Genomic DNA, 56,504 nt, shown 5'->3' on the forward strand with positions numbered 1-56,504 from the left:
CGCGCCGCTTTTGGCGAGCCGGTCGGTCTCGTGCGCGGTGAGGTGGGTCGCATGCACGAGCGTCCAGCGCGGGTCGACGTCGGCGTGGTCGAGCAGCCACTCGACCGGGCGCGCGCCACGCACGGCGAGGCAGTCCTGCACCTCGCCGATCTGCTCGGCGATATGGATATGCACGGGAAGGCCGCGCGCGATGCCGGTCGCAAGCAGCGCGCGCATGGCATCCTCCGGCACCGCGCGCAACGAATGCAACGCGATACCCAAGGTGAACATGTCATCCTGCATCGGCGCCAGCCGTTCGAGAAGGCTGACGAATCCACCCACATCGTGGCGGAAGCGTTGCTGCCGTTCGGTCAGGGGACGGCCGTCGAAGCCGCCGGTCATGTAAAGCACCGGCAGCAGCGTCAGGCCGATGCCGGCTTCCTTCGCCGCTTCGATGAGGGCCAGCGACATCGCCGCGGGATCGGCATAGGGCACGCCGCGCGGTCCATGGTGCAAATAGTGGAATTCGCAGACCTGGGTGTACCCGGCCTTCACCATTTCCACGTAGAGCTGTGTCGCGATCGCCTTGAGGTCGTCGGGATCGATCGCTTCGGCGAACGCGTACATCGTCTCGCGCCACGTCCAGAAACTGTCCTCGCCGGGGCCACGGCGCTCGGCCAGGCCAGCCATGGCGCGCTGGAACGCATGCGAGTGGAGGTTAGGCATGCCGGGGAGCACGAATCGCCCGGCACGTTCGGCCGCACCCGTGGCCACGTCGAAGCGCCGGCCGGCCACGGCCAGCGGGGCGTCCCCGATGCGCCATGCCCCCTCCTGCCAGAAGAAGTCGGCGCTGAAGGCGGTGGTCGACATGGCGTGTCCTTTGGGGGGAATGGATACATGCATGGTACCAATCGCCGACATGGCCGGCTCCCACCTGTGCATGGCGGGGCATAATGGGCGGATGAACGAGACGAATGCCGCCCACCCCCCGAAGCTGCTGCTTCGTCTGGCACGCCCCAGTGACGTGCCCGAACTGGTCGCCCTCACCGCGCGCGTGTACACCGCCGAATGGGGCCATTCGGCGGAAATGCTGCAAGGCCAGCAGACGCACTTTCCCGAAGGCCAGTTCGTGGTCGAGTACGAGGGAAAGATCGTCGGCTTCTGCGCCACGTTCCGCATCAACGAGGCGCTGGCGCTCGCGCCACACACCTGGATGCAGATCACCGGCGGGGGCTTCGCCTCGCGTCACGACCCCAAGGGCGACTGGCTCTACGGCATGGAAGTGGTGGTCCATCCCGATTACCGCGGCATGCGCATCGGCCAGCGGCTGTACCTGGCGCGCAAGCGACTGTGCACCGACCTGAAGTTGCGCGGTATCGTCTTCGGTGGCCGCATGCCGGGCCTCGCCCGCGCGATCGGCCGCTACGGCAGTGCCGAAGCCTATGTGCAGGCGGTGGTCGATGGCAGCCGGCGCGACCCCACACTGAGCTTCCAGCTGCGCAACGGCTTCGAGGTGGTCGGCCTGCTCCGCGAATACGTGCCATCCGACCATGAATCGCTCGGCTACGCCGCGCACCTGGTCTGGCGCAACCCCCACCTGCTGGACCAGCCCGACATGCCGCGCGTGTCGCAGAGCCACCGCCTGCCGGATTCGGTGCGCGTGGCATCGGTCCAATACCAGCAGCGGCGGATCCGTTCTTTCGAGGAATTCGCGACGCAGGTCGAGTACTTCGTCGACATCGCCGCGGATTACGACGCCGACTTCGTCGCCTTTCCGGAGTTGATCACGCTGCAGCTGCTCTCGATCGAGAACGCGGAGCTGTCGCCGGTGGATTCGATCCGCCGTCTCTCCGAGTACACCGACGAGGTCAAGGCCTTGTTCCACCGCCTCGCCGTGCACTACAACATCAACATCGTCGGCGGTTCGCATCCCACGCGCCAGCCCAACGGGGACATCCACAACGTCTGTTACGTCTGCCTGCGCGATGGCTCGATCCACGAGCGCGAAAAGCTGCACCCCACGCCCAGCGAACGCAATGTCTGGAACATCACCGGTGGCGATTCGGCGGCCACGATCCAGACCGACTGTGGCCCGATCGGCGTGATGATCTGCTACGACTCGGAGTTCCCCGAGGTGGCACGCCACCTCACCGACCAGGGCGCGCTGATTCTTTTCGTGCCGTTCTGCACCGACGTGCGCGAAGGTTACCTGCGCGTGCGCTACTGCTCGCAGGCCCGCGCGATCGAGAACCAGTGCTACGTGGTCCTCTCCGGCAACGTCGGCAACCTGCCCGGCGTGAATAATTTCGACATCCAGTACGGCCAGAGCTGCATCCTCACGCCGAGTGACTTTCCCTTCGCGCGAGACGGTATCGCCGCCGATTCCACGCCGAACATAGAAACGGTGTTGTTCGCCGACCTGCGCCTGGAGAACCTCGCCCGCGCGCGCAACTCCGGTGCGGTGCAGAACCTCAAGGATCGCCGCTACGACCTCTACCAGGTGCGCTGGACGCGCTCGACGGAGGTCCGATGAGCACGCCGCCGGAATCACTGCCACCGCGGAGCACGGGATCGCCGCTGGACCGCCTTCGGGAGCTGGGCCGGCACGAGTGGATGTCGCCGCGGCAATGGCGCCGGCGCATCCTGTTCTGGGCAGGTGCCATCGTCGTAGGCCTCTCCGCGGTGCTCTTCGCCAAGGCCGCCGACTACGCCTTCGAACTGTTCAGCCGCGCGGCTTCGCACGGATGGTGGGTGCCGCTGCTGGTGACGCCGGCGATGTTCGCGTTGCTGTGCTGGCTGACCCAGGGCGCACTGAAGGCCACGCGCGGCTCTGGCATTCCGCAGGCCATAGCCGCCTTGAAGGTGGAAGACGAGCCCTTCCGCTCGCGCATACTTTCGCTGAAGGTCGCGCTGGGCAAGATGGCACTCACGCTGGCGGCCTTGCTCGGCGGCGCTTCGGTGGGACGCGAAGGCCCCACCGTCCATGTCGGCGCAGGATTGCTGTACTCGATGGGACGGCGCTTCGGTTTCGCCGATCCCACGGCCGCGGGACGCTTCATCCTGGCCGGATCGGCCGCCGGCCTGGCCGCCGCATTCAATACGCCACTTGCAGGCGTGGTGTTCGCCATCGAGGAAATGTCCGGCACGTTCGAACATCGCATGAGCGGCACCTTGCTCACGGCGGTGATCGTGGCCGGCGTGGTGTCTCTCGGCGTCGTCGGAAACTATGCCTATTTCGGCGACATCACGGCGACGCTTCCGCTGGGCCGTGCCTGGATCGCGGTAGTGTTGACGGGTGTCGTCGGCGGGCTGGCCGGGGGACTCTTCGCGCGGCTGATCGTTCCTGCAGCCGGTGGATTCCGCGGCGTGATGGGCCGCGTGCGGGCACATCAGCCGGTGGTGTTCGCCGCCGCCTGCGGTCTCGCGCTGGTGCTGCTCAGCCTGCTCAGCGCGAACGGCCTCTACGGCACCGGTTATGCGCAGGCACGCGACATCCTGCAAGGCCACGGCGATACCGGGCCGTTCTTCGGCGTGCTGAAGTTCCTTGGCAACATCGCCTCGTCGTGGGCAGGCATTCCGGGCGGCATCTTCTCGCCGGCGCTCGCCGTCGGGGCGGGCCTTGGCAACAACATCGCCCACTTCCTGCCCGGCTCGGACGTGTCGTCGGTGGTCCTGCTCGGCATGGCCGCCTATCTGGCCGGCGTGACCCAGGCACCGCTCACCGCGGCGGTCATCTCCCTGGAACTGACCGCCAACCGGCAGATGGCCTTGCCGATCATGGCCGCGTGCCTGCTCGCCCGTGCGCTCTCCAGCCTCGTTTGCAGGGTGCCGGTCTACAAGGCACTCGCCGAGAATCTGATCGCGCAGTACGAGGAAGAACGGAGGCGACGGGACGCACCATCCGAAAACGAAACGATCGCCGATGCCGACCCCCTTCCGGTGGAACCGCACACGCCATGACGCCCGATCGACGCTGGGATCACCTCCTGCTCGACGTCGGCCTCGCCACGCTGGCCGATAACGGCGCGCCATACGGCGCCATCGAGGACGGCGCCATCGCATGGCGCGACGGCCGGATCGTTTTCGCCGGTCCGCGCAAGGACCTGCGCGACGAACCACACGCCCTGGCGCACCGCGTCGAGTCCCTGCCCGGGACCTGGGTGACCCCTGGTCTCATCGACTGCCACACGCACCTCGTGTTCGGCGGCGACCGGGCGCATGAATTCGAACGGCGGCTGGAAGGCGCGACCTACGAGGAGATCGCGCATACCGGCGGCGGCATCGTCTCCAGTGTGCGTGCCACACGCGCCGCCAGCGAGGACGAACTGCTGCGCCAGTCGCTGCCCAGGGCGCGCGCGCTGCTGGCCGACGGGGTCACCACGCTCGAGATCAAGTCCGGTTATGGCCTGGAGCCGGAGACCGAGCGACGCATGCTCCGCGTGGCCCGGCGCATCGGCAACGAACTCGGCGTAGACGTACGCACGAGCTTCCTCGGCCTGCACGCCCTGCCGCCCGAGTACGCCGGCCGCCGTGACGAGTACGTCGCGCTGGTCTGCGACATCATGCTGCCTTCGCTCGCCGCGGAGGATCTGGTCGATGCCGTGGACGCCTTCTGCGAGGGCATCGGCTTCACCCTCGAGGAAACGCAGCGGCTATTCGGGAAAGCCACGGAACTCGGTTTGCCGGTGAAACTGCACGCCGAGCAGCTGTCCGATCTGGGTGGGGCGGCGCTGGTCGCGCGCCATGGCGGCCTCTCCGCCGACCACCTCGAATGGACCAGCGAGGACGGCGTGCGCGCGATGGCCGATGCAGGCACCGTGGCTGTGCTGCTACCTGGTGCTTACTATGCCTTGCGCGACACGCGCCCGCCCCCGGTCGATGCCTTCCGCCGCCACGGCGTGCCCATGGCCGTCGCCACCGACCTCAATCCAGGCACATCGCCCCTGCTTTCCCTGCGCATGGCGATGGGCATGGCCTGCACCCTCTTCCGCCTTACCCCCGAGGAAGCGTTGCGTGGCGCAACCGTGAACGCCGCGCGTGCCCTCGGCCTCGACGACCGTGGCCGCCTTGTCGTGGGCCTGCGCGCCGATCTGGCGATCTGGAACGTCGGCCAGCTCGCCGAACTGTGCTACTGGATCGGCGGCGGCCTCCTCAGGGAAACCTGGATCGGCGGCGAACGCATCACGCGCTGACAGCCGGCGCACATTCGCCGCAAGTTTCCGAAAACTTCCATCGATCCGGAGGGAACCGGCACCTATCATCGATGTTGCCTTGGCGCTAGCGGCGCCGGCATCCAAGGATTGTCAGGAACATCGTTGAAGGGTTCATCGTCATCCCGCTTAAGGGATCGCCTCGTCGTCGCGCGCATCGCATGCCTCGTGCTCCTGGCATCCGTCACCGGTGCATGCGGCAACACGCGGAAAGAGGAAGAAGAGCGTTCCCGGCATGCGCGGCAGATGCGCGATGTCGCGCGCATGCTCGATGCGATGGAAGCATCCGAACCGGTCGACCTGGCGACGATCATGGAGACCCCCGTCCCCATCCCGCCCAAGACCACCCGGCGCGTCGCGACGTCGTACGTGCGCTCCGAACCACATGCCCCCGGTGGCCGGGCCATCGCCGGCTGGCCGTTCATCGCCCTCGGCGGGGCGGGCACCGGCACGGCCGCCATGCTGTTGCTGGCGATGTCGCGACGGCGCGCACGGCACGCAAGGCAACGTATCGTCAAGGATGCCCCGTCCCTAGCCAGCCATTTCGCCGGCCGTCCGCCCGATCCACCTGCCGCGCAAGCACCGTCCCCATCGCCGGCCTGGGTGTACAGGCGATCCGCGTATGAAACGCCGGACCTGCACGTGACCGGACAACCCGTGGACCTGCTCGTGCCACCTCCGCCGGACGCCGGTCCCGCCATCGACGCGCCCATGCCGGTATCCCACGGGTCACGAGGTGATTTGCGCGAACGACTCTCCGCGACGGATACGCTGGCCACGCTGCACCTGGTGGGTGACGAGCGCTTTCCGGACATCCGCTGCAGCGGAAAGGCGATCGGCGCGGAGCAAGCCTGGGAAGACATCCTCGTTGCCCAGGCACATCACGACGACGAGGATGCGCGGCTCGCGCGCTGGTTGCTACCCGCCTTGCGCATGCATCGTGCACGCGACTTGCCGCGGCGCGATGCGGAACGCCTGCTCATCGGGATCGAGGAGGATACGGCCCGCGCCCTGGACGGCATGGATAGCGACGAGCAACCGCATGGCTTCGCGCGCTGGATCCGGTTCCGCCTGGCGTGCATCGAGCGCCTGTCCGGCGCAAACCGCCTGTTCGCCTCGCGAGACCTGCTGACACGCCTCGCGCGCGACCCTCGCTGCGACCACCCGCTGGCCCTCGATGCCTGCATCGATGCCCAACTCGCCTGGGCCTCATGGCTGCTCGGCGCGGCCGCGGCGAAGCGCCTGGACGAAGCCGAGCGCTACTGCGACCGTCTCGCCGCCATCGGCCCGGATGCGGCGACACGCGCGTTACGCAGGCGCGGCGAGACCTGGCTGCACCGCGCGAATGCGCGCAAGCCCGCGGAACGCCTGCCCGACCTCGAGCGTGCGCAATCGTTGCTCGACGACGCGCATGCACGAGGTGCCGAAGCGGAGACGGCCTTGCTCGTCGCGCGCACCGCGCAGCAGCGGGCACGCCTGCTTACCGCGGAGGAAGCGGCCGCGGCCTGCTCGCACGCCCTGCTTCACGCTTTCCTGGCGGAACACGACCCGGCGTGGCGCGTCGACGCGCTGGCCTGCCGCCTGGACATCCAGCTGACCTATGAAGCCCTACCCGAACATGCCACAGAGGCAAGCGTCACCGCCGCGCTCGGCCGCAGCCTCGAAGCCGCGGGGCCTCTGCCCGCGTCCGCACGCACCGCCGTCGCCGAAGCACGGCTACGCGGCGGCGACCACGCCGGCGCCGCCGCGTGGTGCGAAGCCATCTGCCGCACGGATGCCCCCGACGACCGTGTCGTCCGGCTCTGGCGAGACGCCTGCCGCCGCTGGGCCGACGACCGCGACCACGACACCGCCGCGCTCGCGCAGTCGCTTCGCCACCTGGCCATCGCCCGTTCCACCCTGTGAATCCACACGAGTCCCCATGAGCATGAAGCACGCCACGAACGACCAGATCCTGCCTTTCTGGCAGACCCGCTACGGCCTCGCCACCGCGGTCACGGTGAACAACGCGGTAGCGCGATCGCTGCAACTTTACGGTGAATGGGCCGAACACGAGGCCATGCTGCTCAGCGGGCTGATCGAGGAAGGCCAGACGGTCCTGGAATTCGGCGGCGACTTCGCCGCGCACGCGTTGTGGATGGCGCAGGCGGTCGGCCCGCCAGGCCAGGTGCACGTGGCGGAACCACGCCGCATCCACTTCCAGCAGGTGTGCGCGAACGTGGCGATCAACGGCCTCGACAACGTCTTTACCCATGCGGTGTGGCTGGGTCGTGGCAAAGGGCTGTCGTCGCTCGGCAGCTTGTTGCCCGGCACACGCAAGGACGCCGACGAAAAGGTACGCATGGCCACCGTCGACAGCCTGCGGCTCGAAGCGCTGCACCTGCTCAAGGTGAACCAGCCGAACGCATTGGTCGACGTCCTCGCGGGCGCCACCGAGACGCTGCGTACGCATCGCCCGCTGATCTATGCACGCCTTTCAGGCATGGACACCGCCGAAGCCGAGGTGGCGGCGATCAAGGCACTGGGCTATCGCGCGTGGTCACACGTGCCCTACCTGTACAACGCGGATAACCATGCGGGCATCGACGCGAACATCTTCCCCGGTCTGGTCCAGCAGAACGTGATAGCCGCACCGGCCGACAGCCGCTTCGAGTTCGCGGAAAGGCTGGAGCTGTAATTACGAAAAAGCCCCGCATCGCGGGGCTCTTCGTCTCACGCTACCGAAGACTCAGGCCTTCTTGCGCGGCGCGGCCTTCTTGGCGGCGGCGGGCTTGGCAGCGGCCGGCTTGGCCACGGCGGCGCCGGTCACGACGTCGATGTGCGGACGGGCATTGCCATAGCTGGAACGGTAGATCTTGCCGCGACGGGTGCGGCGGTCGCCCTTGCCCATGGGAAACTCCTTGATTCGTAATGAGGGAGAGAAACGGCCGATCATCGTAGCAGCGGCCGCGTAAAGCGCAAGAGTGCCCGTTCAGTGAACGTGGCGGCCGCCCTTGCCGCACCCTTCCCGCTCGTCGGGACATGGGCCCGGATCGAACTGGACGGTGGCGTGCTCGACGCGCCAGCGCTCACTGAGCATGGCCTTGATCGCGCCCAGCACCCTGGCCTGGTCGGACTGCCCGCTTCCAGGCGCCAGTTCCGCATGCAAGGTGGCCATGCGCGAGCCGGCGGTCACCTGCCAGACGTGCAGGTGGTGGATATTGACGATGCCCGGATCGGCCGAATGCAGTTCGCGCTGCACATCGGCAAGATCGACGCCCTCGGGAATACCCTCGAGCAAGATATGTCCCGAACGGCGCACCAGCGACCACGCACTACGCAGGATCAAGAGCGAAACGAGCACCGAAAGCACCGGATCCGCCCAGTTCCAGTCCAGCCAACGCACCGCCAACGCGGCCAACACGGCGGCCACCGAACCGAGCAGGTCGCCCAGGACATGCAGGCTGGCGCCAGCGATGTTCACATCGTCCGGATCGTGGCCGTGGAGGGTGCGCAACACCACCACGTTGGCGACCAGGCCGAGGACAGCCACCACCAGCATGACACCGGACAGGATCGGCTGCGGCGAAAACAGCCGCTGGATCGCTTCGAACACGATGAAGGCGACCAGGGCGAACTGGGTGAGCGCATTGACGAAGCCTGCCAGCACTTCGATGCGTCCGTAACCGTAGGTGCGGCGCGCATCGGCGGGCCGCGCCGCGAAGCGGGCGCCGAGGAACGCCAGCAACAGTGCCAGCGCGTCGACCAGCATGTGACCGGAATCCGCCAGCAGGGCCAGCGAACCCGACCACACGCCGCCGACCGCCTCCGCGATCAACATCACGGTGGTCAGGACGAAGGCGAACAGCAGCTTGCGCTCGTTCCCGCCCTCGGCGTGATCGTGCACGTGCCCATGGGCGTGGACGTGCGAATGGGCGTGGTCGTGTGCCATGGAGCGAAGGCTAGGTAATCCGGGGGCGGTTACACAATCACGGGTGCGCGCAGGACGGCCCATGGATATGCCCCGCATGACCGCTGCGATCGACCTTCAGGTTCACGAAATGCGCGGCGGCGACGAGGAAACCGCCGCAGGTCACCAGCACGCTATGCACGAACAACGAATCGCCATGCAGGAACGTGACGCCGAGCAGCAGGAGCATCAGTCCTGGAACGGCCAGGACCAGCGGCAAACGCCGGCGATGGCGGCGGAACCCGGAAACGAGCGCCACGCTGGCCAGCAGGCAGGCGAAGACGACGAAGCCGGCTTCGAACCGGTGGTCGGCAAGGAACGACAGCCCCAGCACCGGCAGCAACGCGATGACGAAGGGCAGCGCCGCGCAATGGATGGCGCAAAGGAATGAGGCCGTCGCGCCGAGGCGATCGGCGGCGTGCCACCAGCGACGGGGGACTTCAGGGGCGACGGACGGATCGGTCATGGGGGACATAGCGTGACTAGTTGCACGGGTCGAGGCAAGTGATGATACTTTATAACATTGCGAAACCCAACCGGAGTTCCCACCCGATGCGCCGAACCTTCCTCGCACTGACCATCGCCGCCACCTGCGGCGCGGCACTGCCCGCCATGGCCGACGACACGACCCAGGACGCAACGGCCCCCACCGTGGACGCCAAGGAGGCCTCGGGCAAGAGCCGCAAGAACGCCGAGAAGCTCGACGGGATCGTGGTCAACGCCGTGCCCCTGGGCCAGAACGCGGATCAGATCGTCGCACCCGTGGCCGTGCTGGCGGGATCGGCGCTCGACGACGCCAAGGGTGTCTCGCTGGGCGAAACGGTGTCCTCCATTCCCGGCGTGCAGAGTTCCGCGTTGGGAACGGCCGTGGGCCGCCCGGTGATCCGCGGCCTCGACGGCCCGCGCGTCGCGGTGCTGGAGAACGGCCTGTCGTCACAGGACGTCTCCAATGTGAGCCAGGATCACGCGGTGACGCTGGAACCTTTCCTCGCCGACCAGATCGAGGTGCTGAAGGGCCCCGCCACCCTCCTCTATGGTTCGGGGGCGATCGGCGGCGTCGTGAACGTCGTCGATGGGCGCGTTCCGGAAAAGGCGCCCGACAACGGCTTCGCGGGGCGCGCCGAAGTGCGCCACGATTCCGTCTCCGACGGCCATACCGGCCTGCTCCGCCTCGATGCGGGCAACGACACCTTCGCCATCCATGTCGACGGCATGCGCCGGGACAACGAGGACTACGACATCCCCGGCGGCACCCTCGCCAACAGCGCGGTGAAGACCACCTCCGGCTCGGTCGGCGCATCGTTGCTCGGCTCGTGGGGCTACGTCGGCTTGTCCGTCTCGCGTTTCATGGATCTTTACGGCAGCCCCGCCGAACCGGGCGATCCGGCCGAAGGCGAAGATCCCGTCCACATCAAGATGGCGCAGACGAACTACACCCTGAAAGGCGGTCTGGTGCAGCCGGTCGACGGCATCAGCAAGGTCGAATTCAGTCTCGGCCACGGTGCGTACCAGCACGTGGAATTCGAAGGTGACGTGCCAGGCACCACCTTCTCGACCGACAGCAACCAGGGGCGTCTCGTCGTCACGCACGATCCACTCGGCGGATGGGAAGGCGCGTTCGGCGTGCAGACCCAGCACCGGCAGTTTTCCGCCGTGGGCGAGGAAACCTTCGTCCCGCCCACGGTCACCGATGGTGTCGGCGTCTTCCTCACCGAACAACGCGAGTTCGGCCCGGTGAAGGTCGAACTCGGTGCGCGTCACGACAAGCAGAGCGTCGATCCGGAGAACGGGCCCAAACGCGACTTCAGTCCGAACAGCTTCTCCGCCGGCATCGCCTGGCGCTTCGCGGAACAGTGGCACGTGTCGTTGAACCTCGACCACGCCGAGCGCGCCCCGTCCGAGGAAGAACTCTTCGCCAACGGGCCGCACGCGGCGTCCAATACGTTCGAGATCGGCAGCGACCTCGGCAAGGAAAAATCCAACCAGGCGGAACTCGGCCTGCACTTCCATGGCGATGCCGTCGAAGGCAAGGTCGCCGTGTACTACAACAAGTACAAGAACTTCATCTATCTGGCCGACACGGGCGACGTGGAAGACGATCTTCCCGTGCGCATCTGGTCGCAGAACGATGCGACGTTCCGCGGTGCGGAGGCCGAGGCCACGTTCCACCTGTCGAAGGGCCCGTCCGGCAACTGGGACCTGCGGGTCTTCGGCGACACCGTGCGCGCGACGCTCGCCGACGGCGGCGGCAACGTGCCGCGCATCCCGGCCGGCCGCATCGGCTCCACGCTGAGCTGGAGCGCCGACAGCCTGCGCGCCAGCCTCGGCGCGGTGCGCTACATGAAGCAGGACAAGATCGCCGCGTTCGAAACGGATACGGCGGGTTACACGCTGGTCAACGCGCACTTCGCCTGGACCTTCGTCAACGACGACCGCAGCCAATGGGAGGCCTTCGTCGACGGCAACAACCTCACCAACCAGACCGCGCGTCCCGCCACGTCGTTGTTCAAGGACGTGGCGCCGCTACCCGGTCGCAACGTTTCGGTAGGCGTCCGCGCCTACTTCTGAGTTCCCGGTCTCCCTGCCCCTCCTCCCTCCCCGGGGCGGCCGGTAGCAAAGTGGGGCGCCCACCTGGGCGCCCCACGTTTCTTGGTGGGAGCCGCCCCTGTCGGCGATGGGGTGCTTGCTTCAGCCTGGCCGATATCCGGCTCGGCTTCGCCCTCGCGGTTGGGGTGTGCGACAAAAGCAACGCCGCCCACCCGGGTGATGCCCATTCACGGATGGAAGCCGTCTTCGTGTGCGATCCCCTCACCGGGGTGGGAGCGGCAAAGGGCACGCGGCACGGCGAGCGTTGCTCTTTCTTCTTTCCAACCCACCCCTGTGTCCAGAGAGCTGCCGGGCGCCACCCTCGGCGCGACATTAGGAGCCGAGGACGGGCGGGCGGACAAGGCCCGCAGGGGATCGGCCAGGATGGCCGATCGTTTCCGCTGAGCCAGGAGGGCGAATCGGAAACCCCCGCCCGACCGTCCGAGCCCGCCGGGGCGCAGCCATCGGACACGGCCGCGCAGCGGCATCCCTTCCCAAGGGACGGCGACTACCGTCGCGCCGAGGGTGGCGCCCGGCAGCTCCCCCGCCACGCACAAACCCAACGCGAGGGCGAAGCCGAGCCGGCACACCACCCACTCGTCCACAAAGAACCCTCTTGCCCGGCCTTCTAGTGAATCGTTTCCGATTCGAGCTTGCGCCAGATGCTTTGGCCGCCGGCCGCCTTGTCGATGGCGTCGAGGCGCTTCGCGTGCAGGTCCAACTCTTCCGGCGTGGCGCGCAGGACCACCGGGCGACGGGTGATGACGATGTCGTTCAGTGCATGGTTGCCGCGATGGTCGCTGTCGGCGTCGAAGGCGAAATCGAGGGCCACCTGGCCCGAGGTCATCGCGACGTAGACTTCCGCCAGCAGCTGCGCATCGAGCAGGCCGCCGTGGAGGTCCCGGCGCGTGTTGTCCACGCCCAGGCGCTTGCACAGGGCGTCCAGGCTGTTGCGCTGGCCGGGATACATCGTGCGCGCCATGAGCAACGTGTCGAGCACCGTCGCGTGATCGGTCACCTGCCCGTACCCCGGCCCCAACAGCTTCAGTTCCGCGTTGATGAAACCCACGTCGAACGCCGCGTTGTGGATGATCAGTTCGGCGCCGCGGATGAACGCGAGGAACTCGTCCACCTTGTCACGGAACAAGGGTTGACCGATGAGGTCCTCGTCCTTGATGCCGGTCACCGCGCTCGCCTCGGCGTCGATCGTCCGCTCGGGATTGAGGTACGTGTGGAAGTGCCGGCCGGTCGGGCGGCGGCCGATCAGTTCGACCGCGCCGATTTCAATCAGGCGGTGGCCGAGATGCGCTTCGAGGCCGGTGGTTTCCGTATCGAGGACGATCTGCCTCATGCCACCTTTCCCTTCGCCTTGTAGATGATCGCCTGGTCGCGCGCGGCGACGTCGACGCGCTCGTTTTCCACATGGCCGTTGTGACCCTTCACCCATTCCCAGGTGACGGTGTGTGCCGCGGCGGCCTCGTCGAGGCGGATCCACAGGTCCTGGTTCTTCACCGGCTTCTTGTCGGCGGTTTTCCAGCCATTGCGCCGCCATTTCGGCACCCACTCCTGCACGCCCTGCATGACGTACTTGGAATCGGTCATGAGGTGCACGTTGCAGCGCCGGGTGAGCGCCTCCAGCGCGGAGATCGCCGCCATCATCTCCATGCGGTTGTTCGTGGTCTCGGCCTCGCCGCCGGAAAGCATCTTCTCCACGCCCCTGGCGCGCAGCAGTGCGGCCCAGCCGCCGGGCCCGGGATTGCCCAGGCAAGCGCCATCGGTAAAGGCTTCAACGGTGTCGGTATCGGTCATGGAGGACTTCAGGTAATCGATTCACGGGCATTGCGGCGCGCGCCGGAGGCGAGCGTGCCAGGCATGGGTGCCGATACGGCGGCCGCACGGGGGCGCAAGGGTACCGCCGCCGGACGTTTTTTGCGCGCTACCAGGAAATAGCCGCCACCGACGATGGATTCCCCGACCGGCGCACCGCCCGCCCGGGGCCACGCGCTGCCGACGCGGCGCGGCATGGACAGTTCGAACTCATCGCGGACGAGGCGTTGGCTCCACCACCACGGCCAGGTCAGCCGGGGCCGCGTGCCGCGGCTCTGCCGGGCGACCCAGGGTGACCACAGGCCGACCGGATGGATACCGGTGATGGCGAGCATGCCACCGGGTGCCAGCACGCGTATGGCCTCGTCCAGCAGGTTGTCCTGCCGGGCCGTCGTTTCGAGCGCGTGGCGCAACAGCACCACGCCGAAGGCCTCGTCGGCGAATGGCAGGGCTTCCAGGCCGCTGGCGTGGATGTCGCCACCCAGCACCGCCCCGGCGACGCGAACGGTCGCCCAATGGCCCAGAAGTGGAATGGCAGGTGGCTCGGCCGGCGCGGACGTGGTCAGGTGCAGGCCGTGCTCGCCCGTGCAGCGGGCCAGCATCGGGGCGAGGGCGCTCGCTTCGTCGGCCAGGAGCTTGCCGATCTGGGGGGTCGCATAGATGTCGGAAGCGAAATGAGGCATGCGGTATGAGTGTAGTGGGGTTGAACGGGTGCCGCATCGGTTAACGACTTGCTAACGAGCGGGATATACCCGGCTGATATAGTCCGGCCGCCCCGCCCGGTAAGGATGTCTCCCCGGCGGCCATTCCTTGGGTGTTCGCGCCCTATCGACGTAACGGAGTTCGCCCGATGCATTGGGTCCCCGTCGCGGCCTTGAGCGACAACTACATCTGGCTGGTCGCCGATGACGAAGGCAACGCCTTCGTCGTGGATCCCGGTGAAGCCGCCCCTGTCGAAGCCGCGCTGAAAGAGCGAGGCTGGCGGCTGACGGCCATCCTGCTGACGCACCATCACAACGATCACATCGGCGGCGTGTCCGACCTGGTCCGCCACCACGACGTGGAGGTGTACGCCCCAGCCGATCCCCGCATCCAGCCGAAGAACCAGATCGTCGAGGATGGCGACACCTTCACACTGGATGCGCCCAAGGCCAGCTTCGAGGTGATCGCCGTGCCCGGGCATACCACCTCGCACATCGCCTACTACGGTGAGGGTTTCCTGTTCTGCGGCGATACCTTGTTCAGCGTCGGCTGCGGTCGCCTCTTCGAAGGCACGCCGGAGCAGATGCTCGCCTCCCTGGACCGTTTCGCCGAACTCCCGCCAGAGACCCTGGTCTGCTGTGCGCATGAGTACACCGCATCGAATGTCCGCTTCGCGCTCGCCGTCGATCCGGATAACGGTGCCCTGCGCCACCGTCGTGACGAGGTGGCGCGCCTTCGCCAGGAGGGCCGGCCGAGCGTGCCGACCCGCCTGGCCGATGAGTTCGCCACCAACCCGTTCCTGCGCGTGGACAGCGAGGCGATCGCCCGCTGGCTCCATATCCAGGGCCAGGACCACGCCACGCGGACGGAGCGCTTCGCCGCGCTGCGCCGGGCCAAGGACACCTTCAGCGCATGAACGTATCGAGCCAGCGCCTGCTGCCCATCCTCATTCCCCTCCTGCTCACGGCGTGTGCGGGCGGCATGACGCGCCCTGTGCCTCCATCGTCCGCCGCTGTCACGGCGGTGCCGGTCACCCCCGTGCAAGACGTGGCCATGGCGCCGAAGCTGCTGCGCCCCGCTCCACCGGCCGACTTCTGGTCCGACATGCGCGACAGCTTCGCCATGCCCGGATGCGAAGCCGATCCGCAGGTGATGGCTTGGGCCCGCACTTATACGAAACAGCCGAACCGTTTCGAGCAGCAGGTGAACGAAGTTCTGCCGCTGATCGTCTACGCACACAAGTCGGCGATGAAACACAGCGTGGCAGGCGAGTTCGCCCTGCTGCCCTGGGTGGAGAGCCAGTACCGTCACGTGCCGGGGGCGAGGAACCGTCCCGCGGGCATGTGGCAGATCATGCCGCAGACCGCGCGCACCCTCGGCCTGCGCGTGGAGAAGAACTACGACGAGCGCCTGGACATCACCAAGTCGACCGAATCGGTGATGAACATGATGCGCCGCTACTACGACGACCTCGGCGACTGGCGCCTGGTCGATGTCGCCTACAACGCCGGCGAATTCGGCTTGAAGAAGACACTCGACAAGCACGGTGCGCCGTCGGACGACGATGGCCTGCCGGACGTACCCATGAAGGCGGGCACCAGGGAACACCTTGCAAAGCTTATGGCGATGGCCTGCATCGTGCGCGATCCCGAACGCTTCAACGTGAGCCTGCCGCGCCAGGATCGCGAGGACGCGCTGCAGGTGGTGCGGGTATCGAGCCCGCAGTCGCTGGCCCAGGCGGCGAAGCAATCGGGGTTGTCGATGAACGACCTGCGCGATTTCAATCCGGCCTACCGGACGAACAACGGCACGATCGGTTCCAGCCTCCTGTTACCGAAGTCGGCAGCGGACCAATACAAGCTCGGTCCGGTCGATCCGGTCGCCGATGTCGCCATGCCCGTGGCCGACGATGCAAACGTGGATGCGCCGGTGAAATCCACGAAGGGCAAGGCGAAGGCGGGCACCACCGCGAAGAACGCACGGGCAGTGGCCAAGGCGGGCAAGCCGTCGAAACCCGCCAAGGTGGACGAGTCGCAGGTCGTCATCCACAAGGTCAACACCGGCGAATCGCTGTGGACGATCGCACGCCGCCACCAGGTGAGCGTCGAGCAGTTGATGAAGTGGAACGACCTGCAGACCCAGGCGGTGAAGCCCGGGCAGGTATTGAAGCTGACCGCGTCGCGCTGAGGCGCGATGGCGGTCAGCTCCCTATTCCATCAGAGCTGCACGACGTCCCACTGTACGTCGGGACTGACGTCCGCGTCGTAATCGACGCTCTTCGCCTCGAAGCCGAACAGCTTGATGAAATCGTGCTTGTAACCGGCATAGTCGGTGACCTGCCATAGGTTTTCCGTGGTGACGGTAGGCCATAGCGCCTTGCACTCGCCCTGCACATCCTCACGCAACTCCCAGTCGTCCAGGCGCAGGCGGCCCTCGGGATCGGTCTCCGCGGCCTTTCCGTCCAGGCGGTACAACCGATCGTGGAACAGGCGGTTGATCTGCTCGATCGTGCCTTCGTGGATACCCTTCGCCTTCATGATCTTGAAGACCATGGAGACGTACAGCGGGATCACAGGAATCGCGGAACTGGCCTGGGTCACCACCGATTTCATCACGCCGACGTAGGCACGCAGGCCCTTCGCCGCGTAACGGTCGCGCAGTTCCTTTGCCGTGCGATCGAGATGCTGCTTGGCCTGGCCGAGCGTACCGTGCCAGTAGATGGGCCAGGTGATCTCGGTGCCGACATAGCTGTAGGCGACGGTGGTGGCGTTCTCGGCAAGCACGCCGGCTTCGCTCAACGCTTCCATCCACAGCGCCCAGTCTTCGCCGCCCATGACGGTGACGGTGTCCTTGATCTCCTGCTCCGTCGCGGGTTCGACGGAAGCCTGGATGACCGCATCCTTGTTGGTGTCCACCGACGACGCGGTGAACGTCTCGCCGATGGTCTTCAATGCCGAACGCACCACTTCGCCGGTCTTGGGCAGCTTGCGCACGGGCGAGGCCAGCGAGTAGACGACGAGGTCGACCTTGCCGCCCATCTCGTTCTTGATGATCTCGATGGCCTTCGCACGCGTTTCGTCCGCGAAGGCATCGCCGTTGATCGAGCGGCTGAACAAGCCCGCTTCGCGCGCCAGCTTGTCGAACGCAGCGGAGTTGTACCAACCGGCCGTGCCCGTCCTGGTTTCGCTCGATGGCTTCTCGAAGAACACGCCCAGCGTGGCGGCACCGTGGCCGAAGGCGGCCGTGATGCGCGAGGCCAGGCCGTAGCCGGTGGACGCGCCGATCACCAGCACGCTTTTCGGACCATCGGCGAACATGCCGCTGGCCTTGGTGATGGCGATCTGTTCTTCGACGTTCTTCGCGCAACCGACCGGATGAGCGGTGGTGCAGATGAAGCCACGGACCTTGGGCTGGATGATCACGGAATGTCCCTTTGACGCAGTGAGACGCCCATTGTAATCGGGTCCGCTTCCATGCGCTTCCGCATGGAAGCGGACCTGGGTGGGAGCCGACCTTGTCGGCGATCCCGCGGCAGCGGGCAAGGTTGCGGCGAGCACCCATCGCCGACCCCACCATGTGGTCGGCTTCCTCCCAGCAGAAGCGCTTGTCGGCGCACACAAAAAAAAAGCCCCTCCTGAGAGGGGCTCATGGAAGCGACAGACTTCGCTTTTTCTACATGCGGTCCTGCGCAATCTTGATCTCGCCGCGCGCCTTCAGCGCCTGGATGTATTCCAGTGTGGCGGCCTGGGCCATCGCATCCATCATCTGGCCACGGAGAGCATCTCGCTGGCCCTTCTCGACCTTGGACGGATCGCCATCCGTGACCTTGTCGACCGCTACCAGCGCATAGGCCCCGTTGCCGGTCTGCACGGTGGTCCATGCGGCCTTGCCGTTGGCTGGATGAGGCAGGGTGAAGGCGCCTTGCAGGATCGCAGGCGGCACATCGTTGATGCCGGCAAGCTTGCTGCGCTCCAACCCGGCGAGCGTACGCACGGGAGCCTTCACCAGCGTGGTGATGTCGCCGCCCTTGGCCAGCTGCGCGACCAGGTCGTCGGCCTGCTTCTTCGCCAGGGCGTCCACTCGCTCGTCGAGGATGCGCTGGCGCACGGCATCGGCGACCTCGGCCAACGGCTTCGGCGCGGCGGCGTTGTGCTTGGCCAGGTGCATCACCAGCGCGTCGCCCTTGTCGACCTGTACCAGCGACGAATTGTTGCCCTGGGCCAGCACGTCGTCGGCGAAGGCAGCGGCGACGAACTTCGGATCCGACGGAATGCCGGGGCCACCATCGCGACCGAACAACGGCGATGTCTTGATCTCGAGGCCGAGTTCCTTCGCCGCCGGTTCGAGCGAACCGGGATTGCGGTCGGCGAGATCGGCAAGCTGCCCGGCACGCTCGTTGTAGAGGCGCTCGCCCTCGTTCTTGGTCCAGTCCGCGGCCAACTGCGCGCGCACCTCGGCGAACGGCTTGGCATCACCCTCGCGCGCGTCGCGCAACCAGATGATGTGATAGCCCTCTTCCGGCGAGAGCACGGGCTCCTTCGTGATATCGCCCTTCTTCATGCCGAACAACGCGGTGTCGAAGGCGGCGTTCGCGACGCCTTTCTCCAACCAGCCGAGGTCGCCACCGCCACGCTTGGAGCCCAGGTCGTCGGAGTTCTCGGCGGCGAGCTTGGCGAAGTTCTCCGGCGTGGCTTCCGCGGCGATCTTCTTCGCCTTCTCGAGCGCGGCCTTCTGCTGATCCGGCGTGGCGTTCTTCGGCACGTTGACCAGGATGTGCGACGCCTCGCGCTGTTCCGGCTGGGCGTAGCGCTGCTTGAACTTGTCGTAGAACGCGTGCAGCTGCTCGTCGGTGGGCTCGCCCACCTTGAGTTCGGACTGCTTCACTTCGAGGTACTGCACGGAAACCTGTTCCGGCGTGGTGTAGTCGGCGATGTGCGACTTGTAGAACGCGTCGATGTCGGCATCGGCGACGCTCGCGTCAGTGAGCGACGGACGCGGCAGCTCGACGAGGCGCAGGTCGCGCTGCTGCAAACGCAGACGAAAGAACGCGTCGACATCGGCGTCGCTGACCAACGTGGTGTTCGCGATCGCCTCGGGGATGATCTGCGTGGCGAGCGAGGCGCGCACCTTGGCCTCGTACATGCCTGGATTCATGCCCTGCATCGAGAGGATCGCGCGGTACGCTTCCGGGCTGAACTGGCCGTTGACCTGGAATCCGGGGTCGCTGCCGATCGCCGATCGCACGCTCGCATCGGACACCGCGAGGCCGAGGTCGGTGTTGGCCTGCTGCAACAGCGCCTGGCTGATCATGCCGTCCAGTACGCGCTGTTTCAGCTCGGGCTTTTCGAGGTCGGCTGCCGTGAACGGCGAGCGCGGATCCTGCGCGGCCTGCTGGCGGAGCTCGTTGAGCCGCTGTTGCCAGTCCTGCTGGGAGATCTCGTGATCGCCGATCTTCGCGACGTAGGTATCGACACGCGACACGAAGTACGACTCGATACCGAAGAACGCGACGGCGAAGACGCAGACACCGAGCACGATGGCGGCGGGCCAGCCATGGATCTTGTTACGCAGGGCTTGCAGCATGATGCGACTCGTGAAGGTGACGCCGATAACCCTTACCGGCGGTAGATAAAGCAAAGGCGCCACGCGGGCGCCTTTGCGGACCAATGGCGGAGTGGACGGGACTCGAACCCGCGACCTCCGGCGTGACAGGCCAGCATTCTAACCGACTGAACTACCACTCCACTTAACGTTGGTGGGTGCTGAGGGGATCGAACCCCCGACCAGCGCCGTGTAAAGGCGACGCTCTACCGCTGAGCTAAGCACCCCCTACGGTAAGAACCGATTAGTTTACGTGATCCTTCAGCGCCTTGCCAGCGGTGAAGGCCGGAGCCTTGGACGCCGGGATCTTGATTTCCGCATTGGTGCGCGGGTTGCGGCCGGTGCGGGCGGCACGGCTGCGCAGCTTGAAGGTGCCGAAGCCGATGAGAGCTACGTCTTCACCCTTCTTGAGGCTGTCCTTCACCGCATCGATGAACGCCTCGAGAGCCTTGCCGGCGTCGGCCTTGGTCAGCTCGCTCTTTTCGGCAATGGCGTTGATCAGTTCGGATTTGTTCATTACGTAACTCCCTTCAAAGGTAATTCGAATCGCTGGACAGCGATCCTGTACGAGAAGACGGCAGATCGTCGAATCGAAACACGGTGGCATCGTTCGACGACCCCGCTATCCATGGCGCCCTTGCGGCGCGGGCGATTGCGGTGTCGCCTTTATACCAGTGCCCTCCCACCATCGCAATACAAGCAATACCAAGGCTTTCAGCACATATGCATGGTCTTTGGAGGCTTGCGCGCGGCGGGAAAAACGATTATCGCGGGGGCACCGTGACAGGACGACGAAAACGAAAAGGGCACACTTACGTGTGCCCTCGTTCGTGAGGAGGAACGATGAAACGCCTCAGTGCGTGAGCGACGGCGATGTCTTGCCCTTGCCACGCTTGGCCGGCTGGCTTGGCACCTTCACGTCCTCGCCACCCTCGCCCGGCTTCTTCGGGCTCAGCGGACGTTCCAGGGCGAGATCGAGCACCTCGTCGATCCACTTCACCGCGTGGATATCGAGCGACCCCGTGATGTTCTCCGGGAGGTCGACGAGATCTTTCTTGTTTTCCTCGGGGATGATCACCGTTGTGATGCCGCCACGGTGGGCCGCGAGCAGCTTCTCCTTGAGGCCACCGATGGGCAGCACACGGCCACGCAGGGTGATCTCGCCGGTCATGGCCACTTCCGAACGCACGGGCACCTTGGTAAGTGCGGAGACCAGTGCCGTGCACATCGCGATACCCGCGCTCGGGCCGTCCTTGGGCGTCGCGCCTTCCGGCACGTGGATATGGATGTCGAGCTTCTCGTGGAAGTCCGGCTCGATCCCAAGCGCCGCGGCGCGGGCCCGAACGACACTCAACGCCGCCTGGATCGACTCCTTCATCACATCGCCGAGCTGTCCGGTGTGGACCAGCCTGCCCTTGCCCGGCACGACCGAGGCTTCGATGCTGAGCAGGTCGCCACCCACCTGCGTCCAGGCAAGGCCGGTGACCAGACCCACCTCGTTCTGCTGCTCCGCCCGGCCGAAGTCGAAGCGGCGCACGCCGAGGTAGTGATCGAGGTTCTCGCCATCGACACGGACTTGGGCCGGCGCCACCGCCTTGCCCTTGGCAGCCTTGGCGGGCGCCTTCTTGACCTTGGCCTTCGCCTTGGCCGGCACGGTACCCAGCGCGATCTCCTTGACCACCTTGCGGCAGATCTTGGATATCTCGCGTTCGAGATTGCGCACGCCCGACTCGCGCGTGTAGTAGCGCACGATGTCGCGAAGCGCGTCCTCGCCGACCGTCAGTTCCTCGGCACGCAGGCCATTGGCCTTGAGCTGCTTCGGCAACAGGTACTTCTGCGCGATGTTGAGCTTCTCGTCCTCGGTGTAACCGGGGATGCGGATCACCTCCATGCGATCGAGCAGCGGCCCGGGGATGTTCAACGAGTTGGCCGTGGCGATCCACATCACCTCGGAGAGGTCGAGGTCGACTTCCAGGTAGTGATCGTTGAACGCGTTGTTCTGCTCCGGATCGAGCACCTCCAGCAGCGCCGACGAGGGATCGCCGCGGAAGTCCATCGACATCTTGTCGATCTCGTCGAGGACGAACAGCGGATTCTTCGTGCCGATCTTGTTGAGGTTCTGCACGATCCGGCCAGGCATGGAGCCGATGTAGGTGCGGCGGTGACCGCGAATCTCAGCCTCGTCGCGCACGCCGCCCAGGCTCATGCGGACGAACTTGCGATTGGTCGCCTTGGCGATCGACTGCCCGAGCGACGTCTTGCCCACGCCGGGCGGACCGACGAGGCAGAGGATCGGACCCTTCATCGTGTTCACGCGCTGCTGGACGGCGAGGTATTCAAGGATGCGTTCCTTCACCTTCTCGAGGCCGAAGTGATCGGCGTCGAGCGTCTCCTGGGCCAGCGCGAGGTCCTTGCGGACCTTGCTGCGCTTCTTCCACGGCACGCCCACCACCCAGTCGAGGTAGTTGCGCACGACGGTGGCCTCGGCCGACATCGGGGACATCTGCTTGAGCTTGCTGAATTCCTGGCGCGCCTTGGCGAGTACCGCCTTCGGCATGCCGGCTGCATCGATCTTCTTCTGCAGCTCTTCGATCTCGTTCGCGCCCTCCTCGCCGTCACCCAGTTCCTTCTGGATGGCCTTCATCTGTTCGTTGAGGTAGTACTCGCGCTGGCTCTTCTCCATCTGCGACTTCACGCGGCCGCGGATGCGCTTCTCGACCTGCTGGAGGTCCATCTCGCCATCGACCAGGCCGATGAGCAGCTCCAGGCGCTGGCCGACGTCGGCCGTCTCGAGCACCTTCTGCTTGTCGCCCATGCGCACGGAAAGATGGGCTGCGATCGAGTCGGCGAGGCGCGAGGGATCGTCGATGCCCGAGAGCGTGGCGAGGATCTCCGGCGGAAGCTTGCGGCTCTGCTTCACCAACTGCTCGAACAGCGAAACGAGGGAGCGCGAGACCACGTCGAGCTCGCGCTCGTTGCTGGTGTAGACCGGCTCGATGACGCGGGCACGGCCGCTCATCATGCCGGACTCGTCCTCGAAGGCGTCGATCTGCACCCGCGACTGTCCTTCCACCAGCACCTTCACGGTGCCGTCGGGCAGTTTCAGCAATTGCAGGACGCCGGCGAGCGTACCCACCTGGTGCAGGTCGCCGATGGACGGATCGTCGATGTCCGGGCTCTTCTGCGCGACGAGCAGGATCTGCCGCTCGCCTTCCATCGCCCGCTCCAGCGCACGCATGGACTTGTCGCGCCCGACGAAGAGCGGGATGACCATGTGCGGGTAGACGACGACGTCACGCAGGGGCAGGACCGGCAACAGGTCCAGCTCGGATCCGCTCGTGGTTTGGCTGCGATTCTTCGCCATGTGCTTGGGGTTTCCCTCGGAAAATTTGGGCCTCGCCCCGACACTGCGCCGGAGCCGCCATAGACGTCAAGTGGTGGTTCGCGAAAGGTCGATCAAGAGCCGGGCACGCAAAGAAAAACGGCCCCGGCGTCGTGGAACGCCGGGGCCGCCGTGACTTGCTCTGCCGGACGAATCAGGCCGCGTCGCCGCCCTCGCCCGCGATCCGCTGCTGTTGCAGGTTGCCGCGGTAGATCAGGTAGGGCTCGGCCTGGCCGTCGATCACGGCGTCGTCGACCACGACCTTGCTGACATGTTCAAGCGACGGCAGTTCGAACATCGTGTCGAGCAATACCTGTTCGAGAATGGTTCGCAGTCCGCGTGCGCCGGTCTTGCGCTTGAGCGCGCGACGGGCGATGGCGGACAAGGCTTCCGGGCGGAATTCCAGCTCGGCGCCTTCCATGTCGAACAGCTTGCGGAACTGCTTGGTGACCGCGTTCTTCGGCTCGGTGAGGATCTGTACCAGCGCCGCCTCGTCGAGCTCGTCGAGCGTGGCGACCACGGGCAGGCGCCCAACGAATTCGGGAATCAGGCCGAAACGGACCAGATCCGCCGGCTCGACTTCCGAGAGCATCTTGCCGACGTTCTCCGTGCGCTCCTTCGAACGCACCTCGGCGCCGAAACCGATGCCGGTGGTCTCGGAACGCTGCTGGATCACCTTCTCCAGCCCGGCGAACGCGCCGCCGCAGATGAAGAGGATGTTGCGCGTGTCGACCTGCAGGAACTCCTGCTGGGGATGCTTGCGTCCGCCCTGCGGCGGCACCGAGGCGAGCGTGCCCTCGATGAGCTTGAGCAGGGCCTGCTGCACGCCTTCGCCGGACACGTCGCGGGTGATCGACGGGTTTTCGCTCTTGCGCGAAATTTTGTCGATTTCATCGATATAGACGATGCCGCTCTGCGCCTTCTCGACGTCGTAGTCGCACTTCTGCAGGAGCTTCTGGATGATGTTCTCGACATCCTCGCCCACGTAGCCGGCTTCGGTCAGCGTGGTCGCGTCGGCGATCGTGAACGGCACGTTGAGCAGGCGCGCCAGCGTCTCGGCCAGCAGCGTCTTGCCCGAACCGGTCGGACCGATCAGGAGGATGTTGGACTTGCCCAACTCGACGTCGTCGTTCTTCAGGCGCGATTCCATGCGCTTGTAATGGTTGTAGACCGCGACCGAAAGCGCCTTCTTGGCGCGCGTCTGGCCGACCACGTACTGGTCGAGCGCATCCATGATCTCGCGCGGCTTCGGAAGGTGCGTGCGACCGGAGGCCGCCTTTTCTTCCAGCTCCTCGCGAATGATGTCGTTGCACAGCTCAACGCATTCGTCGCAGATGAACACGCTTGGGCCGGCGATCAGCTTGCGCACTTCATGCTGGCTCTTGCCGCAGAAAGAGCAATAAAGGATCTTGCCGCCGTCGTTGGAACGGCTTTGCCGCTCGTCGCTCATGCTATGGGCCCTACTGAGAATCCAGGTGCGCTTTGAGAATAGCACAGCCCTTCGCCCCTGGACTCAGGGGCGAAGGGCCGGTTTTCACAAGCGAAAAAGTTCAATCAAGCTGAACGGACGGTATCGACCGTACGCTTGTCGAGAACCGAGTCGATCAGGCCATAGGCCTGGGCTTCCGCGCCGCTCATGAAGCGGTCGCGCTCGGTGTCACGGGCGATCTCTTCCACTGTCTTGCCGCTGTGGTTGGCGAGGATCGCGTTGAGCCGCTCGCGCATGGTCAGAATCTCGCGGGCATGGATCTCGATGTCCGTGGCCTGGCCGGAGATGCCGCCAGCCCAGGGCTGGTGGATCATGATGCGAGAATGCGGCAGCGAGTAACGCTTGCCCGCCGCGCCGGCGGCCAGCAGCAGGGCGCCCATGGAGGCGGCCTGGCCGATGCACATCGTGCTGACGTCCGGCTTCACGAACTGCATCGTGTCGTAGATCGCCATACCGGCGGTGACCGAGCCACCCGGGCTGTTGATGTACAGGCTGATGTCCTTGTCCGGGTTCTCCGACTCGAGGAACAGCAGCTGGGCGACGATCACATTGGCCATGTAATCGTCGACCGGACCGACGGCGAAGATCACGCGCTCCTTGAGAAGACGCGAGTAGATATCGTACGAACGCTCGCCACGCGAAGTCTGCTCGACGACGATGGGCACCAGGTTGAGATTCTGGATCGGAGCCATGGACATGGGGTCTCTCCTTCGTGTGGGGCCCGGTTGTTGCCAGTGGATCGGCACTTACGTGCCGATCGGTCGCATCACCTCGTCGAAGCTCAGTTCCTGGTCGGTGGTCTTGGCATTATCCGCCACCCACTCGGCCACCTGGTCTTCCATCACGCGGTTCTGCAGTCCCGACATCAGTTGGGGGTCACCGTTATACAGTTCAATGACCTTTTCCGGTTCCTCATAGGTCGAGGCGATCGCGGCAAGCATCTCGTTCATGCGCTTGCGATCGAGACGAAGCTCGTTCTTGCGGGCGATCTCACCCATCAGGAGAGCGGCGATGACACGCTTGCGGGCGAACGGCGCCGCCTCGGCGATCATCTCGGGGCCCGGCTCCTGACCGCGCGGCAGGTTTCCGGCGGCCAGGCTGCGGGCCTCGGCGTTGGCCATGAGTTCCGGCACGTCGAGGTCCGGGTAGGCGTTGGCCAGCTTTTCCGCCACTTCGGACTTCAGTCGGGCCATCAGGGTGGCCTTCAGCTCGCGCTCGAGGTTGGCGCGGACTTCCTTGCGGAAGGTCTCGATATCGCCATCGGCCACGCCGAACATCTTCACGAACTCGGCGTCGACGGCCGGCAGGTTCGGTTCCTGGACTTTCACGATCTTGAAGCTGACCTTGGCGGTCTTGCCGGCCAGGTCGGGGTTGCGGAAGTCTTCGGGGAAGGCCACGTCCTGGACCAGGTCTTCGCCGGCGCCACGGCCGGTCAGGGCCTCGTCCAGCGCCTTGAACAGGGTGCCCGAGCCCAGCACGCTGCCCGCGCGCTCGAGGCCTTCGGCCGGGAAGCGGTATTCACCCGCCTCGGCGGCGTATTCGAACATGACGAAATCGCCTTCCTTCGACGCGCGCGACACTTCGTCGAAGCTACGGCGCTGCGTGCGCAGGGTTTCGATCATCTTGTCGATGTCGGCGTCCTTGACCTCGGCCTGCGGACGGGCGATCTCGAGGGCGGAGACGTCGACGGCCGGGAACTCCGGCATCACCTCGAAGGTGGCCGTGTAGGCGATCTCGCCGTTCTCGGCATTGCCCGTGGTGTCGACGGACGGGTTGGCGATCGGCTGCAGCTTTTCCTGCGTGACGGCATCGCGAAGCGTGCTGCCGATGAGCTCGGACAAGGCTTCGCCACGGACCTGCGCGCCAAAGCGCTGCTTGATCACGTTGGCCGGCACCTTGCCCGGACGGAAGCCCTTCAGCCGCACCGTACGGCCCATTTCCGCGATGCGCTCGCTGACTTGGGACTCGAGACGCTCCGCCGGGAACTTCACCGTGAGCTTGCGCCCGAGCTTGCCGACATTCTCAACCGAAACCTGCATGACCTCTCCTGAAACCACCACGGACGTGGCGCGATGGCGAACATCCGTCGCCGTAACCGAAACAAAGGAATTCACCGCGAATCCGGGGCCGGCCGCCGCGACCATCCCCCCGGCGGCGAAAAACCCCGCAAATGACTGCCCATTCTACGTTTTGGCCTCCCGCCGCCGCAACCGTCGTCAGCCCGGCTCCCAGCGCCTGGGGCCGCCTCCCTCCACGGCCAGCGCGTCGCCCGGATTGGCCAGGGCGCAAGCCGTCAGGGACAGGCAGCCACAGCCGATGCAATCGGTCAGTCGATCCTTCAGGTTGACCAGCAGGGCGATCCGTTGCTCCAGTTCCTCCCGCCATGCGGCCGACATCCCGGCCCATTCCTCGCGCGTCGGCGTCCTCTCGTCCGGCAGACTGGAAAAAGCCCGCCGAACGGCCTCCAAGGGCACTCCGACCCGCTGGGCGACCCGGATCACCGCGAGCCGGCGGAGTACATCGGACGCATAGCGGCGCTGGTTGCCGGTCGTCCGCAGGCTGCGAATCAGGCCCTTGCGCTCGTAAAAGTGCAGTGCCGACACCGCCAGGCCCGACCGTTTCGCCGCCTCGCCAACGCTCAGTTCACGCATCGCTTGACCTCAACCAACGTTGAGGTCTCATGCTGCGCCTCCCGGGCCAAGCACGCAAGCGTGCGAAACTCCCCTTTCCCCAAGGATGCAGAATGAACGTGGGAACGTCGGATCCAGACCTCTTCAGCGCCACCGAAGCACCCTACCCGCCCGGCATCCTCGCCCCTCCCTACCGGGCGGCCACCATCGGCATGGTCGCCCTCATATCCCTGATCGCCTTCGAAGCCCTGGCGGTCACCACGGCCATGCCCACCGTGGCGCGCGACCTCAATGGGTTGAAGGCGTATGCCCTCGCCTTTGGCGGTGTCCTGGCCACCAGCGTCATCGGCATGACCCTGTCCGGACGCTGGAGCGATCGGCGGGGCCCTGCCCCCGCCATGTGGACCGGCCTGGCGGGTTTCGTTGCCGGCCTGCTCATCGCCGGTTTCGCCCACGACATGCCCACCTTGCTGGTCGGGCGCCTGATCCAGGGGCTGGGCGCGGGTTGCCTGTCGCCCGCTCTTTACGTGATCGTGGGCCGGCTGTATCCGGAGTCGCTGAGGCCGAAGGTGTTCGCGTCATTCTCGGCGGGCTGGGTCGTGCCGGCGCTGATCGGTCCCGCCGTGAGCGGCGCCATCGTCGAACATGTCGGCTGGCGCTGGGTCTTCCTCGGCGTGCCGTTGCTGGCGATTCCCGCCGCGGCAGGGTTGCGTGGCGCCCTGCGTTCACTGGGCAAGCCCTCGGGCATCGCCGGGGAAGCACCCGGGCGGATGATGAATGCCGTCGGCGCCTCCCTCGGCGTCTGCTTGCTGTTCGTCGCCGGACAGGAGCATGGCTGGCTCGCAGCCGCGTTGTTCGCGCCGGCCATCGCGTTGCTGTACTTCTGTGGGCGACGCCTGCTTCCACCTGGCACGTTGCGAGGCGCGCGCGGCCTTCCCGCCGTGGTCGCCTTGCGTGGCGTCGCCGCTTCCGCGTTCTTCGGCACCGAAGCCTTCCTGCCACTGGCCTTTTCGAGTGAACACGGGCTGTCGCCCATGTGGGCCGGCATTGCCATCAGCGTGGGTGCGATCGGCTGGTTCTCGGGTTCTTGGTACCAGGGCCATTACGCGAAGATCTCGCGACAGGCGCTGCTGAATCGCGGCACGGTCCTGATGGTGATCGGCGTGATCGTGGCGTCGCTCAGCACGTTCGCCTGGATGCCGGTCATCGCTTCCGTCATGGGTTGGCTGCTTACAGGCCTCGGCATGGGCATGCTCTACGGCACCGTGGCCGTTCTCGCCTTGTCGATGTCCGCCGAACACGAGCAAGGCACGAACAGTTCGGCGTTGCAGCTATGCGAATCGTTGATGGTCGCGACCACGCTTGCGATCGGCGGTTCCTTGTTCGGCGCGCTGCTCGACGTTTCGCACACCGCCGCATTCGCCGCCAATTTCGCTATCACGGTCGTGCTGGCGGTGTTGGGAACCGTCGTCGCGCGCCGCGCCCAGGCGCCCGCCTGATGGGAACTTCGCGCGGAAGGTCGCCACTACGCATATCGGAGGCCGGCTAGCCGCCCACGACCAGGTGGAGCCCGCACCGAACGGGCGCAAGTCGGGCTGGCCGAAAGGCTGACCTCCAGCGAACGCCGGGATGTACCGAAGGGCTATCCTCCCAGGCTCAGTCGCCCTGGAGAGCTCTCGCCGAGGCGCCTTCGCCCTTCCCGATCTTCTTTAGCTCATTCCGCATCGACATGGCGTCGAGGCGTTCGGCAGGTAACGCGATCAGTGCGGCAATGCGGTTCTTGAGATAGCGGAACGCTGTGATGAACGCGCGCTTGCGGTCAAGTTCCGTGCCTGTCACAGCCGATGGATCTTCAATGCCCCAATGTGCCGTCACGGGTTGACCCGGCCAGATGGGACAGACCTCACCAGCAGCGTTATCGCAGACGGTGATGACGATATCCATGACGGGTGCTCCGTCGGTTTCGAATACATCCCAACTCTTGGAACGTAGGTCCGCCGTGGGGTACCCAAGCTCGTCGAGGACGGTGATGGCCATGGGGTTCACCGCGGACTTGGGCGCACTACCGGCGGAAAACGCGCGAAAGCGACCAGCACCGTCGTGACTGAGGATGCTCTCTGCGAGGATGGAACGAGCGGAGTTATGGGTGCACAGGAAAAGCACGTTCAATGTTCGCGTGGTGCTCACGGGTAGCTCCGAGGGCTCAAGGGTCACGCGACATTACCATGCTTCTAGATATATCGATGTGACAGCATCTACCGCCCGCCCTCGGGTCCGCCACACGTGCGCGACGCGCCTGCTGAAGACCGTCGACGGCGCAGCCGCCCTCACCGCGATGCGCGGCACCTCGCTTACGAGGAGTTAATCGTTACGGGACAGATAAAGCCGCATCAGATGTAATTCTTACGACGTCGTAACGCCTAAGTATCTGATTAAATGGGAATCACGATGGTGCGAGAGGCGGGACTCGAACCCGCACGGTTTTACCCGTCAGAACCTAAATCTGGTGCGTCTACCAATTCCGCCACTCTCGCGTAGCGAGCCATTCTAAAAGAAAACGCCGGTAGCGGGAGGCTACCGGCGTCTTGAATTGGTGGGCCGTGTAAGATTCGAACTTACGACCAATTGATTAAGAGTCAACTGCTCTACCAACTGAGCTAACGGCCCGTTAAAACTTGCAGCTACGTTGTAAGTGGGGTGGACGATGGGACTCGAACCCACGACATCCGGAATCACAATCCGGTACTCTAACCAGCTGAGCTACGCCCACCATAAAACACCATTTGGCGCGCCCGACAGGAATCGAACCTGCAACCGTCGGCTTAGAAGGCCGATGCTCTATCCGATTGAGCTACAGGCGCAGGCACTGTATGTAGAACGCCAACTGGTCGGGGCAGAGGGATTCGAACCCCCGACATCCAGCTCCCAAAGCTGGCGCTCTACCAGACTGAGCTATACCCCGAAACTTAAAGCACTATCCCGATACACTGGGGTGAAGCCTTCAAATGTTACGGGTCAAACTCAAGCCCGTCAATCTGTATGAACACACCACACTTTCAACTACCGTGTCCGTTGCACGAAGGCGACGGCTTTGCTGCTTAAAAAATGGTGCGCCCGGAGAGATTCGAACTCCCGACCACCAAGTTCGTAGCCTGGTACTCTATCCAGCTGAGCTACGGGCGCACACTTGAAACTTTAGGCCCGGTGACTATCGCCGTGAAGCGTTAGCGCCGTGCCGAGAAGCGGAATTATTCAGATATCGGACGCACGCGTCAACACTTTTGTGCATCTTTTTTTCTCGGATTCGTAACAGTCGCTGTAAATAGCCGTCTGAACAAAGGAAGGGCGGCCTTGGCCGCCCTTCCCTTTACAGCTGCGTGGCCGGCTTGCCGACCTTGTCCGGCGCGGAACCGGCGTCGCCACGTGGCGGCGGGGGCGGCGGCGTCGAACCCGGCTTCTGCCAGTCCGCCGGCGGGCCCGGCTCACGATTGTTCATGATGTCGTCGATCTGGCGCGCATCGATCGTCTCGTACTGCAGCAGCGCCTCGGCCATCACGTGCAGCTTGTCGATATTGGTGGTGAGCAGTTCCTTGCTGCGCGCATAAGCGCGGTCGAGGATGGTGCGCACCACTTCATCGATCTTGCGCGCGGTCTCGTTGGACACGCTCTTGTGCTGCGTGACCGAGCGGCCGATGAAGACCTCGTCTTCTTCCTCGCCATAGGTCACCGGCCCGAGTTCGTCGGACAAGCCCCACTTGGTCGCCATGTTGCGCGCCATCTTCGTCGCGCGCTCGATGTCGTTGGAAGCGCCCGTCGTGACCTTGTCGTGGCCGAAGATGAGTTCCTCGGCGACGCGACCGCCGTACAGCGAGCACAGCTGCGATTCGATCGCGACCTTGTTTATGCTGTACCGGTCGCCTTCCGGCAGGTACATCGTCACGCCGAGGGCGCGGCCGCGCGGAATGATCGTGACCTTGTAGACCGGATCGTGCTCGGGCACGAGACGGCCGATGATCGCGTGGCCGGCCTCGTGGTAGGCGGTGAGACGCTTCTCTTCGTCGTTCATCGCCATCGAGCGGCGCTCGGAGCCCATGAGAATCTTGTCGCGTGCGCGGTCGAGATGGCTCATGCGCACTTCGCGCGCGTTCTCGCGGGCGGCGAACAAGGCCGCCTCGTTGACGAGGTTGGCGAGATCCGCACCGGAGAAGCCCGGCGTGCCGCGCGCGATGACCATCGCCTCGACATCGGCCGCGGTCGGCACCTTGCGCATGTGCACCTTGAGGATCTGCTCACGGCCCTTCACGTCCGGCAGGCCCACGACCACCTGGCGGTCGAAACGGCCCGGACGCAGCAGCGCCGGATCGAGCACGTCGGGACGGTTGGTGGCGGCGATGACGATGATGCCTTCGGTGCCCTCGAATCCATCCATCTCGACCAGCAGCTGGTTGAGCGTCTGCTCGCGCTCGTCGTGACCGCCGCCCATGCCGGCGCCACGATGGCGGCCGACCGCGTCGATCTCGTCGATGAAGATGATGCATGGCGCGTGCTTCTTCGCCTGCTCGAACATGTCGCGGACGCGGCTGGCACCGACGCCGACGAACATCTCGACGAAGTCGGAGCCGGAGATCGAGAAGAACGGCACCTTGGCCTCGCCCGCGATCGCCTTGGCGAGCAGGGTCTTGCCGGTACCCGGCGGACCGACCATCAGCACGCCACGCGGGATCTTGCCGCCCAGCTTCTGGAACTTGCCTGGATCGCGCAGGAATTCCACCAGTTCGCTGACTTCTTCCTTGGCTTCGTCGCAACCGGCGACGTCACCGAAATTGACCTTCACCTGGTCCTCGCCTTGCAGCTTGGCGCGCGAACGGCCGAAGCTCATGGCACCACGGCCACCCGAACCCGCCTGCATCTGGCGCATGAACCATATCAGCACGGCCACGAAGATGATGATCGGCAGCCAGTTGAACAGCAGGCCGAGCAGCGAGAAGCCATTGTCGGCCGGCTCCTGGCGAAGCTCGACGCCCTTGTCGCGCATCTGCTTGACCAGGTCGCTCGTGGACAGGCCCACGACCGGCACCACCGTGCGGTAGGAGCCGCCGTCCTTCAATTTGCCCGTAATGGTCGGCGGGGCGGTCGAGGTAATCGTGCCGCTCGCCACGTTGCCGTTGTCGATCTGCTGGGCGAAGGTCGTGTAGGACATGTCCTGCGACGATCCGCCGCGTGGATTGAACGTCTGGAACACGGTTAGCAAGACCACCGCGATGATCAGCCAGAGCAACAGGTTTTTTGCCATCTCATTCATGCGCGGTTCTCGCCAGGTTGCCGGGACGCGGACTTGAGGCCGGTCGCCAGCGCATAGACCTCTCGCGAACGCGCGCGGGAGGCCTTCGGTTTACGCATCGTCACGCGACTGAAGTCCGCGCGCAAGTTCTTCAGGTACTCGTCGAACCCTGCCCCCTGGAACAGTTTCACCAGGAACGACCCACCGGGTTTCAGCCAATCGAGGCTGAACTGCCGGGCGAGGTCGCACAGGTCCATGGCGCGGATCTGGTCGGCGAGTGCCACACCGGACATATTGGGGGCCATGTCCGAGAGGACAAGATCGACCTTCTGGCCTTCCAGCTTGCTTTCGAGTTCGCGAAGGACCGATTCCTCGCGGAAATCGCCCTGCATGAAGTCCACGCCAGCGAGGCCCGCCATGGGGAGGATGTCCAGGGCGATGACCGTGCCCGTGTCGCCCATGCGCTTCCGCGCCAGCTGCGACCAGCCGCCGGGAGCGGCGCCGAGGTCGACGACGGTCATGCCGGGCTTCAGCAGGCGATCGCGGTCGATCAGCTCTTCGAGCTTGAAGACGGCACGGGAGCGAAGCCCCTCGGCCTGGGCCTTCTTGACGTAGGGATCGTCGAAATGCTCCCGCAGCCAACGGGAACTGCTCTTGCTGCGTGCCATGGGCTTTCGACCAACGATAAGTAAGGTGCAGGTCGTGCATGATACCCTTTGACGCCTGTCAGCCGCACATCGAACCTGAACGCAATGTCGCTTTCCCCTACACAGCGCCGCTACCTGCGCAGCCTTGCCCACGATCTCCGACCCGTCATCCTGCTGGGGAACAAGGGCGCCACCGAGGCGGTCGCCAAGGAACTGGCCCAGGCCCTGGACATCCACGAGCTGGTCAAGGTGAAGCTCTCCGGGGGCGACAAGGACGAGCGCCAGGCACAGATCGCCTTCCTCACCGGCCAGACCGGATCGGAGACGATCCAGGAAATCGGCCACGTCGTCGTCCTGTTCCGCCGGAACGAGCAGGACCCGAAGCTGGCCCTGCCCCGGTAACCCCCCATGGAACTGTCGTTCGAACATCCCGGCGAGTACCTCTTCGTGCGCCGGGTGGGCGCCGACACGGTCACGGTAGTCGACCGCGACTTCCACAAGAGCATCCTGCTGACCCCGAAAGAAGTCATCGAGGACTGGACCGCCACCGACGCCTCCCGGCTCACGCTGGCCGATGTCGAGAAGATCGTCGCGCTGGAGCCGGAGTTGGTCCTTCTGGGCACGGGTGAACGCCAGGTCTTCCCACCGGGCGAGGTGATGGCGGGTTTCCTGCGCCGCGGCATCGGTATCGAGGCGATGACCAATGGCTCCGCGGCGCGGACCTACAGCCTGCTCGCGGGCGAAGGCCGGCGCGTGGTCGCGGCGTTCATCCTGCCCTGAGGGATCCCCATGCGCATCCTCGTTCTTGGAGCCGGTGGCACCGGCGGCTACTTCGGTGGCCGGCTGGCCCAGGCAGGTGCCGACGTCACCTTTCTCGTCCGGCCCGGACGGGCCAAGACACTGGATGAGAATGGGCTCGCGATCCGCAGCCCCTTCGGAGATGCCACGGTGCGGGTAACCCACGTCACCGCCGAAAGTGTGGCCGATGCGGGCCGCTTCGATCTCGTCCTGCTGTCCTGCAAGGCCTACGACCTGCACTCGGCCATCGAGGCGATCGATCCGGCCGTTGGCGAAGCGACCGCGATCCTTCCCATCCTCAACGGCCTGGCCCACTACCCGGTGCTCGACAAGCGGTTCGGGCCCGACAAGGTCATCGGCGGCCTCTGCGTCATCAGTGCGGCGAAGGGCCCGGAAGGCGAGATCCTCCATCTGGGTAACGGCGCCTCGGTCACCTTCGGCGAGCGCGACGGCCGGCAACATGGCGATCGTTGCGAGGCCATCGCGGCCGCCTTCGCCGCGGCGAAGGTCGACCACACCCATTCCACCGACATCCAACGCGACCTCTGGGCCAAGTTCTCGTTCCTGGCCACGCTCGCGGGCGCCACCTGCCTGTTCCGCGCCAGCGTGGGGGACATCGTGGCCACCGACGACGGCCGCCATCTCACCGAGCGGATGTACGAGGAGTGCCTGGCCGTGGCGCGTGCGTCAGGCCACCCGGTGCCGGACAACGCACGGTCGTTCGCCTGGAAGACACTGACGCAGGAGAACTCGCCGCTTACCGCATCGATGCTGCGCGACCTCGAGTCGGGTCAGCGCATCGAGTCCGACCACATCGTCGGCGACATGCTGCGGCGAGCACGCGATGCCGGTGTCACCGCGCCCATGCTGGAAGTGGCCTTCGCGCATCTGCAGGCGTTCGAAGCAAGACGCAGGCGCGCCGGCTGATCCCGATCCCTAGCGAGGTGGCAGGTACTGCAGAGGGTCGACGGGGTTGCCGTCCCGGCGTATCTGGAACTGCAATTCGTCGCGCGTGGCGCCGGTGGAACCCATTTCCGCCACGCCCTGCCCGGCCTTCACCTTCTCGCCTTCCTTCACCAGGCGCTTGCGGTTATGCCCGTAAGCGGAAAGGAAACTGTCGCTGTGCTTGATGATGACAAGTTCCCCGTAGCCGACCAGGCCGTTGCCGCTGTACACCACGACGCCATCGGCGGCGGCGCGGACCGGATCGCCCGCCTTGCCCCCAACCTCGATGCCGGGGATGGCGTCGCTGGATGAGAATTTCTTCAACAAGGCACCGTCGGCGGGCCAGCGCCAGTTGATCCCGCCCGCGCTGCGCGTGGCACCGCTGGTCACGATGGGAGTCGAGGCTGGTGGGTTTTCGACGGGCGCGGGCGGCTGCGTCACCGGAGCGCTCGACGGCGGCGGCGTGGGAACCAGTGATTCCGCGGGCTTGCCAGCGATGACCACAGGCGTGTTGGTCGTGGTCGCGGGCGCCGGGACCGAGGGTGGCGAGGCGGCTCCGGCGTCGACCACATGGACCGGCGGCGGTTGGGCCGCTGCCGGCGGCTGTACCGTCTGGCCTGCCGGCGCGGGATGCCCCGCCGATGGCGGTACGGTGGCGACCACGGCGGCGGCGCGCGAGGGCTCCGGTTTGCCCTCGTGTCCCGGCGGGGAAAGACGCAGGTCCTGTCCCGGCCAGATCGTGTAGGGCGAAGCGATGCCGTTCCAGCTGGCCAGGTCGCGGAAATCCACCTTGTTGCGGAAGGCGATGCTGTACAGCGTGTCGCCCTTGGACACCCGGTAGCTGCCGCCCGGCGGAGGTGCCGGCGTGGTGGCGCGCGCGGGGGTGTAGGTGCTGCCCGGGCTGCGCGTGACGACGACCGAACTGCGGGTGACGTCGCATCCGGAAAGCATGAAGCCCGCGGCCAACACGGCGGCCAGCGCGAGCGGACGGATCATGAGCATCGCGGACTTCCCTTCACGGTCACTCATCTCAACAGGAACCACCAGGCGGCCAGGAGGATGATCGCTACGATAACAGCCCATCCTATCCATTCGATGTGTTTGCGTAGCATCTGTTCCGCACGTTCACCGAACAGGCGGACCAGCAGGGCCAGCAACCATACGCGCTTGCCGCGGCCGATCATCATGCAGATGAGGAACGGCAACACCGGCACGCCGACGATACCCGAGGCCCAGGTGACGAATTTCATCGGCACCACCGGCTGCAGGGCGGCCATCGCCAGGACGATGTACAGACCCAGCGAGTGCGCCTGCATGTCCTTCTGCAGGCTCGCCACGCCCGTCTGGATCGGCGCGAGCAGGTGCAGCGATTCGAGCAACGGCTTCAGCGCCTCGTAGGCGAAGTGGCCGAGGGCGTATCCCACCAGGGAACCCAGCAACGAGAACAGCAGGCTCCAGTTGGCGAAACGGAATGCCTTGCGCGGCTCGGCAAGCATCATCGGCGCCAGCATGATCTCCGGCATCACGGGAAAGATGAAGGCTTCGACGAAGGAAAGTCCGGCGAGATAGCGGACCGCATGACGGTGGCGTGCCCAGACGATGGCGCGCTCGTAGAGCGAAGCGAACATCCGCATTCAGCGGTTTTCCTTGTGATGGGGGCGCATCAACCGATGCCACCGAGAAGCGGCACGAAACTCACGGCGCCCAGGTCCTCGCGGATCACGGCGCCATGCTCGTCCTTGCGCAAGCGCACGAGCACCTGCTGGCTAGGGCTGCCCACGGGTGCCACCAGTACGCCGCCCGGCTTCAACTGGTCGAGCAGTTTCGTCGGGATACGATCGCCGGCGGCCGTGAGGATGATGCCTTCGAACGGTGCCTCCGGTTCCCAGCCAAGCTTGCCGTCGTCGTGCCGCGACCGCAGGTTCTCAATGCCCAGCTGGCGGAAACGCCGCCGCGCCTGGCGCAGTAGTTCCTCGATGCGCTCCACCGTGTAGACCGTGGGCACGATGCCGGCGAGCACGGCGGCCTGGTAACCGGAACCCGTGCCGATTTCGAGCACGCGGTCGGGCACGCCGTGTTCGATCAGCGCCTCGGTCATCCTCGCCACGATCCAGGGTTGCGAGATGGTCTGGCCATGACCGATCGGCAGGGCGGTGTTCTCGTAGGCACGGCTGTGCAGCGCCTGGTCGATGAAATGATGGCGCGGCAGCTGGCGGATCACCTCCAGCACGCGCTCGTCGCGAATGCCCTCCTCGGCAAGCTTCGCCACCAGGCGATCGCGTGCGCGCTGGGAAGTCATTCCCTCTCCGCGCAGTGCGGAAGGCGGAAGTGCATGCAGGTTCACCACCTCAGGCCGCCTCCTCGTTGTCCATGTCCGAGGACAGCGAAAGTGCCCAGCTGCTGACCTTCTCCAATGCCTGGAAGCGCGTGAGGTCGGTATGGATCGGCGTGACCGAGACATAGCCGCGGCGGACGGCATCGAAATCCGTACCGGGACCATCGTCCTCGATCGCGCCCGGCGGACCGATCCACCACATCGCGCGGCCACGCGGGTCGGCGGTGCGGATCGCTGGCGCCGACCGGTGGCGCTTGCCGAGCCGGGTGACTTCGAACCCGTGGATCTGTTCCCACGGCAGGTCGGGCACGTTCACGTTGAGGATCGTGTCGGCCGGCAGCGGATCGACGATGAGGCGGCGCATCAACATGAGCACGGCGTTCGCCGCGGCATGGAAGTGGCGGCCCGAACCTTCTTGTGTCACCAGCGACACGGCGATCGCGGGAAGCCCGAGGAAACGTCCTTCCATCGCGGCCGACACGGTGCCTGAATAGATCACGTCGTCGCCGAGGTTCGCGACATTGTTGATGCCGGACACCACGATGTCCGTCTCATGGTCGAGCAGACCGGACAGCGCGAGATGGACGCAATCGGTGGGCGTGCCGGCCACGCGATAGGTACCGTCGTCCAGTCGCTGCACGCGGATGGGCGCATCGAGGGTGAGCGAATTGCTCGCGCCGGACCGGTCGCGGTCCGGCGCCACGACCGTCACCGTACCGAACTCGGCCAGACGCCCGGCCAGCACCTGGATGCCAGGGGCCTCCACGCCGTCGTCGTTGCTAACCAGAACTTGCATGCTGATCCAGATCGAAAAACGGGTGCGGCGGCCCCACGTCGAAGAAAGCCGCCTGACCGTCCAAGTCTACCGGACCGGGCAGCCGGATTCACGAAAGCCCGCTAGGATGGGAGCCATGAAGCGACGCCCTTCGACGGTACATGACGACGATAGCCGTCTCTTTCGCGAGGCGATCGGCGACGTTCGCCCCATGACACCCGTCGACGCCGTGCCCGGCCGCCCAAGGCCCGAGCCGCATCCGCACATGCGCGATGCCGACGAAGCCGCCGTACCCGCCGACTCCTTGCAGTTCGATTACGACCCCGCCGACCTCGAGGTGGGTGAAGAACTGTCGTACTTGCGCGACGGCTATCCGCCGAAGCTCCTGAAGCAGCTCAAGCGCGGACAGTTCGGCATCCAGGCCGACGTCGACCTGCACCAGATGAACGTCGCGGCGGCGCAGCTGACGATTGCGGAGTTCCTCGCCGAGTGTCGTCGCGACGGGGTGCGCTGCGTGCGCATCATTCACGGCAAAGGCTTGCGCTCGAAGGCGGCCGGGCCGGTGCTGAAGGGACTGACCGACCGGTTGCTGCGGCGACGGGATGACGTGGTGGCGTTTGCCTCGGCGCGGCCGATGCAGGGTGGCACGGGGGCGGTCGTCGTTTTGCTGAAAGGGTGAGGACACCCGTATCGCCGACAAGTCGGCTCCCACCGGGGAGCAGCGAGATGGGCCCGTCAGCCGCGAGGCACGAACCTGCCTGGTGGGAGCCGACCTTGTCGGCGATGGCTACAGGGTCGCCGCGACTTCGCGGATCACCGTGGTGGCATAAGCCCCGGCGGGAAGCCCGAAGGAGACCTCCAGCGCTCCGTCCTCGAGCCAACGCCACGAGAACTCGCGCGGTTGCAGGCGCAAGGCCCGCCGCTCCTGGTCCATCCGCGCATCGGCGAGCCCCTTGGCCAGGTCCTCGTCGCGCGCCGCCACCGCACGCTCCAGCTCCCCCGCCGCCGCCGAGGCAGGCGTTTCGCCACGCCCCCACAGGGGGCCGGATGGGTGGATATCGAACCGCGCAAGCCGCTCCGCCAACGTATCGTCGAATGGCTCCGGGCCGAACCACGAGCGTGAGCCTTCCAGCGACCATATCTCGCCGTCCATCGGCGCATCCCAGCAACCGGCGCCCACGCGCTCCGCGAGTACGCCATTGAAGATATGCGAGCGCGCCGCCGAGAGCAGGATCGACCGCTTGTCGCGATCGACACGGCGGCCACCGAACATGGCCCGCGCCTGCGCAACATTGTTGCCGCCAAGACCGAAGCGCTGCTCACCGAAATAATTCGGCACGCCGCGCCGGCCTACCGCGCCCAGCCGCTCTTCGGCGGCCGCGCGATCGCCTTCGATATCGCGCAACACAATGACGAAGCGATTGCCGCGAAGCGCCCCCCGCTTGATCTTGCGCGAATGCCGGCCGAGCGAGCGGATCGTCACGTCGGTGTGCGGAAACGCCGACCAGTCCGGGTCGGCCTTGCCTGGCAACTGCACCGTGAACACCTGCCGGGTCACCGCGTGACGGTCCTTCATGCCCGCGTAGCCCACGTTCATCGGCGCGGTACCGGCGAACCTGGCCAGTTCGCGCGCCACCCAGTCCGTGTTCGCACCGCGCTTCTCCACGACGAGGAAGGCATGCTCGCCAGCGCCATCGGCCTCGTAACCGAGGATTTCCTCGACGAAGAAATCATCGGGTGTCGAACGCAAACAGGCACGCAGCGGCGGTGCGCCGAAGGCGAAAGGAAGTTCGTTGTCGCTCATGGAAAGCCTTTACAGCAGAAACAGCGTGGCGAGGCCGAGGAAAATGAAGAAGCCACCGCTATCGGTCATCGCGGTGATGAGCACGCTCGAACCCAGCGCGGGGTCGCGCCCGAGCTTGGTCATCAGCATGGGAATGCCCACGCCCATGAAGGCGGCGAGCAACAGGTTAAGGGTCATCGCCGACATCATCACCAGGCCCAGCGATATGCTGCCGTAGAGCAGCCACGCGACGATGCCGATCGCGCCACCCCACACGATGCCGTTGACCAGGGAGACCGTCATCTCCTTGCGCCACAAGCGCCGGGCCTGGGACACGCCGATCTGTTCCAGCGCCATCGCGCGAACGATCATGGTGATGGTCTGGTTGCCGGAATTGCCGCCTATACCCGCCACGATGGGCATCAGCGCGGCCAGCGCCACGAGCTTCTCGATCGAGTGTTCGAACAAGCCGATGACACGCGAGGCGATGAAGGCGGTGACCAGATTGATGGCCAGCCATGCCCAGCGGTTGCGCACGGATTTCCATACCGAGGCGAAGATATCTTCTTCCTCGCGCAGGCCGCCGCGCGACAAGGCTTCGGTTTCACTCTCTTCACGGATGAAATCGAGCATGGCGTCGACGGCGATACGCCCGATCAGGCGCTGGTTCGCATCGACGACGGGCGCGGTGACCAGGTCGTAGCGTTCGAACGCCTGGGCCACGTCATAGGCGTCGTCCTCGGGGCGGAACGTATTCACGTCGGGCGCCATGATCTCGTGAACCATCTTCTCGGGCGAGTTCACCAGCAGCCAGTGCAGCGGCAGCACGCCGGTGAGCACGTTGTCCGAGTTGACCACGAAAAGCTTGTCGGTCTGCGCCGGCAGTTCGTCGAAGCGGCGCAAGTAACGCAGCACCACCTCGAGGCTGATGTCCTCGCGGATGGTGACCATGTCGAAATCCATCAACGCGCCGACCTGGTCGTCCTCATACGACATGGCGGCTTGCACGCGCTCGCGCTCCTGCGCGTCGAGGCTGGCCATCAGCTCGGGCAGCACCTCGGTCGGCAGGTCGTCGACGAGGTCGGCGAGTTCATCGGCATCCAACGGTTCGACGGCGGCGAGGATCTCGCTGTCGTCCATATCCGCGATCAGGGATTCGCGAACCGAGTCGGATACCTCGAGCAGGATGTCGCCGTCACGATCGGAACGCACGCGCTGCCAGACGGCGAGGCGGTCTTCCAGCGGCAACGATTCCAGCACGTCCGCCAGATCGGCCGGATGCAAGTCGTCGAGCCGCGCCTGGAGTTCCGCATCGGCGGCCTCCAGCGCGGCCTCATCGCCGTCCGGCGCGGCTCCCGCGAACGCGAGCAGGCCTTCGCGGCGGCGCAAGAGGTCGACGATCGTCTCCAGCCTGTCGTGTAGACGGGGCGTGGAGGCGCGCGGCTCGTTCTCGCTCATGCGCGCAGCACCAGCACCGTGGCCAGCGCGGCGATGCCCTCGCGGCGGCCAGTGAAGCCGAGCGTCTCGGTGGTGGTCGCCTTGATGCTGATGCGATCGATGTCCACGCCGAGGTCGGCGGCGATGATCTCGCGCATGCCCAGGGCATGGGGGCCCACCTTGGGCGCCTCGCAGATGATCGTCATGTCCGCGTTGCCGAGCACGTAGCCGCGCTCGGACAACATGGCCGCCACGGCGCGGACGAAGCTGCGGCTGTCGGCGCCACGCCAGCGATCGTCCGAGGGCGGAAAGTGCTTGCCGATATCGCCCAGCGCCAGGGCGCCGAGCAAGGCGTCGCAAAGCGCATGCAACACCACGTCACCGTCGGAATGCGCGAGCACACCCTGCCCATGCGGCACACGCACGCCACCCAGCATCACATGGTCGCCTTCGCCGAACGCGTGGACGTCGAATCCCTGGCCTATGCGCATTACCGTGTCCTCCCTAGAAGGAACTCGGCCAGCGCGAAATCGGCCGGCGTCGTCACCTTGATGTTGTCTTCCGATCCTTCCACCAGCAGGGGCGATACGCCGGTACGCTCCATGGCCATCGCCTCGTCGCTCACCACGATACCCGCCTCGGCGGCAAGGCGAAGTGCATGCGCCAACGCAGCGCGGCGGAACATCTGCGGCGTGAAGGCACGCCAGCGACCATCGCGCGCTTCGGTGGCGATGCTGTGACACCCTGCGTCGGCACGTTTCAGGGTATCGCGCAGGGGCGCGCCGAGCAGGCCGCCCTCCCCCTTCCCCGCGAGTTCGACCAGGCGTTCGATGTCAACGGCGCGCACGCACGGCCGCGCGGCGTCGTGCACCAGCACGAACTCATCGTCCGCCACGCCGGCCGGCAGCGCGTGCAGGCCGGCCAGGACCGAAGCACTGCGCTCACTGCCTCCGACGGTGACGATCAACGGCTTGCCGCCGATGGTATCGGTGGCCGCGAAATGCGTGTCGTCGGCCGCGATGGCCACCAGCAACCCGGCAATACGTGGATGTGCCGCCAGCCGTTCCAGCGTGTGATCGATGAGTGGCCGGCCGGCCAGCCACTGGTATTGCTTCGGCCGGTCGCCGCCGGCCCGGACACCCTTTCCGGCGGCCGGCACCACGCACCAGAGCGCGTCCATCACTGGCCGCCGGGGGCGATGGGCGGCGGAGGCGGTGGCGCGCTGGTCGCGGCACCCGGCTCCACCACCTGGTAGAACGTCTCACCCGGCTTGACCAGGCCCAGTTCCTGACGCGCGCGCGCCTCGGTGGCCTGCTCGCCGTGCTTCAAGTCTTCCACGTCCGCGGCGAGCGCCTGGTTGCGCTTCTGCAAGCTGGCGTTTTCGTCGGTCTGCTTCTTGACCGACTCGCGCAGCGAATCGACCTCCGCCATGCCCCCACCGCCGACCCACAGCTTCAGCTGCAGCGCGATGAGGACGATGACGAGGATCAGGCCGATCCAGCGCAGGATTGCCGCGTTACTCAAGGCACGACTCAGCCGGGCAGCTTCGACAGGCTCGGGAAGGCGTTGCGGCCGGCGTACGTCGCCTTGGCACCGAGCGCTTCCTCGATCCGCAGCAACTGGTTGTACTTCGCCACGCGGTCGGTACGGCAGAGCGAGCCGGTCTTGATCTGCGTGGCGGTGGTGGCCACCGCGATGTCGGAGATCGTGGTGTCCTCGGTTTCACCGGAGCGGTGCGAGACGATCGCCGCGTACTTCGCACGATCGGCCATGGCGATGGCCTCGAGCGTTTCGGACAACGTGCCGATCTGGTTGACCTTGATCAGGATGGCATTGGCGATCTTCTTGTCGATGCCTTCCTGGAAGATCTTCGGGTTGGTCACGAAGAGGTCGTCGCCGACCAGCTGGATACCTTCCCCGATGGCCCTGGTGAGGTGCGCCCAGCCGGTCCAGTCGCCTTCGGCCATGCCGTCCTCGATGGTGACGATGGGGTACTGCTTCGACCACGACGCCAGCGTGTCCACCCACTGTTCCGGGGTGAACACCTTGCCCTCGCCTTCCAGGTCGTACTTGCCGTCCTTGAAGAATTCCGAGCTGGCCACGTCGAGGCCGAGCAGGATGTCGCTGCCGACCTTGTAGCCGGCCTTGGTCACCGCTTCCAGGATCGTGTCCAGCGCTTCCACGTTGGACTTGAGGTTCGGCGCGAAACCGCCTTCGTCGCCCACCGAGGTGTTGAGGCCACGTCCCTTCAGTACCGACTTCAGCGCGTGGAAAATCTCGGCACCGTAGCGGAGCGCCTCGGCGAAGCTCGGTGCGCCCACCGGCAACACCATGAACTCCTGCACGTCGACGTTGTTGTCCGCGTGCGCGCCGCCATTGATGATGTTCATCATCGGCACCGGCAGCGAACCGCCACCGTCCACCATCAGGTACTGCCAGAGTGCCTGCTTCTTCGACGCGGCCACGGCGTGCGCGGCGGCCATCGAGACGCCGAGCAAGGCGTTCGCGCCAAGCTTGCCCTTGTTCTCGGTGCCATCCAGCGCGATGAGCTTGCCGTCGAGGCCCTTCTGGTCCGCGGCGTCATAACCGTTCAGCGCGGAGGCGATCGTGGTGTTGACGTTGCCCACGGCATGCTTCACGCCCTTGCCGCCGTAACGGCCCTTGTCGCCATCGCGCAATTCGACCGCTTCGCGCGTACCGGTGGAAGCGCCGCTCGGCACGGCGGCGCGGCCGAAGGAACCATCGGCCAGGGTGACCTCGGCTTCGAGGGTGGGATTGCCGCGGGAATCGAGGATTTCGCGGGCGTGGATTTTCGTGATGGACGTGGTCATGCGGTTCCCGTTACGAGTTGGAATGACTAAAGAAGGTACCGACCAGCGCGAGGCCGGCGGTACCGATCAGGATGAGTGCGTTCAGTCCGAGCCCGATCGCGCCGAACGTGCGGCGGCGGTCCTGCCGGCGCAGGGCGATGAAGCCCAGCACCAACCCGACGAGGGAAAGGACGAGGAAGGCGCAAATGACGAGGCCGATGACGCCGAATACCGGCAGGTGCTGTTCCGGATCTCCCGACGCGACCATCAGCGCGGAGAAAGCGATGCCGGCCAGGACGACGAGACCGGATACCAAGGCGATGACGAACGAGGCGATGCCGTGACCCGATTGCGGCATGCGTGCCGCACGCTGGCGAGGTTCGCCGGCGTCGTGGATCGCGTTGTCCTCAGTCATCCGGCCTGTCTCCCCGGGACCTTTGCGGTCCCGCCGTTGGAATGCCGGCGCATGGCGCACCGGATTCCGTCAATCATACCGTTCCGGAGGAACGATCAAGCGTGGTTCTTGAATCCGCGGCGCTTCACGGCGCCATCGAGTTCCATCAGGGTCTCGAGCAGCTCTTCCATCTGGTCGAGCGGCCAGGCGTTCGGGCCGTCGCTCAAGGCCTTTGCCGGGTCCGGATGGGTCTCGGCGAAAAGCCCGGCCACCCCGACGGCCACGGCCGCGCGCGCCAGCACCGGCACGAACTCACGCTGGCCGCCGGAACTGGTGCCCTGCCCCCCCGGCAGCTGCACCGAATGCGTGGCGTCGAAGACGACCGGGCAATTCGTCTCGCGCATCACCGCGAGCGACCGCATGTCGGAGACCAGGTTGTTGTAGCCGAAGCTCGCGCCACGCTCGCAGACGAGGATGTCGTGGTTGTCCACGTCGAAGGCCTTCTGCACCACGTTCTTCATGTCCCACGGCGCCAGGAACTGGCCCTTCTTGATGTTCACCGGCTTGCCGGCGCGGGCCACGTTCTGGATGAAATCGGTCTGGCGACAAAGGAAGGCCGGGGTCTGCAGCACGTCGACGACGGCGGCGACCTCGTTCATCGGGGTGTACTCGTGCACGTCGGTGATGACCGGCACGCCGATCTGCCGCTTCACCGCCTCGAGCACTTTCAGGCCCTCTTCCAGCCCCGGTCCGCGGAAGCTGGAACCCGACGAACGGTTGGCCTTGTCGAAGCTCGACTTGAAGATGAAATTGATGCCGAGGCGACTGGTGATTTCCTTCAGCTTGCCGGCCACATCGAGCTGCAACTGCATCGACTCGATGACGCAGGGACCGGCGATCAGGAACAGCGGCTGGTCGAGACCGGCCTCGAAACCACAAAGCTTCATGCGGCGGACTCCTCGGAACGGATGGCGAGCTTGTCGCCGTCGCGGACGGCCTTGTACTCGCGCGCCGCGCGTACGAAGCCGATGAACAGCGGATGGCCCTCGCGCGGCGTGGAGGTGAATTCCGGATGGGCCTGGCAACCCAGGAACCACGGATGGACCTGGCGCGGCAGTTCGATGATCTCCACGAGCAGGTCGTCCATCGACTTGCCCGAGATCACCAGGCCGAGGTCCTCGAACGACTGCCGGTAACGGTTGTTGAACTCGTAACGATGACGATGACGCTCACGCACCACGTCTTCGCCATACAGTTCGCGTGCCAGGGTGCCTGCCTTGAGGCGGCACTCCTGTGCACCCAGGCGCATGGTGCCGCCGAGGTCGGAGCGCTCGCTGCGCTGTTCGGTTTCACCCGTGGCGGTGGTCCACTCGGTGATGAGGGCGATGACCGGGTCTGGCGTGTTGCGGTCGTTTTCGCTGGAATCGGCCTGGGTCAGGCCTGCCGTGTTGCGGGCGAATTCGACCACCGCGGCATGCATGCCATAGCAGATGCCGAAGTACGGGATGCCGGTTTCGCGGGCGAACTGGGCGGCGAGGATCTTGCCCTCGAAGCCACGCTTGCCGAAGCCACCGGGCACCAGTATGGCGTCGGCGTCGCCAAGCACCGTCCGGGCGCCGCGTGCCTCCACGTCTTCGGAATCGACCCAGCGCAGGTTCACCCGCGTCGATTGCTTGATGCCGCCGTGGCGCAGGGCCTCGCCCAGCGACTTGTAGGCGTCCTTGTGTTCCACGTACTTGCCGACGATGGCCACGGTGACCTCGTCACGCGGATGCTCGACGGCCTCGACCGTGCGCTCCCAGCTGGACAGGTCGGCCGGACCGGCGTCGAGGCCGAGACGCTTGATGACCAGTTCGTCCAGGCCCTGTTCGTGCAGCCACATCGGCAGCTTGTAGATGACATCGACGTCGATCGTGCTGATGACGGCGTTCTTCGGCACGTTGGTGAAAAGCGCGATCTTGTGCCGCTCGCCATCGGGCAGCGGCTCTTCGCAACGGCACAGCAGCACGTCGGGCTGGATACCGATCGAGCGGAGTTCCTTCACCGAATGCTGGGTCGGCTTCGTCTTGATCTCGCCCGCCGCCTTGATATACGGCACCAGGGTGAGGTGCACGAACATGCACTTCTCCGGCCCATGCTCGATGCGCAACTGACGGATCGCCTCCAGGAACGGCAGCGATTCGATATCACCGACGGTGCCGCCGATCTCGACCAGGGCCACGTCGAAACCGCGGGTGGCCTCGTGGATGGAGTGCTTGATCTCGTCGGTGATGTGGGGGATCACCTGCACGGTGGCACCGAGGTAGTCGCCGCGGCGCTCCTTGCGGATCACCGATTCGTAGATCTTGCCGGCGGTGATCGAATTCTTGCCGGTCAGCCGGGTGCGGACGAAGCGCTCGTAGTGGCCGAGGTCGAGATCGGTTTCCGCGCCATCGTCGGTGACGTAGACCTCACCGTGCTGGAAGGGACTCATGGTGCCCGGATCCACGTTGATGTACGGATCGAGCTTCATCATGGTCACGGAAAGACCGCGGGCCTCTAGGATCGAGGCAAGCGACGCCGCTGCGATGCCTTTCCCAAGGGAAGACACCACACCGCCGGTGACGAAAATCAGGGGAGTCATGCGAGCAGCCAGTGCTGGAAATTTGTATTTTACCTAAGCGAGCCCCCGCTCGCGAGTGGTACCTGAATGGAAAGCCGAAGCGTCCTCCCACGCCGATGCCATCCTGTCGGGGGAACCGCGCTTCCCACGGCCGCTTCTCCCGATACCATGTGCGGATGAATGCCTCCCAGATTCCCGCCCGCCTCCAGGCCCTTCGTGCCGCCATGGCCCGCGAAGGCGTCGCCGCCGTCGTCGTTCCCACGGCCGACCCGCACCTGTCCGAGTACCTGCCGCCGCGCTGGCAGGCGCGCCAGTGGCTGTCCGGCTTCACCGGATCGGCCGGCACCCTGGTGGTGACCGCCACCGGCGGCGGACTGTGGACCGATTCCCGCTACTTCGCCCAGGCCGAGGGTGAACTGGCAGGCAGCGGCCTCCCCCTGATGAAACTGAACGTGGCGCACACACCGGAACACGTGGCCTGGCTGGCGGAGCAACTCGGCGCTGGCGACGTCGTCGCCGTGGCCGGCGACAGCTTGTCCGTCGCCAGCGCCGAAAGCCTGTCCAGGCGTCTGGAAACCGCCGGCTCCCGCCTGCGCACCGACCTGGACCTGCCCGCCGCCGTCTGGACCGATCGGCCCCCGCGGCCCGAGGCGCCCGTCTACGCCCACGCGGCCCCGTTCGCCACGGTCGAGCGAGCCGACAAGCTGCGCCACGTGCGCACGGCGATGCGCCGGGCCGGAGCCACGCATCATCTGCTTTCCAGCCTCGATGACATCGCCTGGCTGATGAACCTTCGCGGCGCCGACGTCGAGTACAACCCGGTATTCCTGGCCCACCTCCTGATCGAGGACGCGCGGGCCACGCTTTTCGTCGATGCCGCCAAGGTACCGGCCGGGCTGAAGGCCGTGCTGGCCGCCGACGGCATCGCCCTGGCCGATTACGGCACCGTTGCCTCGGCGATCGCCGCGTTGCCGGACGATGCGGTGCTGATGTACGACGCCAGCCGCGTCGTCGTTTCCGTATTGGAAGGCCTGCCCGCGAGCGTGAAGCATGTGCGTGCGCCACATCCATCGACCGCGCAGAAGGCGCGCAAGACCGCGGAGGAGCTGGACCATATCCGCGACGTGATGCGACGCGACGGCGCCGCGCTGGCCCGTGCGTTCCGGCACATCGAGGCGGCGCTCGCCGCTGGCCAGGCGCTGACGGAACTGGACGTGGACACGATCGTGCGCGCCGCGCGCGAGGCCCAGGCCGGTTTCGTGGGTGAGAGCTTCTCCACCATCGCCGGCTACCAGGCCAACGGCGCCCTGCCGCATTACCGCGCCACGGAAGCCTCGTTCAGTCCCCTGGCCGCCAAGGGATTGCTGCTGGTCGACTCCGGCGGCCAATACCTCGGAGGCACCACCGATATCACGCGGGTGCTCGCGCTGGGCCCGGTCACCGACGAACAGCGCCGCGACTCGACCCTCGTACTGAAGGGCATGATCGCGCTGTCGCGCGCGCGTTTTCCCAAGGGGGCGAGTGGACCGCAGCTGGACGCGCTCGCCCGTGCGCCGCTCTGGGCCGCCGGCATGGATTTCGGCCATGGCACCGGCCATGGCGTGGGCTACTTCCTCAACGTCCATGAAGGTCCGCACGGCATCCGCCCACCCGTGGCCGGCGGCGCGCTGGTGCCGCTGGAAACCGGGATGATCACCTCGATCGAGCCCGGCCTGTACAAGCCGGGCCGCCATGGCATCCGCCACGAGAACCTCGCCGTGGTGACCCAGGCCGACTCGACCGAATTCGGCGAGTTCCTGGCCTTCGAGACGCTGACGCTCTGCCCCTTCGACCGCCGCGGCCTGGAGCCGCGCCTGCTGGAGCCCTCGGAACGGGCCTGGCTGGACGATTACCACGCCACCGTCCGCGCCGCGTTGTCCCCGCTGCTCGACGGCGCCGACCGGGAATGGCTGGAGTGGCACTGCGCCCCTCTCTAGCATCCCAACGCTGGCCCGACCGCGAATCTCACGGGCTGATACGGGAATCGCCCAGGCTTGACCATCTTGGGGACCTGACCCCATCCTGCCCGGCTACGTCACACCCGCGAAGACCATGAATACTCGCTACAACGCCTCAGACATCGAAGTCCTCAGCGGTCTTGACCCCGTCAAGCGCCGCCCCGGCATGTACACGGACACCTCGCGGCCGAACCACCTCGCCCAGGAAGTCATCGACAACTCCGTCGACGAGGCGCTCGCGGGCCATGCGAAGACCATCGAGGTCACCGTCTTCAACGACGGCTCGGTCGAAGTGACCGACGATGGCCGCGGCATGCCCGTGGACATCCATCCGGAAGAGAAGGTCCCGGGTGTCGAACTGATCCTCACCCGCCTGCATGCGGGTGGCAAGTTCTCCAACAAGAACTACGCCTTCTCGGGCGGCCTGCACGGCGTGGGTGTCTCGGTGGTCAACGCGCTGTCCACGCGCGTGGACGTCACCATCCGCCGCGATGCCCAGGAATACCGGATGAGCTTCGCCAATGGCGATCGCTCAAGCGATCTCGAGGTGATCGGCAGCGTCCCGAAGAAGAAGACAGGCACCACGTTGCGCTTCTGGCCCGATCCGAAGTATTTCGATACACCGCGCATCCTCGTCTCGAAACTGAAGCACCTGCTTCGCGCCAAGGCGGTGCTTTGCGCCGGTCTCACCGTGCGCCTGCTCGACGAGTCCTCGGGCGAAACCACGGAGTGGTACTTCGAGGATGGCCTGCCGGATTACCTGCGCGGCGAACTCCAGGGCGCCGAGGCCTTGCCGGCCGAATTGTTCGTGAAGCATTTCTCCCGCGAAACCGATGCGCTGGACGTGGCCCTCGCCTGGCTGCCGGAAGGCGAGCTGGTCCAGGAAAGCTACGTCAACCTGATCCCCACCGCGCAAGGCGGCACGCACGTGAATGGCCTTCGCTCGGGCCTCACCAACGCCATTCGTGAATTCTGCGACCTGCGCAACCTGCTGCCGCGTGGCGTGAAGCTGGCGCCGGAAGATGTATGGGAACGGCTGGCCTTCGTCCTCAGCGTGAAGTTGCAGGACGCGCAGTTCGCCGGCCAGACGAAGGAACGCCTGTCCTCGCGCAGCGCCGCGGCCATCGTGGAGGGCGTGGTGCACGACGCCTTCAGCCTGTGGCTCAACCAGCACGTGGACACCGGCGAGAAGATCGCCCAGCTCGCCATCGAGCGGGCCAGCGCACGCCTCAAGGCGGCCAAGCAGGTGGTGCGCAAGAAGATCACCCAGGGCCCCGCCCTGCCCGGCAAGCTGGCCGACTGCGCGGCCACCGACCTCACCCGTACCGAACTCTTCCTCGTCGAGGGCGACTCGGCGGGAGGCTCGGCCAAGCAGGCGCGCGACAAGGATTTCCAGGCGATCCTTCCGCTGCGCGGCAAGATCCTCAATACCTGGGAAGTCGAATCGGGCGCGGTGCTGGCTTCACAGGAAGTGCATGACCTCGCCGTGGCGATCGGTTGCGATCCCGGCAAGGACGATCTCTCCAGCCTGCGCTACGGCAAGGTGGTGATTCTCGCCGATGCCGACTCCGACGGCCTGCACATCGCCACACTGCTCTCGGCATTGTTCTTGCGCCATTTCCCTTCACTGGTGCGCGAAGGCCATGTATTCGTGGCCATGCCGCCACTGTTCCGCGTCGACGTGGGCAAGCAGGTGTTCTATTGCCTGGACGAGGAAGAAAAACGCCTGATGCTGGAGAAGGTCGAGCGCGAGAAAATGAAGGGCGCCGTCAGCGTCACTCGCTTCAAGGGCCTGGGCGAGATGAATCCCGCGCAGCTGCGCGAATCCACCATCCATCCCGATACACGCCGCCTCGTGCAGCTGACGGTCGAGGCGGACGACGGTACGCAAAAGCTCATGGACATGCTGCTGGCCAAGAAGCGGGCCGGCGACCGCAAGCAATGGCTGGAAGACAAGGGCGACCTGGCGACACTCGAAGTCTGAGGGCATAGCGAAAAAGCCCGGCTCGCGCCGGGCTTTTTTATGACTTGAATCGGCGACAGGGTCGGCTCCCACCAGGGGGGACGCGATGCCCGGGCTCGGTGAGAGCCGACCCTGTCGGTGATGCTCCCGCGCTTACCGCCGGCTGCGAATCGCCCCGATCAGCGCACGCGTGGCGCCGTCGAACTGAGACAGGTCGCCCGCATCCTTGTCGTTGCTCAGCGAAGGCAGGATCTGCTTGGCGATGACCTTGCCCAGTTCCACGCCCCACTGGTCGAACGCGTTGATGCCCCACAGGTGGCCCAGCAGGAACACCTTGTGCTCGTACAGCGCGATCAGCGCACCCAGCGAGTGGGGGGTGAGCGAGTCGAGCATGAACACGGTGCTGGGGCGGTCGCCCTTGAACGTACGCTGCGCAGCCAGCGCGCGGCGCTCTTGCTCGGTTCCGGTTTTCGCCTCGGCCAAGGCCTCGTCGAAGGTCTTGCCCAGCGACAGCGCGGCCGCCTGCGCGAGCAGATTGGACAGCAGCACGTCGTGGTTCTCGCGCAGCGGATGCGCCGGCTTCACCAGGCCGATGAACTCCAGCGGCACCGTGTCCGTGCCCTGGTGCAAGGCCTGGAAGTACGCATGTTGCGCGTTCGTGCCGATGCTGCCCCAGACGACCGGCACGGTCGACTGGCGCACTTCGCTGCCGTCATCCGGATGCACATGCTTGCCGAGGCTTTCCATCTCCAACTGCTGCAGGTACGACGGCAGGTCGGCCAGCGAGTCGACGTACGGCACCACCGCCCGGCTGCTTCGGCCGAGGATGTTGCGGTTCCAGAATTCGGCGATGGTCAGCAGGACAGGAAGGTTGTCCTTCCACTCCGCCGTAAGGAAATGGTCGTCGGCTTCGGCGGCACCGGCGAGCAACTCGCGGAACCCCTTCATGCCGATGGCGAACGCGATCGAGGCACCCACGGCCGACCACAGCGAAAAACGGCCGCCGACATAGTCCCACATGGGCAGCACCTGCGAGGCGCCCCACTTGTGTACGGCCTCGTCGTTGGAGCTCACGGCGATGAAATGTTTCGAGGTCCTGGCCTCGTCGGCGCCGTTGGCCTTCAGTATCCAGTTGCGGAACACGCCGCCGTTGAGCAGCGTTTCCTGCGTGTTGAAGCTCTTGGAAACCAGGATCACCAGCGTGTGCGCCGGGTCGAGCTTCTTCATCAGGTCGTAGGCGGCCTGGCCGTCCACATTGGTCAGGAAGTGGCTCGTGATGCCCTTGACGTGGAACTGCTCCAGCGCATGCACGGCCAGCCGCGGACCCAGGTCCGACCCGCCGATGCCGATGTTCACCACGTCGGTGACACGTCCGATCAGACCGACGGATTCGCCCTCGCCCTTATGCACGGCGTTGACGAGCAGTTCCATCTTGTCGAGCGCATCGGCGACGTCCTTGCGGACCTCGGCCGGTGCCGCCGGATGACGCGACGCACCACCACGCAGGGCGGTATGCAGGACCGCGCGGTCTTCGGAGGTGTTGATGTGCTTGCCGGCGAACATGGCGTCGCGGGCGGCTTTCCAGCCGGTGCTCTCGATGTATTCGCCCACGGCGTCGAGCGCGGCGATGTCGAGCTTCTGCCGCGACACGTCGAGGAGGATCGGGCCCATGCGACGGCGCAGACGCTCACCGCGGGCTTCATCCTGGACGAGATCGCGGAGGGTGGTCTTGGCGAGACGGGAGGCATGCTCCTCGAACGAGGGCAACGGTGCGTGCTTTGATTCCATGGCTTCCACTTGGCTGCAACGGAGGGGGGAAGCGGCGATGTTACCGCAGTGCAGCGTAAGTGGATTGCATGGATGTTGCGTGGCTGGACAGGAGACCGGCGGGAGAGCATCGCCGACAGGGTCGGCTCCCACCAGAACCTTCGAGGCTGCAGCCGGACTTGACCCGCCGTGCCTGGTGGGAGCCGACCCTGTCGGCGATTGCCCGCTGCCCTCAGGCGGCCTGCTTCGGAATCGAATGGTTCGTGTGCGTGATGCGGTTGTGCGCATCGACGTAGACGAGGTCCGGCTGGTACTTGGCCATTTCCGCCTCGGAAAGTCCGACGAAGGCGGCGATGATCACCAGGTCGCCCGTGGACACACGGCGCGCGGCACTTCCGTTCACCGAGATGATGCCCGAGCCCTCTTCCGCACGCAGCGCGTAGGTGACGAAGCGCTCACCGTTGTTGATGTTCCACGCGTGGATCTGCTCGTATTCGCGGATGCCCGCGGCATCGAGCAGGTTGCCATCGATGGCGATGGAACCTTCGTAGTTCAGCTCGGCGTGAGTCACCGTGGCCCGGTGGATCTTGCACTTGAGCATGTTGAGGTGCATGGCGGTCTCTGGGGTTCGTCGATTACAAAAACGCCCATTCTAACGGAGGGTTGCCCGTCCGTCGTGAGGGCTTCCTCTGTCGGTGCGCTTTATGGGGGAGCCGGCGCGGAAACGCAAGTCCCCGTTTGTGAAAGGATTCAGTCGAAAGGCAGGTTGTCGATCAAGCGAGTGGCGCCGAGCCGGGCGGCGACCAGCGCCACCAGGCCTTCCCGTTCGTCGGGACCGGGTTCGGCCAGGTCCTCGGCGCGGCGGATGGCCACATAGTCGGGCACGAAGCCCGCCCGCTCCAGGCGTGCCTTCGCTGCCTGCTCCAGCGCCTGCCAGGCGTGACCCTGGCGGAAGAGCTCGCGCATCTGCACGAGCGTGGCGTAGATCTGTGGCGCCCTCGTCCTCTCCTGGGCGGACAGGTACTGATTGCGCGAACTCATGGCCAGCCCGTCGTCGTCGCGCAGGGTCGGCGCGGACATCACCTTCACCGAGAGGGAGAGGTCGGCGACCATCCGCTCGATCACCTTCAGCTGCTGGAAATCCTTCTGGCCGAACACCGCGATGTCCGGCTGGACCAGGCTGAACAACTTGGCGACCACGGTTGCCACGCCATCGAAGTGGCCCGGACGGCAGGCGCCTTCCAGCGTATCGGTGATGACCGGCACATGGATGCTCACGCTGGCGGCGGGACCGAAGGGATACATGGTGGCCACTTCGGGGGCGAACAGGATATCGCAGCCCGCTTCCGCCAGCCCGGCCTGATCCTGGGCCAGCGTGCGCGGATAGCGCTCGAAATCCTCGCCGGGGCCGAACTGCGTCGGGTTGACGAACACGCTGGCGACGACCCGGTCGGCACGAGCCCGGGCGAGCTTCAGCAGTGAGTGATGGCCCGCGTGCAGGTTGCCCATGGTCGGCACGAAGCCGACGTTCTGGCCGGCGGCGCGCCAGCCGCGGATCGCGGCGCGGATGGCCGCCGCATCGGTGACGGTCTGCATGGTGGTGCCCTCAGGTGAAGCTGTGCTCGACGCCGGGGAAACGCTTCTCGCGCACATCCTCGACGTAGGCGCCGATGGCGCCCTGGATGGAATCGCGTCCCGCGAGGAAATCCTTGGAAAAGCGTGGCCGCTTGCCCGGCGTGAGGCCGAGCATGTCGTACACCACCAGTACCTGGCCGTCGCAGTCCACGCCTGCGCCGATCCCGATGGTGGGGATCGAAAGCCCGGCGGTGATCCGCGCCGCCACGGCGGTGGGCACGCATTCCAGCACGAGCAGGTCGGCACCCGCGGCCTCCACGGCCCTGGCATCGGCCAGGAGCTTGTCGGCGGCGTCCTGCGTCTTGCCCTGGACCTTATAACCGCCGAACTTGTTCACCGACTGCGGGGTGAGACCAAGGTGCGCGCATACCGGGATGTCACGCTCGGCCAGCGCGGCAATCACCTCGCAGATGCGCCCGGCGCCCTCGATCTTGACCATGGCCGCGCCGCCCTGCGCGACCAGTCGTGTCGCGGTCTCCATCGCCGAGGGAACATCGCGATCGCTCATGAACGGAAGGTCGGCGACCAGGAGGGTCGACGACAGCCCGCGCGCGACCGCGGCGGTGTGGTAGACCATTTCGTCGACCGTGACGGGCAAGGTACTCGACCGCCCCTGCACCACCATGCCCAGCGAATCGCCAACCAGGGCCACGTCGACCCCGGCGGACTCCAGTTGCGCGGCGAAACTCGCGTCGTAGGCGGTGAGCATCACGATCTTCCTGCCTTCGGCTTTCATCGCCTTCAGGCCCGGCACGGTCACCGGCTTGCGTGCCGGTGCGCTCGTTTTTTCCACGTACACGCTCTTGTCGCCTTGTTGGGTGAAAGCGGAATTGTCCGCCTACGTGAGCGGTATCTCAAGGAACCATGGGCGCGGGGTGCAGACGCGCCCGCCATGCCGTGTCATCGAGGTGCAGGTCCGTCTCCGAAGGCTCCACCCCCGCCAGGGCCTCCGGGGTGACCTTGCCCAGGGCGAAGGAAATACCGGCATAGCGCTCGTAGTCCGCGAGGCTGCGCCGCCCTCCCAGCCAGGCCGGGGGCGGCACGGCCGGCATCCCGTGCATGCCGAAAGCGGCTTCCACCGCCTTCATCGAGCGCTTGCCCAGGGCGGCCCCATCCAGCGCGGTCTCGCCCCGCTTCAACGCCGTGCGCTGGTCGTCCCATACCTTGGGCGCATCCGTCCTTCCGTAGTAATGCCACACCACGTGCCGATGCGGATGAAACAAGTCATAACCATGCGTATACGCCCGGACCGCCAGCGTGATCTCCTCGGTATTGAAATAATGGTCCGGATCGGCAGGGACATCACGCACGAAGCTGCCGTCGGTGAAAGCGAAGCCGCCGCTGAAAAAGCGCGCCGGAATGGGTCCCAATTTTCCTGCAGGGGAGACGATGAGGGTCGACGCCGTACGTATCACACCGAGTCCGCCGAAGCCCACGAAGTCGATCTGGTAGCCCTCGTTGCACGGTTCGGCGACGGGCTCACCTGGTACGTAGGCTGGCGGGTGGGCCACCAGCACGGGATGCGGGCGCCGCGTGGAACGCACGCTCTCCAGCAGGTCGATGAGCTCGCTGTCCCAGTGCCGGGCGAAACGATGATGGGAATCCAGCTGCAAGGTGTAGTCCTCGCCGTCGAAGCCCCGCTGCGCCATCGCCCTCGCCCAGCCGCAACCGCGCGATTCGTTCATCGAATAATCGAGTACGTCGACCACGGTTCCAGCGCGGCTCAACCGGTGCCGCAAGCGCCCTTCGAAAACGCCGGTCTGAACGCGGAAGCCCGCCTCGGCGAACACATCGCTGCGCTCGCTCTCATCGTGCTGCCAACACACCGTCACATGCACGCGGCCGGGACGACGAGCCCGGTCGATCATGTCGATGAGGGTGGGGATCAATTCGGGGTCCCTGTACGCGGGGATCTGCACGAAGATCGTCTTGCCGTCACGTTCGTCCATAAACGCTCCACGGGATGCCTGTCCTGGCATC

At 65.9% G+C, this 56,504-nt stretch carries 51 protein-coding genes and 8 tRNA genes (1 of these 59 running past the window's edge); 15 read left to right on the forward strand and 44 right to left on the reverse strand.

Annotated elements, in window-relative coordinates:
• On the reverse strand, positions 1-849 hold the 5' portion of the coding sequence (locus tag J2T07_RS04735) for a formimidoylglutamate deiminase (RefSeq protein ID WP_306847691.1). The gene continues 507 nt to the left of window position 1, outside the view; 849 of the gene's 1,356 nt are visible here — the first part of the coding sequence; its start codon is at positions 847-849; its stop codon lies off the left edge, out of view.
• Between the two features lie 91 nt (positions 850-940).
• Here J2T07_RS04735 and J2T07_RS04740 point away from each other — a divergent pair, with 91 nt between their 5' ends.
• From J2T07_RS04740 to J2T07_RS04760, 5 genes are all read left to right on the forward strand, one after another.
• Entirely contained in the window at positions 941-2,512 is a 1,572-nt protein-coding gene (locus J2T07_RS04740; protein ID WP_306847960.1) for a GNAT family N-acetyltransferase, read from the forward strand.
• On the forward strand, positions 2,509-3,939 hold the full coding sequence (locus J2T07_RS04745) for a chloride channel protein (protein ID WP_306847692.1): 1,431 nt from the start codon (positions 2,509-2,511) through the stop codon (positions 3,937-3,939). The genes J2T07_RS04740 and J2T07_RS04745 overlap by 4 nt, the downstream gene beginning before the upstream one ends.
• A complete protein-coding gene (gene hutI, locus J2T07_RS04750) occupies positions 3,936-5,171 on the forward strand; it encodes an imidazolonepropionase (protein ID WP_306847693.1) in 1,236 nt (411 codons plus the stop codon). Before J2T07_RS04745 ends, hutI begins: the two co-directional genes overlap by 4 nt.
• Positions 5,172-5,294: 123 nt before the next feature.
• Positions 5,295-7,094: a hypothetical protein gene (locus J2T07_RS04755; RefSeq protein ID WP_306847694.1), complete on the forward strand. Its 1,800-nt coding sequence runs from the start codon at positions 5,295-5,297 to the stop codon at positions 7,092-7,094.
• 16 nt (positions 7,095-7,110) lie between these two features.
• Entirely contained in the window at positions 7,111-7,866 is a 756-nt protein-coding gene (locus J2T07_RS04760; protein WP_306847695.1) for a hypothetical protein, read from the forward strand.
• A 51-nt stretch (positions 7,867-7,917) separates the two neighbouring features.
• Here the strand turns inward: J2T07_RS04760 and J2T07_RS04765 are convergent, their stop codons facing one another.
• The 3 genes from J2T07_RS04765 to J2T07_RS04775 all read right to left on the reverse strand — a co-directional run bounded on the left by J2T07_RS04765 (position 7,918) and on the right by J2T07_RS04775 (position 9,604).
• Positions 7,918-8,079, reverse strand: a complete 162-nt coding sequence (locus J2T07_RS04765; RefSeq protein ID WP_306847696.1) for a 30S ribosomal protein THX — start codon at positions 8,077-8,079, stop codon at positions 7,918-7,920.
• Positions 8,080-8,160: 81 nt separating this feature from the next.
• Positions 8,161-9,120: a cation diffusion facilitator family transporter gene (locus tag J2T07_RS04770; RefSeq protein WP_306847697.1), complete on the reverse strand. Its 960-nt coding sequence runs from the start codon at positions 9,118-9,120 to the stop codon at positions 8,161-8,163.
• A gap of 37 nt (positions 9,121-9,157) precedes the next feature.
• Positions 9,158-9,604 carry a MerC domain-containing protein gene (locus tag J2T07_RS04775; RefSeq protein WP_306847698.1) on the reverse strand — a complete coding sequence of 149 codons (447 nt, stop codon included), beginning with the start codon at positions 9,602-9,604 and terminating at the stop codon, positions 9,158-9,160.
• 86 nt (positions 9,605-9,690) lie between these two features.
• On the opposite strand from J2T07_RS04775, the gene J2T07_RS04780 reads away from it, so the two are divergent.
• Positions 9,691-11,706, forward strand: a complete 2,016-nt coding sequence (locus J2T07_RS04780) for a TonB-dependent receptor domain-containing protein (RefSeq protein ID WP_306847699.1) — start codon at positions 9,691-9,693, stop codon at positions 11,704-11,706.
• Between the two features lie 646 nt (positions 11,707-12,352).
• On the opposite strand, the gene dnaQ is transcribed toward J2T07_RS04780, so the two are convergent.
• From dnaQ to J2T07_RS04795, 3 genes are read right to left on the reverse strand one after another with little or no spacing between them, the layout of a single operon-like run.
• Positions 12,353-13,075, reverse strand: coding sequence for a DNA polymerase III subunit epsilon (gene dnaQ, locus J2T07_RS04785; protein WP_306847701.1), 723 nt, complete (start codon positions 13,073-13,075; stop codon positions 12,353-12,355).
• Complete coding sequence (gene rnhA, locus J2T07_RS04790; RefSeq protein WP_306847703.1) at positions 13,072-13,533, reverse strand: ribonuclease HI; 462 nt, start codon at positions 13,531-13,533, stop codon at positions 13,072-13,074. The genes dnaQ and rnhA overlap by 4 nt, the downstream gene beginning before the upstream one ends.
• 8 nt (positions 13,534-13,541) lie before the next feature.
• Positions 13,542-14,234, reverse strand: a complete 693-nt coding sequence (locus tag J2T07_RS04795; RefSeq protein WP_306847705.1) for a methyltransferase domain-containing protein — start codon at positions 14,232-14,234, stop codon at positions 13,542-13,544.
• 167 nt (positions 14,235-14,401) lie between these two features.
• Here J2T07_RS04795 and gloB point away from each other — a divergent pair, with 167 nt between their 5' ends.
• Both gloB and J2T07_RS04805 read left to right on the forward strand, forming a co-directional pair.
• Entirely contained in the window at positions 14,402-15,169 is a 768-nt protein-coding gene (gloB, locus tag J2T07_RS04800) for a hydroxyacylglutathione hydrolase (RefSeq protein ID WP_306847707.1), read from the forward strand.
• Positions 15,166-16,440: a transglycosylase SLT domain-containing protein gene (locus J2T07_RS04805; RefSeq protein ID WP_306847708.1), complete on the forward strand. Its 1,275-nt coding sequence runs from the start codon at positions 15,166-15,168 to the stop codon at positions 16,438-16,440. Before gloB ends, J2T07_RS04805 begins: the two co-directional genes overlap by 4 nt.
• Positions 16,441-16,469: 29 nt before the next feature.
• Here J2T07_RS04805 and fabV read toward each other — a convergent pair whose 3' ends face one another.
• From fabV to soxR, 10 genes are all read right to left on the reverse strand, one after another.
• Positions 16,470-17,675 (reverse strand): enoyl-ACP reductase FabV, encoded by a 1,206-nt coding sequence (gene fabV / locus J2T07_RS04810; protein WP_306847710.1) that lies wholly within the window; start codon positions 17,673-17,675, stop codon positions 16,470-16,472.
• 250 nt (positions 17,676-17,925) lie between these two features.
• Positions 17,926-19,836, reverse strand: a complete 1,911-nt coding sequence (locus J2T07_RS04815; RefSeq protein ID WP_306847711.1) for a SurA N-terminal domain-containing protein — start codon at positions 19,834-19,836, stop codon at positions 17,926-17,928.
• Positions 19,837-19,920: 84 nt separating this feature from the next.
• Positions 19,921-19,997, reverse strand: a tRNA-Asp gene (locus J2T07_RS04820).
• A gap of 9 nt (positions 19,998-20,006) precedes the next feature.
• Positions 20,007-20,081, reverse strand: a tRNA-Val gene (locus J2T07_RS04825).
• Between the two features lie 17 nt (positions 20,082-20,098).
• Positions 20,099-20,371 carry an HU family DNA-binding protein gene (locus tag J2T07_RS04830; RefSeq protein WP_306847712.1) on the reverse strand — a complete coding sequence of 91 codons (273 nt, stop codon included), beginning with the start codon at positions 20,369-20,371 and terminating at the stop codon, positions 20,099-20,101.
• A 336-nt stretch (positions 20,372-20,707) separates the two neighbouring features.
• The gene (gene lon / locus J2T07_RS04835; RefSeq protein WP_306847714.1) at positions 20,708-23,218 is read right to left on the reverse strand and encodes an endopeptidase La; all 2,511 of its coding nucleotides are present in this window, start codon (positions 23,216-23,218) and stop codon (positions 20,708-20,710) included.
• 172 nt (positions 23,219-23,390) lie between these two features.
• Positions 23,391-24,686, reverse strand: a complete 1,296-nt coding sequence (gene clpX, locus J2T07_RS04840) for an ATP-dependent Clp protease ATP-binding subunit ClpX (RefSeq protein WP_306847716.1) — start codon at positions 24,684-24,686, stop codon at positions 23,391-23,393.
• 104 nt (positions 24,687-24,790) lie between these two features.
• Positions 24,791-25,417, reverse strand: coding sequence for an ATP-dependent Clp endopeptidase proteolytic subunit ClpP (gene clpP / locus J2T07_RS04845; protein ID WP_371024703.1), 627 nt, complete (start codon positions 25,415-25,417; stop codon positions 24,791-24,793).
• A gap of 54 nt (positions 25,418-25,471) precedes the next feature.
• Positions 25,472-26,764, reverse strand: a complete 1,293-nt coding sequence (gene tig / locus J2T07_RS04850) for a trigger factor (protein WP_306847720.1) — start codon at positions 26,762-26,764, stop codon at positions 25,472-25,474.
• 177 nt (positions 26,765-26,941) lie between these two features.
• Positions 26,942-27,376: a redox-sensitive transcriptional activator SoxR gene (gene soxR, locus J2T07_RS04855; RefSeq protein WP_306847722.1), complete on the reverse strand. Its 435-nt coding sequence runs from the start codon at positions 27,374-27,376 to the stop codon at positions 26,942-26,944.
• Positions 27,377-27,468: 92 nt separating this feature from the next.
• Here soxR and J2T07_RS04860 point away from each other — a divergent pair, with 92 nt between their 5' ends.
• On the forward strand, positions 27,469-28,854 hold the full coding sequence (locus J2T07_RS04860; RefSeq protein ID WP_306847724.1) for an MFS transporter: 1,386 nt from the start codon (positions 27,469-27,471) through the stop codon (positions 28,852-28,854).
• A gap of 157 nt (positions 28,855-29,011) precedes the next feature.
• Here the strand turns inward: J2T07_RS04860 and J2T07_RS04865 are convergent, their stop codons facing one another.
• The 9 genes from J2T07_RS04865 to rlmE form a co-directional block, all read right to left on the reverse strand.
• Positions 29,012-29,542 carry an arsenate reductase ArsC gene (locus tag J2T07_RS04865; protein ID WP_306847726.1) on the reverse strand — a complete coding sequence of 177 codons (531 nt, stop codon included), beginning with the start codon at positions 29,540-29,542 and terminating at the stop codon, positions 29,012-29,014.
• Between the two features lie 262 nt (positions 29,543-29,804).
• Positions 29,805-29,889 (reverse strand) — tRNA-Leu (locus tag J2T07_RS04870).
• A gap of 57 nt (positions 29,890-29,946) precedes the next feature.
• A tRNA-Lys gene (locus J2T07_RS04875) sits at positions 29,947-30,022 on the reverse strand.
• 26 nt (positions 30,023-30,048) lie between these two features.
• Positions 30,049-30,125 (reverse strand) — tRNA-His (locus J2T07_RS04880).
• Between the two features lie 14 nt (positions 30,126-30,139).
• A tRNA-Arg gene (locus tag J2T07_RS04885) sits at positions 30,140-30,216 on the reverse strand.
• Positions 30,217-30,240: 24 nt separating this feature from the next.
• A tRNA-Pro gene (locus tag J2T07_RS04890) sits at positions 30,241-30,317 on the reverse strand.
• A 144-nt stretch (positions 30,318-30,461) separates the two neighbouring features.
• Positions 30,462-30,538: transfer RNA gene (locus J2T07_RS04895), tRNA-Arg, on the reverse strand.
• A gap of 184 nt (positions 30,539-30,722) precedes the next feature.
• Positions 30,723-32,657 carry an ATP-dependent zinc metalloprotease FtsH gene (ftsH, locus tag J2T07_RS04900; protein WP_306847727.1) on the reverse strand — a complete coding sequence of 645 codons (1,935 nt, stop codon included), beginning with the start codon at positions 32,655-32,657 and terminating at the stop codon, positions 30,723-30,725.
• Positions 32,654-33,304 carry a 23S rRNA (uridine(2552)-2'-O)-methyltransferase RlmE gene (gene rlmE / locus J2T07_RS04905; protein ID WP_306847728.1) on the reverse strand — a complete coding sequence of 217 codons (651 nt, stop codon included), beginning with the start codon at positions 33,302-33,304 and terminating at the stop codon, positions 32,654-32,656. Before rlmE ends, ftsH begins: the two co-directional genes overlap by 4 nt.
• An 84-nt stretch (positions 33,305-33,388) precedes the next feature.
• Between rlmE and J2T07_RS04910 the strand changes: the two genes are divergently transcribed.
• From J2T07_RS04910 to panE, 3 genes are read left to right on the forward strand one after another with little or no spacing between them, the layout of a single operon-like run.
• Positions 33,389-33,685, forward strand: a complete 297-nt coding sequence (locus tag J2T07_RS04910; RefSeq protein ID WP_306847730.1) for a YhbY family RNA-binding protein — start codon at positions 33,389-33,391, stop codon at positions 33,683-33,685.
• Between the two features lie 6 nt (positions 33,686-33,691).
• The gene (locus J2T07_RS04915; protein WP_306847732.1) at positions 33,692-34,063 is read left to right on the forward strand and encodes an Mth938-like domain-containing protein; all 372 of its coding nucleotides are present in this window, start codon (positions 33,692-33,694) and stop codon (positions 34,061-34,063) included.
• A 9-nt stretch (positions 34,064-34,072) separates the two neighbouring features.
• Positions 34,073-35,008 carry a 2-dehydropantoate 2-reductase gene (gene panE, locus J2T07_RS04920; RefSeq protein WP_306847734.1) on the forward strand — a complete coding sequence of 312 codons (936 nt, stop codon included), beginning with the start codon at positions 34,073-34,075 and terminating at the stop codon, positions 35,006-35,008.
• A gap of 9 nt (positions 35,009-35,017) precedes the next feature.
• Here panE and J2T07_RS04925 read toward each other — a convergent pair whose 3' ends face one another.
• From J2T07_RS04925 to surE, 4 genes are read right to left on the reverse strand one after another with little or no spacing between them, the layout of a single operon-like run.
• On the reverse strand, positions 35,018-36,022 hold the full coding sequence (locus J2T07_RS04925; RefSeq protein ID WP_306847736.1) for a peptidoglycan DD-metalloendopeptidase family protein: 1,005 nt from the start codon (positions 36,020-36,022) through the stop codon (positions 35,018-35,020).
• Between the two features lie 29 nt (positions 36,023-36,051).
• Positions 36,052-36,660 (reverse strand): YqaA family protein, encoded by a 609-nt coding sequence (locus J2T07_RS04930; protein WP_306847738.1) that lies wholly within the window; start codon positions 36,658-36,660, stop codon positions 36,052-36,054.
• 29 nt (positions 36,661-36,689) lie between these two features.
• Entirely contained in the window at positions 36,690-37,325 is a 636-nt protein-coding gene (locus J2T07_RS04935) for a protein-L-isoaspartate(D-aspartate) O-methyltransferase (RefSeq protein WP_306847740.1), read from the reverse strand.
• Between the two features lie 49 nt (positions 37,326-37,374).
• On the reverse strand, positions 37,375-38,157 hold the full coding sequence (gene surE, locus J2T07_RS04940) for a 5'/3'-nucleotidase SurE (RefSeq protein ID WP_306847742.1): 783 nt from the start codon (positions 38,155-38,157) through the stop codon (positions 37,375-37,377).
• Positions 38,158-38,272: 115 nt separating this feature from the next.
• On the opposite strand from surE, the gene J2T07_RS04945 reads away from it, so the two are divergent.
• Positions 38,273-38,815 carry a Smr/MutS family protein gene (locus J2T07_RS04945; RefSeq protein WP_306847961.1) on the forward strand — a complete coding sequence of 181 codons (543 nt, stop codon included), beginning with the start codon at positions 38,273-38,275 and terminating at the stop codon, positions 38,813-38,815.
• A gap of 108 nt (positions 38,816-38,923) precedes the next feature.
• Here the strand turns inward: J2T07_RS04945 and truD are convergent, their stop codons facing one another.
• The 9 genes from truD to J2T07_RS04990 form a co-directional block, all read right to left on the reverse strand.
• A complete protein-coding gene (gene truD, locus J2T07_RS04950; RefSeq protein ID WP_306847744.1) occupies positions 38,924-39,940 on the reverse strand; it encodes a tRNA pseudouridine(13) synthase TruD in 1,017 nt (338 codons plus the stop codon).
• Between the two features lie 9 nt (positions 39,941-39,949).
• Positions 39,950-41,377 carry a magnesium transporter gene (mgtE, locus tag J2T07_RS04955; RefSeq protein ID WP_306847746.1) on the reverse strand — a complete coding sequence of 476 codons (1,428 nt, stop codon included), beginning with the start codon at positions 41,375-41,377 and terminating at the stop codon, positions 39,950-39,952.
• Positions 41,374-41,847 carry a 2-C-methyl-D-erythritol 2,4-cyclodiphosphate synthase gene (gene ispF, locus J2T07_RS04960; RefSeq protein WP_306847747.1) on the reverse strand — a complete coding sequence of 158 codons (474 nt, stop codon included), beginning with the start codon at positions 41,845-41,847 and terminating at the stop codon, positions 41,374-41,376. The genes mgtE and ispF overlap by 4 nt, the downstream gene beginning before the upstream one ends.
• Complete coding sequence (ispD, locus tag J2T07_RS04965) at positions 41,847-42,536, reverse strand: 2-C-methyl-D-erythritol 4-phosphate cytidylyltransferase (protein WP_306847749.1); 690 nt, start codon at positions 42,534-42,536, stop codon at positions 41,847-41,849. Before ispD ends, ispF begins: the two co-directional genes overlap by 1 nt.
• Positions 42,536-42,865: a cell division protein FtsB gene (ftsB, locus tag J2T07_RS04970; RefSeq protein WP_306847963.1), complete on the reverse strand. Its 330-nt coding sequence runs from the start codon at positions 42,863-42,865 to the stop codon at positions 42,536-42,538. The genes ispD and ftsB overlap by 1 nt, the downstream gene beginning before the upstream one ends.
• A 23-nt stretch (positions 42,866-42,888) precedes the next feature.
• Positions 42,889-44,187, reverse strand: coding sequence for a phosphopyruvate hydratase (gene eno / locus J2T07_RS04975; RefSeq protein WP_306847751.1), 1,299 nt, complete (start codon positions 44,185-44,187; stop codon positions 42,889-42,891).
• 10 nt (positions 44,188-44,197) lie between these two features.
• On the reverse strand, positions 44,198-44,581 hold the full coding sequence (locus J2T07_RS04980; protein WP_306847752.1) for a hypothetical protein: 384 nt from the start codon (positions 44,579-44,581) through the stop codon (positions 44,198-44,200).
• Between the two features lie 95 nt (positions 44,582-44,676).
• Positions 44,677-45,507: a 3-deoxy-8-phosphooctulonate synthase gene (kdsA, locus tag J2T07_RS04985; RefSeq protein WP_306847755.1), complete on the reverse strand. Its 831-nt coding sequence runs from the start codon at positions 45,505-45,507 to the stop codon at positions 44,677-44,679.
• Complete coding sequence (locus J2T07_RS04990; RefSeq protein WP_306847757.1) at positions 45,504-47,183, reverse strand: CTP synthase; 1,680 nt, start codon at positions 47,181-47,183, stop codon at positions 45,504-45,506. Before J2T07_RS04990 ends, kdsA begins: the two co-directional genes overlap by 4 nt.
• Before the next feature lie 155 nt (positions 47,184-47,338).
• Between J2T07_RS04990 and J2T07_RS04995 the strand changes: the two genes are divergently transcribed.
• Positions 47,339-49,138 (forward strand): aminopeptidase P family protein, encoded by a 1,800-nt coding sequence (locus J2T07_RS04995; RefSeq protein ID WP_306847760.1) that lies wholly within the window; start codon positions 47,339-47,341, stop codon positions 49,136-49,138.
• 115 nt (positions 49,139-49,253) lie between these two features.
• Positions 49,254-51,143, forward strand: coding sequence for a DNA topoisomerase IV subunit B (gene parE / locus J2T07_RS05000; RefSeq protein WP_306847762.1), 1,890 nt, complete (start codon positions 49,254-49,256; stop codon positions 51,141-51,143).
• Positions 51,144-51,275: 132 nt separating this feature from the next.
• Here the strand turns inward: parE and pgi are convergent, their stop codons facing one another.
• The 5 genes from pgi to J2T07_RS05025 form a co-directional block, all read right to left on the reverse strand.
• Positions 51,276-52,910: a glucose-6-phosphate isomerase gene (gene pgi / locus J2T07_RS05005; RefSeq protein ID WP_306847764.1), complete on the reverse strand. Its 1,635-nt coding sequence runs from the start codon at positions 52,908-52,910 to the stop codon at positions 51,276-51,278.
• 211 nt (positions 52,911-53,121) lie between these two features.
• On the reverse strand, positions 53,122-53,502 hold the full coding sequence (panD, locus tag J2T07_RS05010) for an aspartate 1-decarboxylase (protein ID WP_306847766.1): 381 nt from the start codon (positions 53,500-53,502) through the stop codon (positions 53,122-53,124).
• Between the two features lie 137 nt (positions 53,503-53,639).
• Positions 53,640-54,485 (reverse strand): pantoate--beta-alanine ligase, encoded by an 846-nt coding sequence (gene panC, locus J2T07_RS05015; protein ID WP_306847768.1) that lies wholly within the window; start codon positions 54,483-54,485, stop codon positions 53,640-53,642.
• Positions 54,486-54,495: 10 nt separating this feature from the next.
• Positions 54,496-55,323 (reverse strand): 3-methyl-2-oxobutanoate hydroxymethyltransferase, encoded by an 828-nt coding sequence (panB, locus tag J2T07_RS05020; protein ID WP_306847771.1) that lies wholly within the window; start codon positions 55,321-55,323, stop codon positions 54,496-54,498.
• Between the two features lie 55 nt (positions 55,324-55,378).
• Positions 55,379-56,473: a GlcNAc-transferase family protein gene (locus tag J2T07_RS05025; RefSeq protein WP_306847773.1), complete on the reverse strand. Its 1,095-nt coding sequence runs from the start codon at positions 56,471-56,473 to the stop codon at positions 55,379-55,381.
• Positions 56,474-56,504 lie beyond the last annotated feature (31 nt).

Origin of the sequence: Luteibacter jiangsuensis (assembly GCF_030812295.1) — a bacterium.
Classification (GTDB): domain Bacteria; phylum Pseudomonadota; class Gammaproteobacteria; order Xanthomonadales; family Rhodanobacteraceae; genus Luteibacter; species Luteibacter jiangsuensis_A.

Excerpts from the sequence above, each read along its gene's own strand:
- J2T07_RS04740 (WP_306847960.1), top strand. The coding sequence starts at position 941 with ATGAACGAGACGAATGCCGCCCACCCCCCGAAGCTGCTGCTTCGTCTG.
- J2T07_RS04745 (WP_306847692.1), top strand. The coding sequence starts at position 2,509 with ATGAGCACGCCGCCGGAATCACTGCCACCGCGGAGCACGGGATCGCCG.
- hutI (WP_306847693.1), top strand. The coding sequence starts at position 3,936 with ATGACGCCCGATCGACGCTGGGATCACCTCCTGCTCGACGTCGGCCTC.
- J2T07_RS04760 (WP_306847695.1), top strand. The coding sequence starts at position 7,111 with ATGAGCATGAAGCACGCCACGAACGACCAGATCCTGCCTTTCTGGCAG.
- J2T07_RS04765 (WP_306847696.1), bottom strand. The coding sequence starts at position 8,079 with ATGGGCAAGGGCGACCGCCGCACCCGTCGCGGCAAGATCTACCGTTCC.
- J2T07_RS04770 (WP_306847697.1), bottom strand. The coding sequence starts at position 9,120 with ATGGCACACGACCACGCCCATTCGCACGTCCACGCCCATGGGCACGTG.
- J2T07_RS04775 (WP_306847698.1), bottom strand. The coding sequence starts at position 9,604 with ATGACCGATCCGTCCGTCGCCCCTGAAGTCCCCCGTCGCTGGTGGCAC.
- J2T07_RS04780 (WP_306847699.1), top strand. The coding sequence starts at position 9,691 with ATGCGCCGAACCTTCCTCGCACTGACCATCGCCGCCACCTGCGGCGCG.
- dnaQ (WP_306847701.1), bottom strand. The coding sequence starts at position 13,075 with ATGAGGCAGATCGTCCTCGATACGGAAACCACCGGCCTCGAAGCGCAT.
- rnhA (WP_306847703.1), bottom strand. The coding sequence starts at position 13,533 with ATGACCGATACCGACACCGTTGAAGCCTTTACCGATGGCGCTTGCCTG.
- J2T07_RS04795 (WP_306847705.1), bottom strand. The coding sequence starts at position 14,234 with ATGCCTCATTTCGCTTCCGACATCTATGCGACCCCCCAGATCGGCAAG.
- gloB (WP_306847707.1), top strand. The coding sequence starts at position 14,402 with ATGCATTGGGTCCCCGTCGCGGCCTTGAGCGACAACTACATCTGGCTG.
- J2T07_RS04805 (WP_306847708.1), top strand. The coding sequence starts at position 15,166 with ATGAACGTATCGAGCCAGCGCCTGCTGCCCATCCTCATTCCCCTCCTG.
- J2T07_RS04815 (WP_306847711.1), bottom strand. The coding sequence starts at position 19,836 with ATGCTGCAAGCCCTGCGTAACAAGATCCATGGCTGGCCCGCCGCCATC.
- J2T07_RS04830 (WP_306847712.1), bottom strand. The coding sequence starts at position 20,371 with ATGAACAAATCCGAACTGATCAACGCCATTGCCGAAAAGAGCGAGCTG.
- lon (WP_306847714.1), bottom strand. The coding sequence starts at position 23,218 with ATGGCGAAGAATCGCAGCCAAACCACGAGCGGATCCGAGCTGGACCTG.
- clpX (WP_306847716.1), bottom strand. The coding sequence starts at position 24,686 with ATGAGCGACGAGCGGCAAAGCCGTTCCAACGACGGCGGCAAGATCCTT.
- clpP (WP_371024703.1), bottom strand. The coding sequence starts at position 25,417 with ATGGCTCCGATCCAGAATCTCAACCTGGTGCCCATCGTCGTCGAGCAG.
- tig (WP_306847720.1), bottom strand. The coding sequence starts at position 26,764 with ATGCAGGTTTCGGTTGAGAATGTCGGCAAGCTCGGGCGCAAGCTCACG.
- soxR (WP_306847722.1), bottom strand. The coding sequence starts at position 27,376 with ATGCGTGAACTGAGCGTTGGCGAGGCGGCGAAACGGTCGGGCCTGGCG.
- J2T07_RS04860 (WP_306847724.1), top strand. The coding sequence starts at position 27,469 with ATGAACGTGGGAACGTCGGATCCAGACCTCTTCAGCGCCACCGAAGCA.
- ftsH (WP_306847727.1), bottom strand. The coding sequence starts at position 32,657 with ATGAATGAGATGGCAAAAAACCTGTTGCTCTGGCTGATCATCGCGGTG.
- rlmE (WP_306847728.1), bottom strand. The coding sequence starts at position 33,304 with ATGGCACGCAGCAAGAGCAGTTCCCGTTGGCTGCGGGAGCATTTCGAC.
- J2T07_RS04910 (WP_306847730.1), top strand. The coding sequence starts at position 33,389 with ATGTCGCTTTCCCCTACACAGCGCCGCTACCTGCGCAGCCTTGCCCAC.
- J2T07_RS04915 (WP_306847732.1), top strand. The coding sequence starts at position 33,692 with ATGGAACTGTCGTTCGAACATCCCGGCGAGTACCTCTTCGTGCGCCGG.
- panE (WP_306847734.1), top strand. The coding sequence starts at position 34,073 with ATGCGCATCCTCGTTCTTGGAGCCGGTGGCACCGGCGGCTACTTCGGT.
- J2T07_RS04925 (WP_306847736.1), bottom strand. The coding sequence starts at position 36,022 with ATGATCCGTCCGCTCGCGCTGGCCGCCGTGTTGGCCGCGGGCTTCATG.
- J2T07_RS04930 (WP_306847738.1), bottom strand. The coding sequence starts at position 36,660 with ATGCGGATGTTCGCTTCGCTCTACGAGCGCGCCATCGTCTGGGCACGC.
- J2T07_RS04935 (WP_306847740.1), bottom strand. The coding sequence starts at position 37,325 with ATGACTTCCCAGCGCGCACGCGATCGCCTGGTGGCGAAGCTTGCCGAG.
- surE (WP_306847742.1), bottom strand. The coding sequence starts at position 38,157 with ATGCAAGTTCTGGTTAGCAACGACGACGGCGTGGAGGCCCCTGGCATC.
- J2T07_RS04945 (WP_306847961.1), top strand. The coding sequence starts at position 38,273 with ATGAAGCGACGCCCTTCGACGGTACATGACGACGATAGCCGTCTCTTT.
- truD (WP_306847744.1), bottom strand. The coding sequence starts at position 39,940 with ATGAGCGACAACGAACTTCCTTTCGCCTTCGGCGCACCGCCGCTGCGT.
- mgtE (WP_306847746.1), bottom strand. The coding sequence starts at position 41,377 with ATGAGCGAGAACGAGCCGCGCGCCTCCACGCCCCGTCTACACGACAGG.
- ispF (WP_306847747.1), bottom strand. The coding sequence starts at position 41,847 with ATGCGCATAGGCCAGGGATTCGACGTCCACGCGTTCGGCGAAGGCGAC.
- ispD (WP_306847749.1), bottom strand. The coding sequence starts at position 42,536 with ATGGACGCGCTCTGGTGCGTGGTGCCGGCCGCCGGAAAGGGTGTCCGG.
- eno (WP_306847751.1), bottom strand. The coding sequence starts at position 44,187 with ATGACCACGTCCATCACGAAAATCCACGCCCGCGAAATCCTCGATTCC.
- J2T07_RS04980 (WP_306847752.1), bottom strand. The coding sequence starts at position 44,581 with ATGACTGAGGACAACGCGATCCACGACGCCGGCGAACCTCGCCAGCGT.
- kdsA (WP_306847755.1), bottom strand. The coding sequence starts at position 45,507 with ATGAAGCTTTGTGGTTTCGAGGCCGGTCTCGACCAGCCGCTGTTCCTG.
- J2T07_RS04990 (WP_306847757.1), bottom strand. The coding sequence starts at position 47,183 with ATGACTCCCCTGATTTTCGTCACCGGCGGTGTGGTGTCTTCCCTTGGG.
- J2T07_RS04995 (WP_306847760.1), top strand. The coding sequence starts at position 47,339 with ATGAATGCCTCCCAGATTCCCGCCCGCCTCCAGGCCCTTCGTGCCGCC.
- parE (WP_306847762.1), top strand. The coding sequence starts at position 49,254 with ATGAATACTCGCTACAACGCCTCAGACATCGAAGTCCTCAGCGGTCTT.
- pgi (WP_306847764.1), bottom strand. The coding sequence starts at position 52,910 with ATGGAATCAAAGCACGCACCGTTGCCCTCGTTCGAGGAGCATGCCTCC.
- panD (WP_306847766.1), bottom strand. The coding sequence starts at position 53,502 with ATGCACCTCAACATGCTCAAGTGCAAGATCCACCGGGCCACGGTGACT.
- panC (WP_306847768.1), bottom strand. The coding sequence starts at position 54,485 with ATGCAGACCGTCACCGATGCGGCGGCCATCCGCGCCGCGATCCGCGGC.
- J2T07_RS05025 (WP_306847773.1), bottom strand. The coding sequence starts at position 56,473 with ATGGACGAACGTGACGGCAAGACGATCTTCGTGCAGATCCCCGCGTAC.